Source organism: Wenzhouxiangella sp. YN9, assembly GCF_056324165.1.
Genome location: NZ_JBJNIP010000107.1, coordinates 56,396 through 113,002, shown reverse-complemented (window position 1 = coordinate 113,002; position 56,607 = coordinate 56,396). Strand labels below are relative to the sequence as shown.

Annotated in this window: 48 protein-coding genes (2 of these 48 only partly in view); 29 read left to right on the top strand and 19 right to left on the bottom strand. The window is 64.8% G+C overall.

The window, feature by feature from the left end:
• On the bottom strand, positions 1-78 hold the start of the coding sequence (crp, locus tag ACEWQ0_RS10330) for a cAMP-activated global transcriptional regulator CRP (protein WP_476481840.1). The gene continues 552 nt to the left of window position 1, outside the view; the window shows 78 of its 630 coding nt (coding positions 1-78); the start codon lies at positions 76-78; its stop codon lies beyond the left edge, outside the window.
• A 280-nt stretch (positions 79-358) separates the two neighbouring features.
• Between crp and speD the strand changes: the two genes are divergently transcribed.
• Positions 359-1,150 carry an adenosylmethionine decarboxylase gene (speD, locus tag ACEWQ0_RS10325; RefSeq protein WP_476481935.1) on the top strand — a complete coding sequence of 264 codons (792 nt, stop codon included), beginning with the start codon at positions 359-361 and terminating at the stop codon, positions 1,148-1,150.
• A 77-nt stretch (positions 1,151-1,227) separates the two neighbouring features.
• Here speD and ACEWQ0_RS10320 read toward each other — a convergent pair whose 3' ends face one another.
• The 3 genes from ACEWQ0_RS10320 to ACEWQ0_RS10310 form a co-directional block, all read right to left on the bottom strand.
• Positions 1,228-4,665 (bottom strand): hypothetical protein, encoded by a 3,438-nt coding sequence (locus tag ACEWQ0_RS10320; protein ID WP_476485304.1) that lies wholly within the window; start codon positions 4,663-4,665, stop codon positions 1,228-1,230.
• Entirely contained in the window at positions 4,662-5,918 is a 1,257-nt protein-coding gene (locus ACEWQ0_RS10315; RefSeq protein WP_476481842.1) for a metallophosphoesterase family protein, read from the bottom strand. Before ACEWQ0_RS10315 ends, ACEWQ0_RS10320 begins: the two co-directional genes overlap by 4 nt.
• Before the next feature lie 74 nt (positions 5,919-5,992).
• The gene (locus tag ACEWQ0_RS10310) at positions 5,993-7,948 is read right to left on the bottom strand and encodes an ATP-binding cassette domain-containing protein (RefSeq protein WP_476485303.1); all 1,956 of its coding nucleotides are present in this window, start codon (positions 7,946-7,948) and stop codon (positions 5,993-5,995) included.
• A gap of 132 nt (positions 7,949-8,080) precedes the next feature.
• On the opposite strand from ACEWQ0_RS10310, the gene ACEWQ0_RS10305 reads away from it, so the two are divergent.
• Entirely contained in the window at positions 8,081-8,782 is a 702-nt protein-coding gene (locus ACEWQ0_RS10305) for a M48 family metallopeptidase (protein ID WP_476481844.1), read from the top strand.
• Positions 8,783-9,080: 298 nt separating this feature from the next.
• Here the strand turns inward: ACEWQ0_RS10305 and ACEWQ0_RS10300 are convergent, their stop codons facing one another.
• Positions 9,081-11,102, bottom strand: coding sequence for a sodium-translocating pyrophosphatase (locus tag ACEWQ0_RS10300; RefSeq protein WP_476481845.1), 2,022 nt, complete (start codon positions 11,100-11,102; stop codon positions 9,081-9,083).
• Between the two features lie 220 nt (positions 11,103-11,322).
• On the opposite strand from ACEWQ0_RS10300, the gene ACEWQ0_RS10295 reads away from it, so the two are divergent.
• Positions 11,323-11,910, top strand: a complete 588-nt coding sequence (locus ACEWQ0_RS10295) for a hypothetical protein (RefSeq protein WP_476485302.1) — start codon at positions 11,323-11,325, stop codon at positions 11,908-11,910.
• Between the two features lie 129 nt (positions 11,911-12,039).
• Complete coding sequence (gene ppa, locus ACEWQ0_RS10290; protein ID WP_476481847.1) at positions 12,040-12,573, top strand: inorganic diphosphatase; 534 nt, start codon at positions 12,040-12,042, stop codon at positions 12,571-12,573.
• A 30-nt stretch (positions 12,574-12,603) separates the two neighbouring features.
• Here ppa and ACEWQ0_RS10285 read toward each other — a convergent pair whose 3' ends face one another.
• Genes ACEWQ0_RS10285 through ACEWQ0_RS10275 form a run of 3 tightly spaced genes read right to left on the bottom strand, consistent with a single transcriptional unit; the run spans position 12,604 to position 16,171 of the window.
• A complete protein-coding gene (locus tag ACEWQ0_RS10285; protein WP_476485301.1) occupies positions 12,604-13,605 on the bottom strand; it encodes a hypothetical protein in 1,002 nt (333 codons plus the stop codon).
• A gap of 2 nt (positions 13,606-13,607) precedes the next feature.
• Positions 13,608-15,020 carry an MBOAT family O-acyltransferase gene (locus ACEWQ0_RS10280; RefSeq protein ID WP_476485300.1) on the bottom strand — a complete coding sequence of 471 codons (1,413 nt, stop codon included), beginning with the start codon at positions 15,018-15,020 and terminating at the stop codon, positions 13,608-13,610.
• Entirely contained in the window at positions 15,017-16,171 is a 1,155-nt protein-coding gene (locus tag ACEWQ0_RS10275; RefSeq protein ID WP_476481850.1) for a class I SAM-dependent methyltransferase, read from the bottom strand. Before ACEWQ0_RS10275 ends, ACEWQ0_RS10280 begins: the two co-directional genes overlap by 4 nt.
• Before the next feature lie 109 nt (positions 16,172-16,280).
• Between ACEWQ0_RS10275 and ACEWQ0_RS10270 the strand changes: the two genes are divergently transcribed.
• Complete coding sequence (locus ACEWQ0_RS10270; RefSeq protein ID WP_476485299.1) at positions 16,281-17,159, top strand: class I SAM-dependent methyltransferase; 879 nt, start codon at positions 16,281-16,283, stop codon at positions 17,157-17,159.
• A 40-nt stretch (positions 17,160-17,199) separates the two neighbouring features.
• Here ACEWQ0_RS10270 and prmA read toward each other — a convergent pair whose 3' ends face one another.
• Positions 17,200-18,129: a 50S ribosomal protein L11 methyltransferase gene (gene prmA, locus ACEWQ0_RS10265; RefSeq protein ID WP_476485298.1), complete on the bottom strand. Its 930-nt coding sequence runs from the start codon at positions 18,127-18,129 to the stop codon at positions 17,200-17,202.
• Complete coding sequence (locus ACEWQ0_RS10260; protein WP_476481853.1) at positions 18,126-18,857, bottom strand: 16S rRNA (uracil(1498)-N(3))-methyltransferase; 732 nt, start codon at positions 18,855-18,857, stop codon at positions 18,126-18,128. Before ACEWQ0_RS10260 ends, prmA begins: the two co-directional genes overlap by 4 nt.
• A 94-nt stretch (positions 18,858-18,951) precedes the next feature.
• On the opposite strand from ACEWQ0_RS10260, the gene gspG reads away from it, so the two are divergent.
• From gspG to nudE, 10 genes are all read left to right on the top strand, one after another.
• Positions 18,952-19,392 (top strand): type II secretion system major pseudopilin GspG, encoded by a 441-nt coding sequence (gene gspG / locus ACEWQ0_RS10255; protein ID WP_476481854.1) that lies wholly within the window; start codon positions 18,952-18,954, stop codon positions 19,390-19,392.
• Positions 19,361-19,894 (top strand): prepilin-type N-terminal cleavage/methylation domain-containing protein, encoded by a 534-nt coding sequence (locus tag ACEWQ0_RS10250; protein ID WP_476481855.1) that lies wholly within the window; start codon positions 19,361-19,363, stop codon positions 19,892-19,894. The genes gspG and ACEWQ0_RS10250 overlap by 32 nt, the downstream gene beginning before the upstream one ends.
• Complete coding sequence (gene gspI / locus ACEWQ0_RS10245; protein WP_476481856.1) at positions 19,891-20,250, top strand: type II secretion system minor pseudopilin GspI; 360 nt, start codon at positions 19,891-19,893, stop codon at positions 20,248-20,250. Before ACEWQ0_RS10250 ends, gspI begins: the two co-directional genes overlap by 4 nt.
• Positions 20,247-20,837, top strand: coding sequence for a type II secretion system minor pseudopilin GspJ (gspJ, locus tag ACEWQ0_RS10240; RefSeq protein ID WP_476485297.1), 591 nt, complete (start codon positions 20,247-20,249; stop codon positions 20,835-20,837). The genes gspI and gspJ overlap by 4 nt, the downstream gene beginning before the upstream one ends.
• Entirely contained in the window at positions 20,834-21,757 is a 924-nt protein-coding gene (gene gspK / locus ACEWQ0_RS10235) for a type II secretion system minor pseudopilin GspK (RefSeq protein ID WP_476485296.1), read from the top strand. The genes gspJ and gspK overlap by 4 nt, the downstream gene beginning before the upstream one ends.
• A gap of 2 nt (positions 21,758-21,759) precedes the next feature.
• On the top strand, positions 21,760-22,935 hold the full coding sequence (gene gspL, locus ACEWQ0_RS10230) for a type II secretion system protein GspL (protein ID WP_476485295.1): 1,176 nt from the start codon (positions 21,760-21,762) through the stop codon (positions 22,933-22,935).
• On the top strand, positions 22,932-23,420 hold the full coding sequence (gene gspM, locus ACEWQ0_RS10225) for a type II secretion system protein GspM (protein ID WP_476485294.1): 489 nt from the start codon (positions 22,932-22,934) through the stop codon (positions 23,418-23,420). Before gspL ends, gspM begins: the two co-directional genes overlap by 4 nt.
• On the top strand, positions 23,413-24,132 hold the full coding sequence (gene gspN / locus ACEWQ0_RS10220; protein ID WP_476481861.1) for a type II secretion system protein N: 720 nt from the start codon (positions 23,413-23,415) through the stop codon (positions 24,130-24,132). Before gspM ends, gspN begins: the two co-directional genes overlap by 8 nt.
• Before the next feature lie 79 nt (positions 24,133-24,211).
• Positions 24,212-24,955, top strand: coding sequence for an inositol monophosphatase family protein (locus ACEWQ0_RS10215; RefSeq protein ID WP_476481936.1), 744 nt, complete (start codon positions 24,212-24,214; stop codon positions 24,953-24,955).
• On the top strand, positions 24,952-25,515 hold the full coding sequence (nudE, locus tag ACEWQ0_RS10210; protein WP_476481862.1) for an ADP compounds hydrolase NudE: 564 nt from the start codon (positions 24,952-24,954) through the stop codon (positions 25,513-25,515). The genes ACEWQ0_RS10215 and nudE overlap by 4 nt, the downstream gene beginning before the upstream one ends.
• A 915-nt stretch (positions 25,516-26,430) precedes the next feature.
• Here the strand turns inward: nudE and ACEWQ0_RS10205 are convergent.
• The gene (locus ACEWQ0_RS10205; RefSeq protein ID WP_476481863.1) at positions 26,431-26,850 is read right to left on the bottom strand and encodes a CopD family protein; all 420 of its coding nucleotides are present in this window, start codon (positions 26,848-26,850) and stop codon (positions 26,431-26,433) included.
• Between the two features lie 55 nt (positions 26,851-26,905).
• A complete protein-coding gene (locus tag ACEWQ0_RS10200; RefSeq protein ID WP_476485293.1) occupies positions 26,906-28,573 on the bottom strand; it encodes a M28 family metallopeptidase in 1,668 nt (555 codons plus the stop codon).
• A 493-nt stretch (positions 28,574-29,066) separates the two neighbouring features.
• Between ACEWQ0_RS10200 and erpA the strand changes: the two genes are divergently transcribed.
• The 3 genes from erpA to ACEWQ0_RS10185 all read left to right on the top strand — a co-directional run bounded on the left by erpA (position 29,067) and on the right by ACEWQ0_RS10185 (position 31,709).
• Positions 29,067-29,408, top strand: a complete 342-nt coding sequence (gene erpA, locus ACEWQ0_RS10195; protein WP_476481865.1) for an iron-sulfur cluster insertion protein ErpA — start codon at positions 29,067-29,069, stop codon at positions 29,406-29,408.
• Positions 29,409-29,532: 124 nt separating this feature from the next.
• Positions 29,533-30,345 (top strand): hypothetical protein, encoded by an 813-nt coding sequence (locus ACEWQ0_RS10190; protein WP_476485292.1) that lies wholly within the window; start codon positions 29,533-29,535, stop codon positions 30,343-30,345.
• Between the two features lie 71 nt (positions 30,346-30,416).
• Positions 30,417-31,709, top strand: coding sequence for a metal-dependent hydrolase family protein (locus ACEWQ0_RS10185; protein ID WP_476481867.1), 1,293 nt, complete (start codon positions 30,417-30,419; stop codon positions 31,707-31,709).
• Between the two features lie 241 nt (positions 31,710-31,950).
• Here ACEWQ0_RS10185 and ACEWQ0_RS10180 read toward each other — a convergent pair whose 3' ends face one another.
• From ACEWQ0_RS10180 to ACEWQ0_RS10170, 3 genes are read right to left on the bottom strand one after another with little or no spacing between them, the layout of a single operon-like run.
• Positions 31,951-33,069, bottom strand: a complete 1,119-nt coding sequence (locus ACEWQ0_RS10180) for a lipocalin-like domain-containing protein (RefSeq protein ID WP_476485291.1) — start codon at positions 33,067-33,069, stop codon at positions 31,951-31,953.
• Positions 33,066-35,495: an ABC transporter permease gene (locus ACEWQ0_RS10175; RefSeq protein WP_476485290.1), complete on the bottom strand. Its 2,430-nt coding sequence runs from the start codon at positions 35,493-35,495 to the stop codon at positions 33,066-33,068. Before ACEWQ0_RS10175 ends, ACEWQ0_RS10180 begins: the two co-directional genes overlap by 4 nt.
• On the bottom strand, positions 35,495-36,205 hold the full coding sequence (locus ACEWQ0_RS10170) for an ABC transporter ATP-binding protein (protein ID WP_476485289.1): 711 nt from the start codon (positions 36,203-36,205) through the stop codon (positions 35,495-35,497). Before ACEWQ0_RS10170 ends, ACEWQ0_RS10175 begins: the two co-directional genes overlap by 1 nt.
• A 330-nt stretch (positions 36,206-36,535) precedes the next feature.
• Here ACEWQ0_RS10170 and panD point away from each other — a divergent pair, with 330 nt between their 5' ends.
• Both panD and ACEWQ0_RS10160 read left to right on the top strand, forming a co-directional pair.
• Entirely contained in the window at positions 36,536-36,916 is a 381-nt protein-coding gene (gene panD, locus ACEWQ0_RS10165) for an aspartate 1-decarboxylase (RefSeq protein WP_476481871.1), read from the top strand.
• Positions 36,917-36,932: 16 nt separating this feature from the next.
• The gene (locus ACEWQ0_RS10160; RefSeq protein WP_476485288.1) at positions 36,933-38,354 is read left to right on the top strand and encodes a hypothetical protein; all 1,422 of its coding nucleotides are present in this window, start codon (positions 36,933-36,935) and stop codon (positions 38,352-38,354) included.
• Here ACEWQ0_RS10160 and ACEWQ0_RS10155 read toward each other — a convergent pair.
• Positions 38,351-38,947, bottom strand: coding sequence for a hypothetical protein (locus tag ACEWQ0_RS10155; RefSeq protein ID WP_476485287.1), 597 nt, complete (start codon positions 38,945-38,947; stop codon positions 38,351-38,353). The genes ACEWQ0_RS10160 and ACEWQ0_RS10155 overlap by 4 nt on opposite strands.
• A 131-nt stretch (positions 38,948-39,078) precedes the next feature.
• Here ACEWQ0_RS10155 and ACEWQ0_RS10150 point away from each other — a divergent pair, with 131 nt between their 5' ends.
• The 3 genes from ACEWQ0_RS10150 (at position 39,079) to ACEWQ0_RS10140 (ending at position 43,957) form a co-directional block, all read left to right on the top strand.
• Entirely contained in the window at positions 39,079-40,467 is a 1,389-nt protein-coding gene (locus ACEWQ0_RS10150) for an MATE family efflux transporter (protein ID WP_476481874.1), read from the top strand.
• Positions 40,468-40,557: 90 nt separating this feature from the next.
• Positions 40,558-42,417, top strand: coding sequence for a signal peptide peptidase SppA (sppA, locus tag ACEWQ0_RS10145; protein ID WP_476485286.1), 1,860 nt, complete (start codon positions 40,558-40,560; stop codon positions 42,415-42,417).
• Positions 42,418-42,538: 121 nt separating this feature from the next.
• The gene (locus tag ACEWQ0_RS10140) at positions 42,539-43,957 is read left to right on the top strand and encodes an alanine/glycine:cation symporter family protein (RefSeq protein ID WP_476481876.1); all 1,419 of its coding nucleotides are present in this window, start codon (positions 42,539-42,541) and stop codon (positions 43,955-43,957) included.
• Positions 43,958-44,017: 60 nt separating this feature from the next.
• Here ACEWQ0_RS10140 and mnmG read toward each other — a convergent pair whose 3' ends face one another.
• From mnmG to ACEWQ0_RS10125, 3 genes are all read right to left on the bottom strand, one after another.
• Positions 44,018-45,898, bottom strand: coding sequence for a tRNA uridine-5-carboxymethylaminomethyl(34) synthesis enzyme MnmG (mnmG, locus tag ACEWQ0_RS10135; RefSeq protein WP_476485285.1), 1,881 nt, complete (start codon positions 45,896-45,898; stop codon positions 44,018-44,020).
• Positions 45,899-45,998: 100 nt separating this feature from the next.
• On the bottom strand, positions 45,999-46,649 hold the full coding sequence (locus ACEWQ0_RS10130; RefSeq protein WP_476481878.1) for a hypothetical protein: 651 nt from the start codon (positions 46,647-46,649) through the stop codon (positions 45,999-46,001).
• Between the two features lie 21 nt (positions 46,650-46,670).
• Complete coding sequence (locus tag ACEWQ0_RS10125; RefSeq protein WP_476481879.1) at positions 46,671-49,181, bottom strand: penicillin-binding protein 1A; 2,511 nt, start codon at positions 49,179-49,181, stop codon at positions 46,671-46,673.
• Positions 49,182-49,404: 223 nt separating this feature from the next.
• Here ACEWQ0_RS10125 and pilM point away from each other — a divergent pair, with 223 nt between their 5' ends.
• The 6 genes from pilM to ACEWQ0_RS10095 form a co-directional block, all read left to right on the top strand.
• Positions 49,405-50,478, top strand: coding sequence for a type IV pilus assembly protein PilM (gene pilM, locus ACEWQ0_RS10120; protein WP_476481880.1), 1,074 nt, complete (start codon positions 49,405-49,407; stop codon positions 50,476-50,478).
• Entirely contained in the window at positions 50,478-51,077 is a 600-nt protein-coding gene (locus tag ACEWQ0_RS10115) for a PilN domain-containing protein (protein WP_476481881.1), read from the top strand. Before pilM ends, ACEWQ0_RS10115 begins: the two co-directional genes overlap by 1 nt.
• 3 nt (positions 51,078-51,080) lie before the next feature.
• Entirely contained in the window at positions 51,081-51,704 is a 624-nt protein-coding gene (locus ACEWQ0_RS10110) for a type IV pilus inner membrane component PilO (protein WP_476481882.1), read from the top strand.
• Positions 51,705-51,712: 8 nt separating this feature from the next.
• Positions 51,713-52,243, top strand: coding sequence for a pilus assembly protein PilP (locus tag ACEWQ0_RS10105; RefSeq protein WP_476481883.1), 531 nt, complete (start codon positions 51,713-51,715; stop codon positions 52,241-52,243).
• 65 nt (positions 52,244-52,308) lie between these two features.
• Positions 52,309-54,471, top strand: coding sequence for a type IV pilus secretin PilQ (locus ACEWQ0_RS10100; RefSeq protein ID WP_476485284.1), 2,163 nt, complete (start codon positions 52,309-52,311; stop codon positions 54,469-54,471).
• An 89-nt stretch (positions 54,472-54,560) separates the two neighbouring features.
• Positions 54,561-56,607: the 5' portion of a hypothetical protein gene (locus tag ACEWQ0_RS10095; protein ID WP_476485283.1), read on the top strand. Its footprint extends 623 nt past the window's final position; the window shows 2,047 of its 2,670 coding nt (coding positions 1-2,047); the start codon lies at positions 54,561-54,563; the stop codon falls past the right edge of the window.

Below are 56,607 nucleotides of genomic sequence, written 5' to 3'. Positions count from 1 at the left end.
GCCCGAGTCGCCCGGTCGCATGACGGTGGTCTTGGCCGGGTAGTGCTGGCGCTGGCAGATGGAAAGAAACCGGTCCATAGCTCCGCGGTCAATTGGGTAAAACTGGAAATCTCTCATCACGTGTTCTGGTTTGAATGGTATGGATGCTTTTCGTTCCAGCGATCACGCGGGAACCCCTTGGAACCAGGGCATGCCCTGATGCGGCTGCCGACAATTTTGCCCCCGGGTTGTGACTCGCGTCAAACCCGGGATTATGCCGACTTCGGAAGTGTAACGGATTTCAGGGTGGAAACGGAGATGGACAATGATTGATAATCAGCGCGTTTACACCGGCGCCGGCACAGGTACTCAAACAGCAATGGCTTCTCGTCGCATCAAGCTGCACGGCTTCAATAATCTGACCAAGGCACTCAGTTTCAATATCTACGATCTGTGCTTTGCCACCTCTTCGACCGAGCGCGAGGAGTATATAGCCTATATCGATGAGGCCTACAACGCTGAGCGTCTGACCCGGATCCTTACCGATGTGTCCGAGATCATCGGGGCCAATATTCTCAACATCGCCCGGCAGAACTACGAGCCGCAGGGCGCGAGCGTGACCATGCTGATTGCCGAGGAGCCGGTCGATGGCGCCGCAGCCGGCGGATCAGCCGTACCAGGCCCGCTGCCGGAGTCGGTTGTGGGGCATCTGGACAAAAGCCATATCACCGCTCATACCTATCCCGAAAGCCATCCCCGCGACGGTATTTGCACGTTCCGTGCTGATATCGATGTTGCCACCTGTGGCGTGATTTCACCGCTCAAGGCGCTCAATTACCTGATTCACAGCTTCGAGTCGGACATCGTCACGGTCGACTACCGGGTGCGAGGTTTCACCCGGGACGTGCGCGGGCGCAAGCATTTCATCGACCACAAGATCACCTCCATTCAGGACTATCTGAGTCGCGATACCAAACGTGGCTACGAGATGATCGACGTCAACGTCTATCAGGACAATCTGTTCCACACCAAGATGCGGCTCAAGGAGTTCGAGCTGGATAATTATCTGTTCGGCAGCAACGCCGGCGAGCTCGACAAGCGCGAGCGCAACCGCGTTGAAAAGCGCCTGCGCAAGGAAATGCAGGAGCTGTTCTACGGGCGGAACCTGTAGCGAACCACACCCGTGATCCGTGGCGCGGTGCGCCGGAAGGTCACGGAATGCATGCCGAGCTCCGCCGGCGCATCGGGCTAGCCCAGCGGGTCATCGATCGCGCTCACGATCCATTCGCGCAGGCTGGCGGCCTCTTCCGGGCCCAGGCCGGTTCGGCTCGACAGCTCGGCGGCGGTGATGGCGCTATCGTCGGCCCGGGCTGCCAGGAAACCATGGTCGCTCAGCCACTGCTCCAGCGCCTCGATGGTGTCGGCTCGGAAGCGCTTCACGCGACCGTCGAGCAGGCCATCGATCAGAGCCTGGGGGTGGCCGTCGACCCGCTCGAGCAGATCGAGCACGCGCGGCATGAAGGTATCGGTGATTTGTCCGAAGGCGGCCAGCGTGGCGGCGTCGACCGGACGATGATGGCGCTCGCGCCAGTCATCGAGGATCAGCCCGGCCGCCCGGCAGCGTCGTTCGAGCATCTCGCATTCGCTGGCGTCAAACAGTCTGTCGCCGGTGTCGCTGTCGAGATGCCCCGCGAGTTCGCCGACCCGCGACAGTTCCAGGCGCATCAGCCGTGCGGCCAGTGAGAGATCGTCGTGCAGCAGGTGGAAGACCTCGATCATGCCGCTGCCGAGCCACGGCCGAATTGGTCCGATGGCCGCTTTTCTCGCCCAGGTCTGGGGCGTGCTTTCGCCGGGCTCGGGCACCTCGCGTTTGCGCCGCTCACCTTCGGGCATGCGCAGCTCGAGCGGCTCGATCTGGTCGCGTCTGACTTCGGCCATGTCGATGATGTGAGGCTTCGGCCCGTCTTCGATCCAGGATGCCCAGGCGGCGGCTTCGTCACCCTGGGCGGTCAGATAGAACATCTGCCGACCGTCACTGGCGATGTCCTGGATCGACTGGACCACCAGGCGATAACGATCGGGATCGGAAGTGGTGAGCACTTCGTCCATGAAGACCGGCAGCGGTTCGCGGTTGTGCTCGGCCTGCTCGATCCAGGCCAGGCGGACGGCCAGCAGGAGCTGTGCGCGCGTGGCGGTGGAAAGCTCGGACAGGGCGCGGCCCTGTTCGGCGCGGGCGTCGAAAGCCTCGAAGCGTTCGCCGCGAAAGCGCAGTCGATAGCGATGATGGGTAAAGCGCTCGAACCAGTAGCCCGCCCGCCTGAGCGCGGCCGGTTCGTTGTCGGCCTGGTGTGCCATGCGCACGTCTTCGATCAGGGCCTGACCGACGGCTGCGAGCACGTGCTCATCGAAGTCGTTGGCCAGAGCCTCGCGCTGGCGCTCGAATTCTCCGGTCAGCTGCCATAGCTCGCGGCGATCGAGCAGATCTTCATGACGGGTATGGATGGTGGCGATGCGCCGGTTGAGCTCATCACGACGGTCCACCTTTTCGGCCAGGCTCTGGTGCTGCTGTGTCAGCTCGTCGCGTTGTTGTTTGCGCGCCTGCTCGAGCAGGGCCGTGTCTGTGCCGAGCCGCTGTTCAAGGCGGGCGATTTCCAGTGAGGCCGCACGGCGCTGGTGTTCAAGCTGGCGCCACTCCTCGTGCTGATCAATGCGCTTGACCAGGGTTTCGCGGTCGTCGCTGCCGATGCTGATCTGGGCGAACAGCTGCTGCCGACGCTGGCGCAGCATGTCGATATCGGCCTCGAGTTCGCCGATGCGGTGATGGTGCGCCTGGATCTCGTTGTGCAGTTCGGCGCTGGTGCGCATGCGCGGCGCCAGCTGGTGCAGTATCGCGGCCAGATCGCGGCTGGAGAACTTCGGCGTCAGCTCGAAACCATGGTGTGCGAGCAATTTGACCGCCTGCTTGCGGCTGGCTGCCTGGGCCGATCGATCGTGTTCGAGCGCCTGCTTGTGGCCGGCAACGGTCTGGTCGGCCTGCTGCCAGTCATGCAGCTGCCGCGCCCACAGCAGAAAGCTGGTTTCCAGCCGGGGTTCGGTCGTCAGCCCGGCCGCCTTGCTGCTGGACTGAAGCTGTTCGAGGGCCTGCTCGAGCCGGCTGCGCGCTTCGTTGAGCCGCGTGCGCAGATCACCGGCGTGGTTGTGCTGAACCTGACGATGCGTGGCCGCTTCGAATTCCTGTTCGAGACGGTCCAGCCGGGTCTCGACCTCCTCCTCGCTCCAGCCCAGCGGCGGCTCGACGCCGGTTGCATGAAAGCGCGAACGCGCGCCGGTGAGGTAGCGATAGCGCATCACGAAGCGCCACAGAAGAAAGGCCGGCACTCCGACCGCCAGCAGAATGAGCAGGACAAGTTCGCCAAACGGCTCGATTTCGCGCGGACCCAGCAGCCGCCAGCCCGCCAGCGCACCGGTAATCGACAGGCCGCTCCACAGCAGACCCTCGAGGCCACTCAGACGCGCATGCTCCAGCCACTCCATCAGTGTGTCGCGCGCTGATCGCAGCTGCTCCGGCGTGTCTTCGGCACGGTCCCGGGGGACGTGAAGGCAGGCCAGTTCGCCGCTGATCGAGCGCACTCTTTCGCGCTGATCGAGCACCTTTTCGACGCGCTGTTCGAAGGCCTGAAGCTGCGTCAGCGTCAGCTGAGGCTGGGTCTCGGGCTTGAGGTCGCCGAGGCGCTCGGCCGTGGTTTCGCGCTGCCGCATGCTCTGATCGAGCGCGGCGGCATGCTGGTCGATCCGGCGCTCGATATCGGCAAGCTCATCGCGGCGGTCGGCCAGCTCGGCCTGAAGGGCCTCGAGCTGCTGCGGATCAGCGCCGCCGCTGCTGTCCAGGCGCGACTGCGCTGTTTTCAGTGCCTGGCGCGTGAGGTCGAGGTCGCGATTGCGCTGCTCGATCTGCTCCTCGATCTGATCGAGGCGGGTCAGCTCATCGCCGTGCAGACGCTCCATGCCGCCGGGAAATTCCTCGATCAGCGTGTTCTCGAGCGCGTTGCGAGCAGCAATGGCATCTGCCAGCGCCAGCGCATCCTCACAGGCACGCAGTTGCCCCGCCGCCTGGCCGGTTTCCTCCAGCTCATGCTGCAGCATCGTGAGGGTGTCGAGTTCGTCTTTGAGCTCGGCGTATTCCTTCTGCTTGTCATCGATTGCGCGCGCCAGATCAAGTAGCTCCCGGGCGCGCTTTTGCGGCCGCGGAAGCGATGCCAGCGGCGGTTGTTCGAGCAGGGCGTCAAGATCGTAGCCGCCGGCCAGCAGCGTGCGGATCTGCGCGGCGATGTGGGCATCGGTATCGCCAAGTCGTGCCAGGTCTTCGGAGCTGATCAGGTAGGCGCCGACGTTTTCGCTGCCCGGCAGGCGCGGCGGCGGGGCTGGCTCACCGTTGTCAAACCAGCTGACCTGTGCGCCGTGACGCTCGCACTCCAGGGTGGTGTCGCCGCTGCGCCAGCGCGCCCGGATATGGCAGTAAGCCGGCGTCAGCTCCGGATAGAGCAGCGCGCGGACCGCACGAATGATGCTGGATTTGCCCGAGGCATTGGGGCCGGTGATGAAATTGATCGCGTCGGCATCGAACGCGACCGACAGCGGCTCCGCAAGCCCGGCCAGGTGGTGAATATCGAGGCGTTCGAGTTTCATTGTGCGCGCTCGCGCTGGGCGATCAGCCGAGTCAGTGCTGAGCGGGCGGCGCGCTTGAGCCACGCAGCCACGGCGGCATCATCCGGATCGGCGTGCAGCGGCTGGAACTCGCGGGCGCCGACGGTGGTGGCCATGGATTGCCGCGCCAGCCGGACCAGGCGCTGATATTCATCGCTGTCTGGGGACTCCAGCGCCAGCAGTCGCCGCGCCAGCAGCCCGCAGGGATCGCTGCGACCCGACAACTGTTCCAGGTCGAGCCTGGGCAGGATGCGGCACTCGATGCGCTGAACGAAACAGTGAACACCCTGTTCATTCCAGCTGCGGTGGTCGCCGGCCAGCTCAGCGGCGGCTTCTTCGATTCTGATGGCAGCCGTAGAATGGCCCGCAAGCGTCAGCCGCAGCCCCATGGCGGTGGGTGCGATGTCCTTGGCGACCAGCGACCTGACCTGCTTGCGGGCGGCAGCCAGAATGCGCTCGCTCAGCATTGCCGCATCTTCGACATCACTGCAGTCGATGGTCATGGCTTCGTAGCGCAGCGGCGCCAGCGTCAGCTGGTCAGCGGTGATGCCCTGGTCGTCGATCCGGATCAGCCAGGGGCCGCGCGATCCGGTCTCCGATGCCCGCAGCGCGGTGATCGAACCAAGGTAGCCCATCGGTCGATCTCCATCGAGCTCGTCGGGGCGGTGGACGTGGCCCAGCAGCCAGGCGTCAACGGGGGCCGCTTCCAGCTCGCGCCGGCTGACCGGCGCATAAGGACTGTCGGGCTGGTCGAGGTCGCAGTGGAGCAGGCCGATGAGGGGGCCGTCCGGCGACAGGGCCGGCAGATCCGGCAGCGGGCTCTGGCGGACCTGCGCACGCGGGAAGGACCAGCCCAGCACCGTGATGTCGTTGACCTTTTGTGTCTGCCACTGCCCGTTGCGGCCCAGCAGCTCCAGCGCGTCGATTTCATCGGCCAGCCGTGGCAGCACTTCGGTGTCGTGGTTGCCTGCGACCGCCAGGATACGGATTCCGCTGGCCGCCAGCTTCTGCACCCCGGCCTTGAGCTGGCCGTAGGCGACAAAGAAATCCCGCTCCTGATCAACGAGATCGCCGGCCAGCAGCACCGCATCGACGCGGTGCTGCACCGCCGCATCAACAGCGCGCGACCATGCGATGTCCGGGCCCAGCTGCTGGCGCCTGGCATGGAGATCGTCGGGAATCGCCGCGGGCGGGCGCCCCAGGTGCATGTCACCGATGGCAAGCAGGTTGGTCAAGTCGTCCCCGGTTGGTTGCTTCAACCGGTCAACATAAAGGATTCAAGGCGGGGCGACAAGACAGCGCCCGGCTTTTACCGACCGTGGCTGCAGGAGTGATCCCGGCCGGCAAGGCTCAACGCGTCCTGCTCTGCTTCCAGCGCCTCGGCGGCTTCCATCCACTCGCTTTCGATGGCCGCCAGCGACTGTTTGAGCTCGGCCTGACGGGCGAGAGTGTCTTGCAGTTCGCCAGACCGGTCTTCCTGGTAGAGCGTTGCGTCTGCAAGTCGGGCTTCAATGTCTTCCAGGGCGGCTGAGGCGGTTTCCAGTTTGCGGTCGAGTTTCTGCACCCGGTTCTGCAATGGTTTGAGGCGGGCGCGCTGAGCTGCGCGGTCGCGGCGCTGTGCCTTGCGTGATTCGGGCAAGCGGCCGTTGGCGCTGGCGCTGTTCTCGGCGGTGGCCCCGGGCGCTTCGCCCTCGGGTGAGCGCTCCTTGAGCCAGCGTCGGTAGTCGTCGAGGTCGCCCTTGAAGCTGCGCAGGCTGCCATCGGCCACCAGCCAGTAGTCATCCACGGTATTGCGCAGCAGATGGCGATCGTGCGAGACGGTGACGACGGCACCTTCGAAGCCCTGCATGGCGACGGTCAGGGCATGGCGCATGTCCAGATCGAGATGGTTTGTCGGCTCATCGAGCAAGAGCAGGTTGGGTGAGCGCCAGACCAGCAAAGCAAGCACCAGCCGCGCTTTTTCGCCGCCGGAGAACGGTCCTACTGCTGCGGTGGCCATGTCGCCGCGAAAGTCGAAGCCGCCGAGAAAGTCGCGCAGGTTCTGCTCGCGCTCATCCGGAGCGATGCGCTGCAGATGGGTCACCGGGCTGGCCTCCACGTCGAGCTGTTCGAGCTGGTGCTGGGCGAAATAGCCGATCGCCAGGTTGCGGCTGGCGGTAATGGTCCCGGCCAGCGGCTCGAGTTCGCCGGCCAGCGCCCGCACCAGCGTGGACTTGCCCGCACCATTGAGGCCGAGCAGGGCCACGCGATCGCCCGGCGCGAGGCTGGTGCTGACCCCGTCGAGGATGGTGGTCTGGCCGTAGCCCAGACGCACCTGGTCGAGGTGGATCAGCGGGCTGGCCGCGCGCGGTGGCTCGGGAAAAGCAAAGTCAAAGGGCGAGTCGATATGCGCGGGCGCCACCTTTTCCATGCGTTCCATGGCCTTGATGCGGCTCTGTGCTGCCCGCGCCTTGGTAGCCTTGGCGCGGAAGCGGTCGATGAACCTCTGCATGTGCGCGATTTCGCGCTGCTGCTTTTCGAAACTGGCCTGCTGCTGTGCCAGGCGCTCGGCACGTTGACGCTCGAATTCGCTGTAGCCCCCGGTGTACTGGTGCAGCCCGCGGTGCTCGATGTGGATGATCGAGGAGACCACGTTGTCGAGAAAATCGCGATCGTGGGAAATTACCACCAGGGTGCCGTCATAGCGTTTCAGCCAGCTTTCGAGCCAGACCACGGTTTCCATGTCGAGGTGGTTGGTTGGCTCATCGAGCAGCAGCAGGGCTGAAGGGGTCATCAGGGCCCGGGCCAGGCTCAGCCGAATGCGCCAGCCGCCCGAGAAGCTGCCCACCGGGCGTTGGTGTGCATCAGGCAAAAAACCCAGGCCGTTGAGCAGTGCGCCGGCCCGCGCGAGAGCGGTATAGCTGCCGGCCTCGTCCAGGCGAGCGTGCGCGGTCGCAATGGCGTGGCCATCGGCATGCGTTTCGGCACGCTCCAGGCGGGTTTCGGCTGCGCGCAGATCCGCATCGCCGTCGATCACGTATTCGATGGCCGGTCGTTCCAGGTCGCCGATTTCCTGGGCCATGTAACCGATGGTCCAGTCATCGGGCACTGACGCTTCGCCCTGATCGACGCTCATTCGGCCCAACAGCAGGCTGAACAGACTCGACTTGCCGCTGCCGTTGGCGCCGACCAGCCCGACCTTGTGGCCGGGGTGAATTGTGGCCGAAGCGTCTTCGAGCAGCGGCTCGGGGCCGTGGCGCAGGGTGATTCCGGAAAGTTGGATCATTGGGGTTGTTGGCAGGTTGGCTGGTTGCGAATGTCGGACGATAGCGATGCTGGCCGCGTATGGTAGCGCAGTAAAATTGCGCGCAAACCAGCAAACCAGCAAACCAGCAAACCAGCAAACCAGCAAACCAGCATGAACTACCGTCTCCGCCATCACCCCCGCGCCCGGCGCGTCAAGCTGCGCATCGAGCGCGATGGCGCCCTGGTGGTCACCGCACCCGCTCGGGTGCGTCGCAGCGAGATCGATCGTTTCGTCAAGGCCCAGGAAGCCTGGATCGCGCAGGTGCGCGCGCGCCTGGCAAGCCAGCGTCAAAGTCGGGATCCGGCAACCAGCGGGCTTCGCCCGGCCCGCCTCGACCTGCCGGCGATCGGCGAGCAGTGGGCGGTGATTTACGGCCCACATGGAGCAGGTTCGGTGGATCGTTGCCGCGCTGAACAGGTCGTCCATCTGCCCGAGGCCGAAGCGGAGGAGCAGATTGCGCGTCGTCTTCAAGCCTGGCTCAAGCAGCGGGCGCGGGCAAGCCTGACGCCGTGGGTCCAGGCGCTGTCCGCGCAGCACGGCCTGAATCCGGGCTGCCTCAGTTTTCGCAATCAGAAAACGCGCTGGGGCAGCTGCTCATCCCGCGGCAATATCTCGCTCAACGCGCGGCTGCTGCTGTGCTCGCCCGAAGCCTGCCGCTACGTGCTGATTCACGAGCTGGTGCACCTGGAGCACCCGAACCATTCGCCCGCTTTCTGGCGCCGCGTCGGTGAGCTATGCCCGGGCTATCGCCAGCACATGCAAGAACTCAAGATCGTCTCGAATCGACTGCCCGACTGGGTGACGGCAAGCTGACCACGAGCGACGACACCAGTACCAAGCACCAATTTTCAAACATTTCTCGATGTCCCATGCTTGAATGATCGAAGCCAATTCCGGCTTCGCTCGTCGGGGGGCCACTTCGGGTTCGCAGGTGGCTCGGCTCCCCGTTCAGGTCATTCAAAAATCGAGACTTCGGATTTGTTTGGGATTTGGTGCTTGTGATCCGGGCATTTCGAGTTCGAATCGCCGGCTCGATCGGCTGAGCCACCCCCGTAAAAAGGAAACGCGGCCAGCGGCCGCGTTTCCAGAGCACTGAGTTCGATGCTGCCGATCAGTGCGTCAGCAGCGGTGCGATCACCAGGCTGACGATGGCCATGACGTTGATCAGGATGTTCATCGACGGGCCGGAGGTGTCCTTGAGCGGGTCGCCCACGGTGTCGCCGACCACATTGGCCTTGTGCGCTTCCGAGCCCTTGCCGCCGAAGTGGCCCTTTTCGACGTACTTCTTGGCGTTGTCCCAGGCGCCGCCGGCGTTGGCCATGGTCAGCGCCAGCAGAACGCAGCCCAGCAGCGCGCCGCCGAGCATGCCACCCAGCGCCTCGGCGCCCAGACCAAAGCCGATGACCACCGGGCCCAGCACGGCCAGCGCGGCCGGCAGCATCATGCGCTTGATGGCAGATGTCGTGGCGATGTCGACACAGCGCGGCGCGTCGGGCTCGGCCTTGCCGTCGAGCAGGCCGGGGATTTCGCGGAACTGGCGGCGGATTTCGGTGATCATTTCGAAGGCGGCGTCGCCGACGGCGGTCATGGTGATGGCCGCGACCAGAAACGGGAAAATGCCGCCGATGAACATGCCGATGAGCACGTTGGGATCGGAGATTTCCAGCGAAAAGTCGGGCATGCGGTGGCTGACTTCGGCGATATAGGCCGAGATCAGGGTCAGCGCCGCCATGGCGGCAGCCCCGATGGCAAAGCCCTTGCCGATGGCGGCCGTGGTGTTGCCGAGCTCGTCGAGCGAGTCGGTGATCTTGCGGGTTTCCTCGCCCAGGCCGGCCATCTCGGCGATGCCGCCGGCGTTGTCGGCCACGGGGCCGTAGGCGTCGATGGCCATCGTCATGCCGACCGTGGCCAGCATGGCAACCGCGGCGATACCCACACCGTACAGACCGGCCGCAGCGTTTGCCACGAAGATCATCACACAGATTGCAAGCACCGGAATGACCACTGAGCGCATGCCGGTGGACAGTCCGGAAATGATCACCGTGGCGGCCCCGGTTTCACCGGAGTGAGCGATGTCGCGAACCGGCTTGCCGGCGGTGAAATACTCGGTCGACAGACCGATGACGATGCCGCCGGCCGCGCCGACCAGCGCTGCAACCCAGACGCCGGTGTTGATGCCGAGATACTTGACCAGGAAAAAGGCGAGCGCGATAAAGCCGATCGCCGAGGAAATGGTGCCCGTGCGCAGGGCCACTTCCGGGCTCTTGCCCGACGAGGCGCGCACCAGCAGGATGGCACCGATGGAGCAGACCAGCCCCAGAGAAGACAGCAGCAGTGGCAGCCCCATCACCGCCGAGCCTTCGCCCAGACCGTCGATATAGCCGCCGCCGGCCCGCTGCCACATCACGGTGGCCAGGGCCACGGTGGCAATCATGGCGCCGCAGTAGGATTCGAAGATGTCCGAGCCCATGCCGGCCACATCACCGACGTTGTCGCCGACGTTATCGGCGATCACGCCGGGGTTGCGCGGGTCGTCTTCGGGAATGCCGGCCTCGACCTTGCCCACCAGGTCGGCGCCAACGTCGGCAGACTTGGTGAAGATGCCGCCGCCGACACGGTAGAACAGTGCCACCACGCTGGCCCCCATGCCAAAGCCGTGGATGTTGTTTGCCGTCTCCGGATCGGATCCGAACACCAGGTAGAGCGTGCCCAGGCCGAGCAGGCCCAGGGAGGCGACCAGCATGCCCATCACCGAGCCGCCGTAGAAGGCGACGCTCAGGGCGCGGTTGGTGCCGTGTTCGTGGGCTGCGGTGGTCGTGCGCACGTTCGCGCGCGTGGCGGCAAACATGCCGAAAAAGCCGGCCATGGCGGAGCATACAGCGCCGACGAGGAAGGAGATGGCGGTCTGAATGCCCAAGCCCGACACCGACAGCGCCACGAAGATCACGGCGACCGACAGGCCGATCAGTATCAATTCACGGCGCATGAAGGCCGAGGCGCCCTGCTGGATCAGCTCGGCGATCTGGCTGGGCCGGCCCTCCATGGCCGGGTAGCGCATCACCACGCGGTACAGAATGAAGGCCACGATCAGGCCCACGACCCCGAGAACCGGGGGGATCATCAACTGGTTCATTTTGACTCCCGAAGATCAGGTCACAAATTGTTGGAATGCAAGCGCGAGCGTACGGCTCCGGGCAAACGCCCGGAACGCAAAATCGAGTAATTGTAAGGAAAAACCGCTATCCTTGCTATACTTCGCGCCTTGTTCGATCAGCCTGCCCGCGTCGGGTGGCGATATTTCAGGGCGCAGGTGAGGCAAGAAGCAGGGAAATGACCAGAGGGGTTTATTGGACATGGCTGATGTTGCCATCACGCTGTCGCTGAGCCGCAGGTCGGGCATGCTCGCCGCCGCGGTCTCGGCTGTCAGCCGGGCCGGACTGAACTTCAGAAAACACCGCTACATCGACGCCGACGCGGGGTATCGAATCAAGCTGAGTGCCGACTCGGAGCATGAGTTCGGAGACCCAAGGGCGCTTATCGACGAGCTGTCGACAATTCGCGGCGTTGCTGCGGTCGAAGACGTGGTTGTGGATGGGCGCTCGTTGCTCCATGCCGAACCCGAGCCCGAGCCCGGGCCGGCTCCCGAGCCAGCGACAGAGCCAGCGACAGAGCCATCACCGGCTGCCGCAGCGCCCGAGGAAGTATCGGCACCCGCGCCAGACGGCGCGGTAGAGCCGGATGTCTTTGGCGACATCGACGCCGCTCCGGAGGCATCATCCAGTTATCAATCCGGCTGGGATGAGGTCGTGGGCGACAGCGATGATGCGCCACGAGCGGGCGCCGAGTCACCGCCTTCACCGCCAGCGGCAGAGGCAAAATCAAGCGATTACACCGGTCGCTCCCGACTGTTGATGAGGCGCCGTCGCCGGCTCCGACGCTGATGGTCGCCATCATCATGGCGAGTGGCTGGCCTGCCGGAGCCGGTATCGGCAAGCACGGGGTGGAGCGCGCAGGCGGTGACTATGGCAGGATGATCCCAATCCAGACTTCCGCAAAACGGCTTTGCATACATGAACGTCAATGATATTGCGCCGGGCGTGAATCCGCCCGACGACTTCAACGCCATCATCGAAATACCGCTCGACGGCCCACCGGTCAAGTACGAGGTCGACAAGGAGACCGGCGGCATTCACGTCAACCGGCTGCTGGCCACGGCCATGCGCTATCCCTGCAACTATGGATTCGTGCCCAACACGCTGGCTGAAGACGGCGACCCGCTTGATGTAATGGTGCTCATCAGCGTACCGCTGCTGCCCGGTTCGATCATTCGTTGCCGTCCGATCGGTTACCTTGAAATGTCCGATGAGGCCGGGCGTGACGTCAAGATCGCGGCCCTGCCGATCGAGGCAGTCTCGCCGCTGCACGAGGATATCCAGTCCATCGACGATCTGGCTCGGTTCAGCCGCCGCAACATTCGCCACTTCTTCAGTCACTACAAGGATCTGGAAGTCGGTAAATGGGTCGAGGTGTTGGGCTGGCACGGCCCCGATGAGGCGCGCGGGGAGATCGTCAAAGCCATCGAGGCGTTCAGCGGTAACGCTTGATCGTTCAACTTGGTTGTTATTAACCCGGCGTCAATAGCCGGCCGGCAGTACGCCAGCCTCGTTCAGAATGCCGATCAGCGACCGGGTAAACCGGCCGCGGTCGCTGCCATCGATATGCGAAGTATCGGGTAGCGTGAGCTCGGCCAGCTGCGGGTGGTCGGCGAAATGCACCGTGACAGCGCCGGTGGCCTTGGCCAGCTGATTCCAGTACTTTTCGCGCGGATAGTGCTCGCGGTCAAGCGTCCAGTGATCGTCGGCAGTGGGCATGCGTAGAAATACCACCTTGCCGCCGCGCTGCTGGATGGCGGTGACGGCCTCGGCAAGAGGCTCGAGTGCGTCGAGCCAGCGCGCCGGGGAAGGTGGCGGCCGGCGCGCGTAGTCTGCGGCCAGTCCGTGGACGAAGTTCTCTCGCAACCCGGCGACATTTGCCCGGCTGTAGTCCGCCGAAATGGTGCGGTCGTCGAGCAGGCGGGTGTAGTGGTGTGGTGGGGGACGGTCGTCGAGCCAGCCCGTCAGCCGCCGGACCAGGTTGAAGTCACTGCCGGCCATGACCAGACGTTTTTGCAGCCCCGTGAGCAGTTGTCGCTCGATGCGGCGCTGGGGGCCGAAGTCGCGCTGATGGTGGCGCACCCAGGGTTCGCTCATGTCGCGATACCAGTGGGCCAGACCGCGTGCATCCACAGCCACGAGCAGCACGCCGGCAAAGTCCGGGTCATGGGCGAGGTCCTGCAGCACCGCGGTCGGATAGTGGCCATTGATGGCCAGCGAAGTGGCGCGCCAGCCCGGCATGCTTGATTCGAAGGCCTCCGTGGAGAAGGCGAGCTGAATCCGCGAGGCGCCGATGACGGTGAAATTCCGCGCTTGAGCGACAGTCGTTGCCCGGTCGCGGTGCAGGCTCCACAGATCGCGGTCGTCGTAGAGCGCCGGTTCGTGGCCCTGCTGGCGCCACAGCCACTCCCAGCCGGTCAGCGTTACGCCTGCGACCAGCAGGGCCAGGACGATCACGGCGATGGATTGCGCCTTGCGTTGCATGCTCAGAACTGGAAGTAGATGAAGGCCCGGCTGTCGCCGGGGCTCATGAGAACGGCGGCCAGCAGCAGCCCGACCATCATCCCGCGAACGGGCCAGGGCAGTCGAGCGTGGACGCGCTCGATCTCGACGCGGCGCATGGCCGCATGCCAGGCGAGCAGCACCGCCATGGTCGCCAGCGCAAGCCAGCCGGCCGTGTTCATCGTCGACGCCGAGGCGCTCAGCAGGGCGGCGTAGAACGAACCGGCCTGCGCCAGGCTTTCGGCGCGAAACAGCACCCAGGTCAGCGTCACCATGACAAAGGTGATCGCCATGTACAGCGGCGCCATCGCGCGATGGGCGAGCAGGGCCGAGCGCCCGGCCAGCGGCCTGAGCGTGTGCTCGATGACCAGCCACAGGCCGTGGACCAGACCCCAGAGCACGAAGGTCCAGGCCGCACCGTGCCACAGCCCGCCCAGGCCCATGGTGATGACAAGACTGGCCAGGGTGCGTGCGCGACCATGACGATTGCCGCCGAGGCTGATGTAGACGTAATCGCGTATCCAGGTTGAAAGGGAAATATGCCAGCGCCGCCAGAAGTCGGAAAAGCCGACGGCGGCATAGGGCGTATGGAAATTCTTCGGCAGCACGAAGCCGAATACGCGCGCCGCGCCGATGGCGCACAGCGAGTAGCCGGCAAAGTCGCAGTAGATCTGGCCGCTGAACGACAGGATGCTCGACCACGCCTGCAGGGTGCCGATGCCCCCGGCAGCGGCAAAGCCGGCGTCGACCACCGGCGCGAATACGCTGTCGGCCAGCACCGTCTTGAGAAACAGCCCGCCGACCATCAGCGCCGCCCCCAATTCGAGATTGCCGGCCGTGATCGGTCGCGGGGCCGCCAGCTGGGGCGCAAACTGCTCGTAACGCACGATCGGGCCGGCCACCAGCTGCGGAAAGAAGCTCACGTAAAGCGCGTAGTCGATCAGGTCATTGCCGGGTGTAATACGCCGGCGGTAGACGTCGAAGGTGTAGGACAGGGTCTGAAAGGTGTAGAAGGAAATGCCGATCGGCAGCACGACGTCGAGCAGCGGCGCCTGGAAGGCGGCCAGGCCGAGCCAGCTGCCAACCTGGTTGTAGTTGGTGATGAAAAAGTCGGCGTACTTGAACCAGCTCAGTAGTCCGAGGTTGATCAGGATGGACAGCAGCAGCCACAGCTTGCGATGACCCGGGCGGTCGCTTTGGCTCAAGCGCCGGGCGGCGTGCCAGTCGACGACAGTGGAAATTACCAGCAGCCAGATGAAAACCGGGTTCCAGGCAGCATAGAACAGATAGCTGGCGGCCAGCAGTTCGAGCTTGCGTACGCGCCAGCCGCGACTGAGTGCCACCAGGCCCCACAGCACGACGATGAACAGCGCGAAGGTCAGCGAGTCGAAAGTCATTCGCGCTGAAGACGCCCGCAGTAGATCAGGGCGCGCTCTCCGTCTGCAGTTACCGCGGTCAGCGACAGCCAGGGCGCCCGCTGATTGGGCAGCTCGAGGGTGCAGGAAAAGCCACTTTGGGCCAGTCCGGCATGCCCGAGAACTTCAGCGACTTTTGGAGTGGGCAGGCCGACAGGCTGGCTGAAGGTCTGCTCGCCCAGGCGGATTGTCACACCGTCGAAACCGGCGTCATCGAGCGAGCCTGCCCAGCCGGCCAGATGAACCTTGCGCCCGGATGAGTCGAGATGAAGCTCGTCGAGCCAGCCCCGGGGGCCGCGTCGAAAACCATCCAGCTTCGAGAGGTCGCGCCGGCCCCGGGTAAGAACGTAAATATCCTGCTCGTGCGCCAGCAGTCGCGGCAGGCGCCAGAGCGACACATCGCGGCCAAGCTGCTCGTCTACGACGCGCTCGACATAGCCCGGCGTTACATAGGTCGTGCCGTAGATGGCCGGATCAAGTTCTGCGTTTTCGCTGCCGGCTATGTAGAGCAGGCCGGAAGCGGGCACGCTCATCGATGGCGGCAGTGTGGCCTCGTCGTGAACGCTGAAGCACAGCACCCCGTCGTCTTCGAGCAGCCCGGCCAGGCGAGCGAGCCAGCGTGCGAAAAGCCCGTCGGGCAGATGCGAGAACAACGAGGCCGCCCAGATCATGTCGAACCGGCGGGCCGGGCGGAAATCCTCCGGCATGGCGGTCGAGAGCAGTGCGTCGATGCCGTAGCGCCGGCGAACCCAGGCGACGGCATCGGCCTGGATTTCGGCTGCGTGGAGGTGCTCCTGGGGCAGCGTGTGCGTCAGAAAGCGCAGCAGGCGCCCGTAACCGCAGGCAAAGTCAAGCAGCTGCAGCCGGTCGAAGCGGCCGTACAGTCGCTCGATCAGCTGGCGCACGACCTGGTACTGCTGCAGGGCAACGGCAAAATACTGGCTGACGGCAAGATTGGCGTCGCCGTGGGCATTGAGCGAATGGGCCAGCATCTGGCAGTCGGGGTGGATTCTGGCATCGAGCCGTCCAGCCTGCAGATCCCGACCGTGGGCAGCCAGGGTTTCGGCCAGCTGTGGATCTTGCTGCGCGCGATCGGCACTGGCCTGTAGACGGGAGAGTTCGGATTCGCTCATATTGGTGGAAGTCTTGCCGCGCGACGAGGTGACGCGGAATGCTACCATTATGCGCCGCCGTGATCGCCTGGCGGACCACCAGCCTCAGCCTTTTCCAGAGTTCAGTTCGATGGAAGAACGAGATACAAACCTTCATTCGCTGCTGAGTCGCGCCCGTGCTGCGGAGCAGGGGGGCGATGAGCGGGCCGGCGATCTGTATGCCGAAGCACTGGATTGCGATCCGGCCTGCCTGGAGGCACACAACGCGCTGGAGCGCCTGAATCATGCGCGTCGATTCAGCCGTTGGATGCGCATCAATTGCAACATCCATCCGGACGACGACATCTTCCGTTTTTTCGCTCGCGACGGCCAGAGCAGGAATCCGGTTCGGGACTACCTGGCGGACGGCTGGCGGACGCTCAGCGAGCTGATGGTGCTGCTCGAGCGGCTCGATCAGCCACTGCTCAAGACTGCCAGCATGCTCGAGTTCGCTTCCGGCTTCGGCCGTTTCACGCGCCACCTTGCACCGCTATTGCCTGGGCGCCTGCGCTGTGCCGATATCCTGCCGGGGAGCATGGCGTTTGCCCGCGAACAGTTCGGCGTCCAGACGCTGGAGTCCAGTTTCGAGCCGGAGTCCATGGACTATCCGGCTCGTCATGAACTGGTCTTCGTGCTTTCGCTGTTCACGCACCTTCCGGTGGCTGACTGGCAGCGCTGGCTGCGTAGCCTTGCCAGAGCTGTCGAGCCTGGCGGCCTGCTATTGCTGTCGTTTCACAACGAAGGGGTCGCCGGTGATTTTGGCGTGACGCTGGATGATGCCGGCTGTTTTTTTACCCCCAGCAGTGAATCTCCGTCACTTGACCCGCAGCGTTACGGCACCACGTTTACCACGCGCGACGTGGTCGAGCGCGAGATACAGGCTGCGCTGGGCGTGGCGCCCGAGCTTTATCAGCCGCTGGCTTTCTGGGTGGGCCAGGATGCCGTGGCCATTCGCATTCCACGACGCTGAAGTGTGGCTAAACCCTTCCGCATGGCCTGGTATGACAGGCTCAGTCAGCGCGTTCGGTATCGCTTCGGAACGCTAGCCGCACCCAGTCATCCCGCTCACTGACATCGATCGGCTCGTCCAGCCCGGCGTAGGCCTGAATGACGGATTCTGCCTGTTCTGACAGGATGCCGGAGAGCACCAGCGTGGCGCCCGGGCGCAGGCAGGCCATCAGCTGTGGTGCCAGTTCGATCAGCGGGCCGGTGAGGATGTTGGCCAGCACCAGATCGAAACGCCGCAGGCTGTAATCGAGCTGCTCGAAGGTCTCGGGCAGCAGGCGCTCGATGCGGCCGGACAGATCATTGCGCCGGGCGTTTTCGCGTGTGGCCTGCAGCGCCTGCGGATCGTGATCGACGGCTACCAGCCGCCCCGCGCCTTTCAGCCCGGCCGCGATGGCGAGAACGCCCGAGCCACAGCCAAAGTCGAGCACATCCCGGCCGGTCAGTTCCATGCCGTCGATCCACTCCAGACACAGCGCGGTGGTCGGATGGGTGCCCGAGCCAAACGCCAGGCCCGGATCAAGCCGGATGACCAGCGGCCAGTCGGGCTCGGGGGTGACGTGCGAAGGACAGATCCACAGATCGCGGCCAAAGCGCATCGGTTGGTACTGGCCCATCCACGCCCGTCCCCAGTCCTGGTCGGCCAGTTCGGTGAAGCGCAGGCTCGCGGCGGCCTCGTCGAGCCCGGCCTGAGCCAGGGTGTCGGCGATCACCGTGCGGTCGATGTCGGTGTCGAACAGACCTTCGACGATGGTCTGCGGCCACAGCGGCGTGGTGCCGGGCAGGGGTTCGTGGACCGGTACGTCGGCCGCATCGAGCAGAGTGACGGCGTGTGCGCCGGCCTCTGACAGGGCCACTTCGACCTGATCGGCGTTTTCATCGTCTACGGTGACGCGGGCTTTCAGCCAGCCGGCAGGGGTTGCTGCATGGATCATTGCCAGTCTCCAAAGAGGGTTTGCAGGCAGGCTATCGCTGCCGGTCCCGCGGTTTCGGTTCTCAGTATGCGCGGGCCCAGCCCCACGCCGGTACTGCCTTGTCGCTCGAGCCAGCCGATCTCGGTATCGGTCAGTCCGCCTTCGGGGCCGATGATCAGTGCCACCCCGTCGTCGGCGGGCGCCCGAATGCGGCTGAGCGTATCTCCGCTTGTCGGATCCAGATGTAAAGGCCGGCCTGCCGGCCAGTCCATGGCGGTCAGTTCGACCGGTGGCTGCACGGCAGGCACGCACACTCGACCGCTTTGCTCGCAGGCGGCCACGGCCACCTGTTGCCAGTGGCGCTGGCGCTTGGAGGCTCGCTTGCCGTCCAGGCGCACTTCCGTGCGCTCGGTGAACACCGGCCGGACTTCGGTGACGCCGAGTTCGCAGGCTTTCTGGATGCACCAGTCCATGCGATCACCGCGGGCGACGGCCTGCACCAGGCAGATCGACAGCGGTGATTCGACGGTGACTTCGACTCGCTGCTGCAGCGCGACGCTGCAGCGATCACCCGGCCCGGTCGCCGTGATGGTGGCAAAGTATTCGTGGCCGTCGCCATTGAACAGCGCCAGCTGATGGCCTGCTTTCTGCCGCAGCACGCGTACCAGGTGTCGTGATGGGCCCGGCTCGAGCTCGACTTCGTGGCCGGCTTCGAGCGGCTGTTCAGTATGGATCCGTATGATGCGCATGATTCGAGCCTTTCAGATGGCCGCCGACAACTTGTTGCCGAGGAACAGTTTGCGCGTATCATGGCAATGGCAGCAACAGCCCGTAACGGACTCAATGAACCACTCCAACGCTCGTGCCCACGGCGGCTTCTCTTTGATCGAGATCCTTGTCGTGGTGGTTATTATCGGCATTCTGGCCGCGGTCGTGGTGCCGCGCGTCATGGACGAGCCCGAACGTGCCCGCGTGACCAAGGCCCGGCAGGACGTGCAGGCCCTGGTGACCGCGCTCAACATGTACAAGCTGGACAACTTCAATTACCCGTCCACCGAACAGGGTCTGGAAGCCCTGGTGCGCCCGCCCTCGGGCCAGCCGCCGGCGCCCAACTGGAAGCAGGGCGGCTACCTCGATCAGCTGCCTGCCGATCCCTGGGGCAACCGCTACCAGTATCTCAATCCCGGCGCGCATGGCGAGATCGACGTCTGGTCCTTCGGCGCCAACGGCACGGCAGGGGGTGAGGGAACGAATGCGGAAATCGGCAACTGGCAGAACGAATAGCCGGCGCCTGGCTCGCCCCGGATGCAGCGCAGGTTTCACGCTCATCGAGGTGCTGGTGGTGGTGACCATTGCTGCCGTGCTGGCATCGCTGGTCGTTCTTCGTCTGGGCAACTGGCGCTCGGGTGCCGAGCCGGAGGAGCAGTTGAGGCGCCTGGCGGCGCTGATCGAGTATCAGTGCGAGCAGGCGTTGTTCCAGGGGCGTCCGCGCGGCATCCGGCTGACGTCCGAAGGCTATGATTTCTGGCAGTCGACCGCCTCCGGGTGGCTGCCCCTGCCGGACGACGAGGTGGCCCGACCCCGTGCCTGGCGCGGCCAGGCGGCGCTGGATCTGGTGGTCGAACAACGCACCGTAGGCCTCGAGAAAGATCCCCCTGCCCCGCAACTGCTCTGCCAGCCGCTGGGCGAACTGACGGCTTTCCGGCTCGAAATGCGAGCCGGCGATCGGATGACGGCGCTGGCTGGCGAGCCCGGCGGTGTGCTCGCGCTCGAGGACGGGCAATGAGGCTGGCTGCGGGCTTCACGCTGCTTGAAGTGCTGGTCGCTCTGGTCGTGGTCGCCGTTGCCGTTGCCGCGCTCGGTCGGGCGGGCAGCCAGGTGCTCGACAGTCAGGCGCAGCTCGAGCAACGAACCTGGGCGCTTTGGGTGGCCGACAACGCTTTGGCCGAACTCGAGCTCGACGGTGGCGTGACCCCTGGTCGGCGTCAGGGCAGTGCCGATATGGGACAGCAGACCTGGCACTGGGAAATGTTGATCCAGCCGGCGCCGGGTGGCGAGCTGCTGCGGGTGGAGGTGGCCGTTTTTGCGTCTGCGGCGAGCGAATCGCCGGTGGCTATGCATACCGGATTTCTGCCGCCGTGAGCGTTTCGCGCAAGTCTGCCGGCGGCTACACTCTGGTCGAGGTGCTGGTAGCGGTACTGGTTTTCGGGGTCATGTCGGCCAGTGCCTACGTGGCCCTGGATGCGCTCAGCCGGGCCGCCGGTGGCCACCGCGAGCGCAGCCAGGCCTTCGCTGCGCTGCAGCTGGCCGTGACGCGAATGGATGCGGATCTGCGCCAGCTCGCAGCCCGACCGGTGGCCGCGCCCGCCGGCCGGGTCGAGCCGGCCCTGCAGGGTGAGCCGCGGCGCCTGCGGGCTACCCGCGGCGGCTGGGTCAATCCGGCCGAGGTGAAGCGCTCCACGCTGCAACGGTTCGGCTGGCAGCTGTCCGGCAGCGAGCTGCAGCGCGTCCACTGGCCGGTCACCGACCGTGCCGCCGACGCCCAGGCGCAAGCCGAAACCGTGCTCCCTGATGTCGAGGCGCTGCGGTTTGCCTATCGCTCCGCCGGCGGCGGCTGGCAGGAGCATTGGCCGCCCGACGAGGCGCTGGCGCGCCTTCCGGCAGCGATCGAGATGAGGCTCGATACGCGCCGCTTCGGGCGGGTGCGGCGGGTGGTGGTGCTGCAATGATCATGCTGCAGCGCCAGCGCGGCAGCGCGCTTTTGATTGCATTATTGGCCGCGGCGCTGGCGATGGTGATCGCCACGACGCTGCTCGAACGCGGACAGCGATCGCTGGCCCGCAGCGAGGCGCTGCTGGCGACCGAACGCTCCTGGCAGTATGCCCGGGGGATGTCGGTGCTGGCCCGGCGCATGCTCGAGCAGGCCGTGGCTGAAGGCGCCGACCCGTCGACCCTGGAGGATTCCTGGACGGCGCCTTTTCAGGTGCCTGGAGGCCTGGTTCAGGGCCGGCTCGAAGACCAGGGCGGGTTGTTCAATCTCAATGCGCTGGCGCATCCGGATGATGCCACGGCCTCGGCAGCCCGCGAAGCGTTTGCTCGCCTGCTCGAGCAGCAGGGTCTCAATCCGATCATCAGTGATGAGCTGGCAGACTGGCTGGATGGCGCCATGCTGCCGCGCCCGGGCAGTGCCGCCAACGACTGGTATGCCCGCCAGGATCCGCCTTATCGCACCGGGGGCGTTTTGCTCGCCAGCGCCAGTGAGCTGCGCTGGCTCAGAAGCGTGGATCAGGCGGTCTGGCAGGCGCTGGCCCCACTGGTTACAGCGCTGCCCGAGCCCGAGCTGCGGATCAACGTCAACACCGCCCAGCCAGAAGTGCTGGCTGCCGTGATCGCCGAGGTCGGCCTTGATCAGGCTCGGCGGGTGGTCGCCGAAGGCCCCTTTTCCGATGTGGTGCGGTTTGTCCGGCATCCGCTGATCGAGCCGATCATCGCACCCGACGAGCAGCAACACCTGTCGACTCGCAGCCGCTGGTACCTGGCCCGCGCGCGGGTCGTCATCGACGGAGTGGAGCGCGATTACTTCCGCCTGATGAGCGGCGCGGCGGCAGGTTATGATGGTTTTCGTCGTTTCAGCCAGGGGGTGCCCTGAACATGGCGCGTTCGCGCTCGGACAGCCTGGTCATTCACGCCGCCGGTGCACGCTGGTCCTGGGCGCTGCTCGATCGCGGCGGCCGAGTGGTCGAGCAGGCGCGCTGTGATCCCGCCGCGCCGGACTGGCCTGGTGATCGCCCGGCCACCCTCCTGATTGATGCCTCGCGTTGCCTGGGGCTGCGCCTGGAGCTGCCGCCTCTGCGCGGCAGAAAGCTTGAACAGGCGCTGCGTTGGGCGGCCGAAGAGCACCTGGCCGGCAGCGCCGAAGACGAACATGTGGTCGCGGGCCCGCGTGATGACTCGGGGCGCCTGCAATGCGTGAGTATCGCCAACCCGGTGATGGCGGAACTGGCCGACTCGCTGGCTCACGTGGACGCCGAGCGCATGCTGCCCGATGCCCTGTGCCTGCCCTGGCAGCCGGGCCGGGTCAGCCTGGCCGAGCACGAGGGCCAGATCCTGGCGCGCTGGGACGCATGGTCGTTTGCACGTTTTGATGGCGAGCTGGCCGCCGACATGCTGGCCGCGGCAGCGCCTGACGACGCTGGATGGGACTGGTATGGCGGTGATCCACCCGGATGGGTTGAGCAGCACGGTGCCCGAAACCTGGCCGATGGGCGGTCATTGCCGGCCATTCTGGCCGCCACGGCGGCGACGATCGATCTGAACCTGCTGCGTGGCGACTGGGCGCCGAAATCGGCGGCAAATATCAAGGCGCAGTGGCGCTGGACGGCTATTCTGGCAGCCGTTGCGGTCGTCACGCTCGTGGCGGGTGCGGCGCTGGAGCGCTACCAGCTTGGGCAGCGCTCGACTGAACTCGAGGCCGCCATCGAGCGGCAGTTTCGCCAGGCCTTTCCGCAGGTCGGGCGCATCGTTCGCCCGCAAGTGCAGGCCGAGCGCGAGCTCGCCCGGCTGCGCTTCGGTCAGGCCGAGGGCCTGCTGGATCTGATGCATCGTGTGGCGCCGGTCATCGATGGCCAGTCGCAGCTGGAGCTCGAGCGCCTGGACTATCGTGATGGCGTGCTTGAGCTGGGTCTGAGGGCTCCGGATGTGGCCGCTCTGGAGCAGCTGGAGCAGCGGCTGCGCGTGCTTGAACTCGTCGCCGAGGTGCAGACGGCCAGCATGGACGACCAGGGCGCGCAGGGGCGTATTCGCGTCAGTCGTGGAGGCGGCGCATGAGCATGAATGCATGGCAGCAGCTCGAGCCGCGGCAGCGCGGGCTGATTGCCCTGTCCGGGGTGGTGCTGGTGGCGGTGCTGGTCTATGTCTGGCTGTGGGAGCCACTGGCCGAGGCGCGTGAGTCCGCGCGCGCGCGTATTGCCGGCCAGCAGGCGCTGCTGAGCTGGCTCGAGGACGTCACGCCAATGGCCGCACGCCTGCGCCGGAACAGCGCTTCCGCACCGGATTCGGGCGAACGTTCGCTGCTCGGCCTGGCCGATGAGACCGCCCGCGCCAGCGGCCTGGCCGGCACGCTGGCGCGCATAGAGCCTGTCGGTGACGCCCAGGTGCGCGTGTGGCTCGAGGGTGCGGAATTTGTCGCCGTCATGCAGTGGCTGGAAACATTCTCGCGCAGTCACTCGGTTCGTGTCGATCAACTTCAGGTCGACGGGAGCGGCAGCGAGGGCCGGGTCAACGTTCGCGTCACTCTTGTCAGCAATGCGTAGAATTCTGTGGCTGATGATTCTCATGGTGCCGGTGATCGTCGTGATCACGCTGCCGGCACACGTGATCGTCTCGCGAGTGGACGTCGCCGAGGACCTTCGCAACGTGCAGGGGACCCTGTGGCAGGGCGAGGCCGTCTGGCAGCAGCCCGGAATGGCTGCCATCGACCTGCGCTGGCGCTGGAGCGGCTGGAATGGCTGGAGCGACTGGTCCTGGCAGGCGCAAGGGCAGGGGGTGGATCTGCGGGGCAGCTGGCAGCCGAGCATGGCAGCGACCCGCCTTGCCGATATCAGTGGCAGGATTGACATGCGTCAACTGGATGCACAAACCTGGTTGATCAGCGCCCGACCGCGCGGAGAACTTGAGGTGGACGTGGCCCGCGCAGTGATCGCGGACGGGCAGCCACCACAGGTCGACGGCAAATTGATCTGGCGCGATGCGCGGCTCGCGGGCGCGGTGGAGGAGTCGCTGGGAGAAATCACGGTGCGCCTGGATTCACAAGGCCGTGGCCAGCGGGCGGAAGTGGTATCCACCGAACCGGGTGCAATTCAGGTACGCGGTGATATCGACCTGGGGGCCGAGCGCTACGAAGTGGATCTGTGGTTGCGCGCCAGCGCCGAGCGCCCCGAGCTGCTGCGTCAGATTGCCTGGCTTGGCGAGCCGCAGCCCGATGGACAGGTCCGAGTGCGTCTCAGCGGCGCGCTGGGTTGGTAGGGATGGATGATCTGACAGGCGCTGTTGACCAGCAACCGCATAGTTGAGGAGATTTTTGATGATTGATCTGGCCCGAGCCATGGAGACAGCGCAGGCCGCCGCCGATGCCGCCGATGCGATTGCAATGCGCCACTTCGGGGGCGCGATCGAGGTCGAGGTCAAGCCTGACGAAAGCCCGGTGACGGCCGCTGATCGCGAAGCCGAGCAAGCCATTCGCGACGTCATACAGGGCGAGTTTCCCGATCATGCCCTGTTTGGCGAGGAGTATGGCTACAGTGGGGAGAGCGACTGCCTGTGGCTGATCGATCCGATTGACGGCACGCGCAGCTTCATTCGCTCGCTGCCCTTCTGGTCCACGCAGATCGCGTTGATGGTCAACGGCGAGCTGGTGCTCGGCGTGTCCTCGGCCCCGAGCTTTGGTGAGCGTGCACGTGCCATCCGGGGGCAGGGTGCTTTCATTGATGACCGCCCGGTGCAGGTACGCCAGCTCGACCAGCTGGAGCGGGCCGACGTGAGTTTCGGCAATCTGCGCAGCCTGGCACGCGGTGCCGGCTGGCCCTGGGTCGGTGAGCTGGTTGCCCGCGCGGCGCGCTCACGTGGCTACGGTGATTTCTATTCATACCATCGGCTGGCCGACGGCGGCCAGGATGTGGTCGTCGAAAGTGATGTCAATATCCTTGATATCGCTGCGCTGGCCGTGATTGTGCGGGAAGCCGGGGGCGTCTTCACCGATCTGGACGGTCATGAACCCGGTCTGGAAACCCGCTCGGTGCTGGCGGCCTGCCCCGAATTGCACCGACAGTTGCTATCCTCGCGCACATGAGCAAACGAGAATCCTCCCATCCCCTGCCGGTAGTTCACGCCCGGCGTGAGCGGCGCCCAGCCGACCTGTTTCGCGTTGAACAGCTTGATCTGGAGTTTGCCAACGGCGAGCGCCGCACCTACGAGCGGTTGATCAGCCGCGGGGTCGGCGGCGTCATTATTGTGGCCATGCCGGATGACGATCATGTACTGCTGATTCGTGAATACGCCTGCGGCGTGCATCGCTATGAACTGGGCCTGCCCAAGGGCCGACTCGAGCCGGGCGAGAGCCATACCGAAGGCGCCAACCGCGAGCTGCAGGAAGAATGCGGTTTCGCCGCACGCTCACTGACCGAGTTGGGCTACCTGACGCTGGCGCCGGGTTACATGACCCACCGTACACACGTCATTCTCGCCCGTGACCTCTATGAGTCGAAACTGCCCGGCGACGAGCCCGAAGAAATTGAAGTAGTGAAGTGGCCAATGAATGATCTGGTCAGCCTTATACAGCGTGATGACTGCACTGAAGGCCGCAGTATCGCTGCCCTGTACATGGCGCGGGATATAGTGAACTCAGGTTGAGTGATGGCCGCGCGGTGCGCGTCCCGGGTTGCACCGCTGTGCTGCGTCGCGGGTGAGATCAGTGCCAACTTTGATGGGCAGCTGGCACCGCTGCAACTGTGGGAGCGGCCTCCAGGCCGCGATCTTTTATGCGCTGAGTCGCCTGTACGGCTGATGCTGCGGGGTGTTGTGCGGGCCGCGGCACTTCCAAGAGCCTCAACACTTCTAAAGTCAAGATCAAAGTCAAAGGCGTTCCGCCCGCCTGCTTCGCAGGCTGATGGCGGGTACCTTTTTTCCTGCGCGAAAAAAGGCACGAAAAAGCGCGCTTTAAAGTCAACTTCAAGATCCCACGTTCCGGGGTTTCAGGACTTGCACCGGGAGGTGGCTGGCCCCTTCGGGGAGCGGGCTTCGCGAGGGCTCGGTCGGTGGATCCGGTGGCCGTAATCCGGATAGGATGAAGCCCGCAAGAGGGCAGCCCGGCTTCGATCAGCGGGCATCCGGCCAGGGGGAAATTACCCACGCCTTTGGCTTCGATCAGCGCCGTATCGCGGTCTGGAGGCCGCTCCTGCAGGTGCTGGCGTCAATACCCCGCCGGTGGCGCGCAACGCGCGGTGTAGCCCTCGCGAGCGCAAGCCGCCGGATCTTTCCCATGCCCACTTCCGGAAACTATCCCGGGCACCACGCGACCCGCCGGGCCAGAGCGAAGCCCCCGCACCGAAGGGGCCAGCCCGCACAGCAACCGAGTCCTTGAGACAACCAAGCGTTGGACCTTGACGTTGAAGAGCGATTCTTGGTTACTTTTTCAGCTCTGGAAAAAAGTCACTCGCCATCAGCCTGCGAAGCAGGCGGGCGAAACGCCTTTGACCTTGATTTTGAAGTGTCGAGACCACCTCATCGACCCGAGAAGCTGCCTCAGCCTCAGAACGGTTTGAAGCCTCAGAACGGTTTGACGATCACGAGCACCACGATGACGATGAGAAACACCGCCGGGACTTCATTGAACAGGCGATACCACTTCGAGCTGTGGCGGTTGTCACCGCGGGCGAAGGCCCGCACAAGCTGCCAGCACCACAGGTGATAGCCGATCAGTCCGGCCACCAGCGTCAGCTTGACGTGCATCCAGGCGCCGTTGCTCAGGTGCCAGGGTTCGCCGATCAGCGTGGCCAGGCCGAAGGTGACCGCCAGCGCGCCGCCGATGTGGGTGATGCCCAGCAGGCGCCTTTGCATGATCTTGAGCAGCTCGACGGTGTGCCCCGTGGGATTCTCGGTGGCATAGACGAACAGCCTGGGCAGATAGAACAGGCCGGCGAACCAGGTGACGACGAAAATGACATGAAACGCTTCAACCCAACGCATGGGGCGCTCCTGCGGACTGGTCCCGGTTCATAGTGCCCGCACGGGCCGGGCTTTGCTATTGTCGGACGGCATCGCTGGCGGTTCTGATGGCCTTGAATTCGGAGCCGTCTTTCCACTGCGGCCAGCGCTTCGAGTCACCCAGGTCTCGCACGATGGTGTGAAACAGCTCGATGTCCTCTACGGCACCGCGCAGATCCCAGTCGGGGCTCCAGCTGTCACAGGTCTGGTGGTAGCAGTTGCCGACATATTCTGCCACCCAGGCATCGCCGGCTTCACGGCCGCCTTCCACCAGGTCATTGCCGCCGGCGATGCCCATGATGAGGAGCACGGGCACGCCCTTGCGGGCCAAGGAGAAGTGGTCAGCGCGGAAGAACAGCCCGTTCTCGGGCAGGCTTTCCGGGGTGAGCACGCGGTCCTGCAAGGCCGCGGCGCGCGCCAGGTCTTCTTCCAGGTCGCTCTGGCCTTCGCCAACCAGGATGACATCCCTGGCCGGGCCTGCGGTTTGCAGGATATCCAGCGTCAAATTGGCAACCGTTTTCTCCAGTGAGTAGATGGGGTCTTCCACATAGGCGGCCGAGCCGAGCAGGCCGCTTTCTTCAGCGGTCCAGATAGCGAAAACGACGCTGCGCTCGAGCGGTTCTTCGGCTTTGAGCACGCGCGCCAGCTCGAGGATGCCGGCCGTTCCCAAGGCGTCATCGTTGGCGCCGGGGCGCACCGTGCGACCCTGTTCATCCGGCTCGCCCAGGCCATAGGCATCCCAGTGGGCTGCCAGCATCAGCGTCTCATCGGGGCGGGTGGTGCCGGGCAGCCTGGCCAGCACGTTCTCGCTGTTGATGGTTTCTGTGCTGACGTCGAGATCTGCGCTGAAAGTGACGCCTTCCAGCTCAAACGCCTGAAAGTCGGGGCTGCGGGCAAGCTTGCGCTGCTCATCCAGATCCAGTCCGGCGCTCTCGAACAGCTCGCTTGCGGCATCGCCGGCAAGCCAGCCCTGCAAGGCAATGGGGGGCGCAGACCCTTCGGGACGGATCAGAGAGAGCAGGGATCCGGGACCGGACGAAGCCACGGACCAGCCATAGCCGGCAGCCTTGTCTTCATGCACGATCAACGCGGCAATCGCGCCGCGTCGCTCGGCTTCTTCGAACTTGTAGGTCCAGCGGCCGTAATAAGTCATGCGGCTGCCGCCGAAAAGTCCGGCTACGGGCTCGTCGGGCTGCGCCGCAAAGTCGGGATCGTTGACCAGAAAAACCACCACCTTGCCTTCGACGTCGGTGTCTCCGAAGTCATCCCATTGACGCTCCGGTGCGTCGACACCGAAGCCGGCAAATACCACCGGGGCCTCGGCAATGGTGACTTCTGCCTGCGACCGGGCCGTCTTCACGGCCACATCGGTGGATTGCTCGAGGTCAAGCCGCTTTCCCTTGATATCAAAACCAAAGCTGCTCGCAGGTTCAAGCTGGGTATGCTGCAGCACAACCGTCTGCGTCCAGCCGCCATCCTCGCCGCCGGGCTCAACGCCGATGGCCTTGAACTGGTCTATAAGGTACTTGACGGTCTTCTCTTCTCCGGGGGTGCCCGGGGCGCGGCCCTCGAACTCATCGGACGCCAGAACCCTGACTATTTCAGAGAGGTTTTCGGCGCTGACGCTCGCTGCATGGGTGTTGAAAGACAGCAGCATGGTGCATGCGACCATCAGCAGGGTGGTGGGCGTGGTTCTGAAAGACATCGCGGGCTCGCTGGGGTGATGAGCAGGCGTGTCAGTCTAGCAGCAAAGAACAACCGCTGGAAATCACCGCGCTGCGCCCCGTTGCGGCATCAGGACGCGACCGGGGCTGCCACCTTTCATGGATCAACGGCGCTTGGGTTGCCGCCGCCGGGGCGGGTGGTCACTTGACGCCGACCCGGTCGGCAATGTATAAAATACGCGCACATCACAAAAAATTCATGAATTTACAACGTCATGGGTTTAAAAAAACGAACGTGCTGATCCATCCGGTTTGGGGCATACCATCTTGAAGCGGTCATCCGGCCGCTTTCTTTTTCTTGGCCGCCACCCGGCTGAGATCACCCGGTCCTCAACGGCAGCGGAAGGGGTGGCGAAGCGGCCTTCCTGGCCATCTTGCTCGGGCCATTGACGACCCCGCGTACGGGATTGAAGGCAAAGCGAGCAAACACCATGTTTCCGTTGTCCAAGGTATCGACACGTCCCGGAGCAGCAAATGAGTAACACCGAACCCATGATCTTCACCCCGTCAGCCGCCGCCAAGGTCCGCGAGCTGATTCTCGAGGAGGGCAATCCCGAGCTCAAGCTGCGCGTCTACATCACCGGGGGCGGTTGCTCCGGGTTTCAGTATGGCTTTACCTTTGATGAACAGATCGAGGACGGCGATCTCACCGTTCAGCGTGAGGATGTCACTCTGGTCATCGATCCCTTGAGCTTTCAGTACCTGGAAGGCGCCGAGGTGGACTACAGCGAAAGTCTGCAGGGCGCGCGTTTTGTCATTCGCAACCCGAATGCCGCCACGACCTGCGGCTGCGGCTCCTCTTTCGGAGTCGGTTGAGCAGTTGCTGCGAGGGGGCGCGGCTCAGGCCCCCGCGGTCGGGCAACGGTCGAACGTGCGTCCCTTGATGCCTGTCTTCAGCCCGGCAGCAATCGCACCGGTTGCGGGTTAATATCGCCAGGACATGACTGTCCTTATCGTTCTTGTCGGCCTGTTGCTGAGCCATCACGTGACCGCCTTCGGTCGCTGGCGTGACTTTCGCTGGCTGCTCTGGCCCGCCGGCCGCCTGCGTTCGCGATTTTCTCCGATGCCCTGGCTGCTGCTGGCTGTCATCATTGCCACGGTGGTGCTGGCGGCGTGGCTGGCTACGGCCGTGGCGGTCGCTGTGCTGGGTGGTTTCGGCTGGGCGTTGCTGGCTCTGGCAACGCTGATCTACACGCTGGGGCCGCGCGATCTGGATGACGACATCGAGCTGATCCTCGAGCAGCCTGAACATGCCAACGGGCGCCGGGCCGCGCGAGCATTGGGGTTGACCCCGGATTCCAGCCCCCAGGCCGGTGGCGCGGCGGTTGCGCATGCCGCACGCAGGCGCTGGTTTGCGGTTCTGTTCTGGTTTGTGCTGCTGGGCATCCCCGGCGCGCTGCTTTATCGCTTGTCGCAAAAGGCCATGCAGATCGAAGATCTTTCCGAAGGCGAGGTCGACAGCCTGGCGCGGTTGCGCTGGATCCTGGAGTGGCCCGTGCTGGTGCTGATGACCGCCTCTCTGGGCCTGGTTACCGATCTCGACCGGGTGGTGCAGGCCTGGAAGCATTATCACCGTGATCGCGCCTGGTGGATCGTTTCGCCGCGCCTGGTCGATGATGTGTTCGGCGCTGTTCTGGGCGATGAAACTTCGCTTGAAACCGGTCTGCGTCGCGGCCACCAGCTGGTCTGGCGTATGCTGGTGCTGTGGCTGGTGATCATGAGTGTGATGCTGATCGCGGGCTGGTTGGTGTGATGTGTCGGGTCTCGGGGGTTGAGGGTAGGCATGCGGTGTTTGATCTGTCTTCAACTATCAGGAGAGTTGCTGTGAAACGTTTATTTATCTTGATTGCCGGCTTGTCTATTGCCGGGCTTGCCTCCGGTGAAACCTGGGTTCGCTGCGGTGGTGTCATCGATGTGGCCGCCGGCGAGCGGCTGGATGCGCATACCGTCGTAGTTCGCGATGGGCAGGTTGATGAGTTGCGTTCCGGTCACCCCGCCTGGGCCGATGGCGTGGAGCGCGTCGATCTGTCCGAATTGACCTGCCTGCCGGGCCTGATGGATATGCACGTCCACCTGAGCTCTCAGTCCAGCCCTTCGTCGTATATCGAACGGTTTACCCTCAACGAGGCCGACGCGGCCTTGCGTGCCGCAGATTATGCTCGCAAGACGCTGGAGGCTGGCTTTACCACCGTGCGCAACCTCGGGGACAGCTTCAATGAAACCGTGGCGTTGCGCGACGCGATCAATCAAGGCCGTGTTCCGGGGCCCAGGATCTTTACCGCTGCCAAGTCATTGGCGACGACCGGCGGGCATGCCGACCCGACCAACAGCTGGCGCTCGGATCTGGCCGGAGCTCCGGGTCCCAGAGAGGGCGTGCTCAACGGCGTTGCCGAGGCCCGTGAAGCCGTGCGTCAGCGCTACAAGGACAACGCCGATGTGATCAAGATCACGGCTACCGGCGGTGTGCTCAGCGTGGCGTCCAGCGGCGACAACGCCCAGTTCCGCATGGACGAGCTCGAGGCGATCATCCAGACTGCCGCCGACTACGGCATGCACGTTGCCGCGCACGCCCACGGTGCCGAAGGCATGCGCCGCGCCGTCGAGGCCGGTATCCACTCCATCGAGCACGGCACCTTCATGACCGACGAGATCATGGCCCTGATGGTCGACAGAGGTACCTGGTTCGTACCGACCATCGCGGCAGGCAAGTTCGTGGCCGAAAAGGCCGAAGTCGAAGGCTACTTTCCGCCGGTCGTGGCGCGGAAGGCGGGGCAGATCGGACCGCAGATGCAAGACACCTTTGCGCGTGCTCATGCGGCTGGTGTGCGCATCGCTTTCGGAACCGACACCGGCGTGAGCGCGCACGGCGAAAATGCTCAGGAGTTCGGCTACATGGTCGAGGCCGGCATGAGCCCGGCCGATGCCCTGCGCTCGGCAACCATCCACGCCGCCGAGCTGCTCGGCCGCGAAGACGAGATCGGCCGCCTCGAGACCGGCTTCGCCGCCGACCTGATCGCTGTCGACGGCAACCCGCTTGAAGACGTGACCGTGCTGGAGAACGTCCGCTTCGTCATGCGCGACGGGCAGGTGTTCGTCGATCGTTCGGACGCCAACTGATGGCGTTCACGGTCAACCATCGAAATCCTTGAAACGCAAAGACGCAAAGAATTAAGGATTGAAAACCATCGACCACGGAAGGCACGGAAGGCGCGGAAGAAGAAGTTCCTTCAAAAAAAGTTGGGTTTCTTTTTCCGTGTGATTCCGTGTCTTCCGTGGTTTCAATGCTTTTATCTTGATTGGCGTTTCCTTTGCATTCTCCGCGTCATCGCGTTCAAGAGGTTCTGGTGTTCGGGCCCCTTCAATCCGCATAGCCGCTGAGTTCGAGATAGCCGTGCCCGAGCTTCTCTCCGGTGTCGGCCGCGCGCACGCCCACGGCGCCTTCCCAGTAGCTGACGGTGCCGTGCCAGCGCTGGTCATCGAAACGGGCTTCGACCTCGAGTGACAGCTCCTCCGAGGGCAGCTCGATGGTCCACTCCAGCGGCCATTGATGACCATCGGCGTCGCGCCAGTGGCGCGTGGGGGTCAGGCGGAAGTCTTGCGGGCCCAGCGTTCGCGCTCTGCCGTCGGGGTAGACCACCTTGCCGGCGGAAAAGCGCGCGGATCGGCCGTCGTCGGTGCGCAGGCGGAAGGCCATCAGATCGCGGCCGTCGTCGAGCTGCAGCGAGAACCAGTCCCAGCCGACCATGTTGTCGGTCAGCTGGCTCGAGCCCCACTCGCGGTCCAGCCAGGCCAGACCCGCGACCGCAACCCGTCGATCATCGACCCGGACATGGCCGCTGGTGGCCAGGCGCGTGATCGAGTAGTAGTACGAGGCGTTGCCCGGCTGCGGTCCTTTCTGGCTGTAGCCATTCTCTCCCTGCGGCACGGGCGCACGCAGCGATTCCATTTCCAGGTCCAGGGCAAATTCCTCGGTGCCGGCCTGCAGGCTGAACTGATCGCCGCTGCGTCTGACCTCCCAGTCGCGCAGCCACCAGCGATCTTCGCTGGCGCCGGCCAGGCCCAGCGCGCCGCGGGCGAAGCGCTCGGCCTGGTGAAAGACGCGGCCTTCCACGTCGCTGAGCGCCAGGTGGGCCATCCACACGGCCTCGGCGCTCCAGGCCGAGTCGGCGCGGCGCGCGTGGTCGAGCGCGAAGCGGAACAGCGTGAACTGGAAGCCCCAGCGGTCGCCATCGGGGCCGTCGAGGTTGCCGGTGAAATACCACCATTCGTTGCGGTAGCCCGGATGCGCGGCATGGTCTGCGGGAAAGATGAACGGTCGCGGTTCGGTCACCCGGCGAAAGGTCTCGGGTGCGTCGGTGAGCAGCCCGCTGGCGCTCAGCCTGCCGTCAATGCCCGGCTGCGCCCGGGTCTGCCAGGCCAGCCAGCCGATCAGGGCCAGGGCAACGACAGCGACGATGGCGAAATCGCGGCGCATCATTCCTCCTTGAGCTCGCCGGCCGGGTCGCGGCGGCCGATGCGCCAGGCCGGATACACGCCCGCCAGCAGCCCGAAAGCGAGCGCCAGCGGCAGCATGACGGCCAGCGGGGCCAGCGGCCAGCTCAGCGGCAGGCTCCAGCCAAACGCGCGCGGCTGGATGACCAGCGACAGGCCGATGTGGATGGCAAGCGAAAGCGGGACCGCTACCAGGGCGGCGGCCAGCGCCAGCCCGGCGGTCTGGCAGACGACGAGGATGTGCAGGTTGCCCGGCGTCAGCCCCAGCGCCCGCAGGGTGGCATAGTCGCGCCGGCGCTCCAGCCCCAGCGCCAGCAGCGCGCTGACGAGCGCGATGGTGGCGATCAGGCCGACCAGCGCGGCTAGCGCCCAGGAGATGCGGAAGGTCCGGTCGAAGACCGCCAGCGTGTTGGCATAGACCGCATCCCTCGAGGTGAGCCTGAGCCCGGGATCGATGGCGTGCAGCTGATCGGCCAGGCGTGCGCTGTCGATCGTCGCGTCTTCGTAGTAGAGCGCCAGGCGGTCGGTCAGCGAGTCGCCGAACAGCCGGCGGTAGAGCGGCAGATGAATGGCGACGGTGCCCATCTCGCTGGCATAGTCGCGATAGACGCCGACGATCGGCAGCCTTGTGTGGCCGCCCGGCGTGCTCAGCTCGATGGTGTCGCCGGTGCCGAGCCGTGTTCGCCGCGCCAGCGGCTCGGAGATGATTGCCGCCTCGTTGGCGAGCACTGCCCGGTAGGCTGCGTCCGGATCACCGGCCAGCCACTCGAAGCCGGCCCAGCCGCGCGGCGGCAGGCCGTAGGCAATCAGTTCCCGGCCGTCGGCGAGCACGCGGCGGCGCGCGCCGGAGGTATCGGCCAGGCCGGGCAGGGCGGCGATTCGCTCGACGGTGGCCGCATCGAGGCCGCCGTGGCTGGCGGTGACGTAGCTGTCGGCGCGCAGCAGGCGGTCGATCCAGTCGTCGACCGCGGCGCGGAAGCCGAGCACCATCATCGCCAGGCCGACTGCCAGCGCCAGCGCCAGGCTGAGCGCGGCCAGGGCCGGGCGAATGCGCTTCTGGCCGGCCAGAAGCAGCGCCAGGGCGCGCCCGGGCAGGCGCCGCGGTGCGACCCGGCTCAAGGCCGAGAGCACGCGCACGCCCAGCTCCGGCGCGAGCAGGGCAAAGCCGCCCAGGGCGAGAAACAGGGCGGCAAAGGCCACCTCCAGGCTGCGGCTGGCCGACACGATGAGGGCCGCCAGGCCCAGCAGACCGAGCGCGGCGGTCACGCTGAGCAGCCGGTGTTCGGCCTGGGCCGGGGGCAGGCGGAGAAGACGGCCCGGCGGAATCCGGCGCGCTTCGCGCAGCAGGCCGAGCACCGAGATCAGGGCGGTGCCTACGGCGCCCAGCCACAAAAACAGATACAGGCCGGCCTCGGGCTGCACGCGGGCGGGCGCCAGCAGGCCGTAGAGTTCGGCAACCGGGGTGCGCACCAGCCCGATCAGGCCGGCGGCCAGCAGCGTGCCCAGCACCAGGCCGATCAGCGCGGCCAGCCCTGCCAGCACGGCGGTTTCGGTCAGCAGCAGTGCGGTGATGCGGCCGCTGGTCACGCCAACGGCGCGCAGCATCGCCAGGCTGCGGCGGCGCTGGACCAGCAGGAAAGACAGCACGCTGAAGATCACGAACAGGCCCACGGCGAGGCTGATCAGGCCCATCGCCGTCAGGTTCGCGCGCATGCCTTCGGTCAGCCGGGCTGCGGTATCGCGGCGCTGGGTGGCGCTGCTCAGTTCGAGGTCGTCCGGCAGTCGCTGCTGCAGCCAGTCGCGGGCTTCAGCCGGGGCGTCGATCCAGCTCAGTTCGCCCTGGCGGCCGGTCAGGTCCTGCAGCGCGGCAATGTCCATCAGCAGGCGACCGTCGAGGTCCGGCCCGGTGGCCACCGGGCCGATCAGTTCGACTTCGAAGCTGCGTTCGCCGAGCCGAAGGGACAACGCCTCACCCGCGGCCTGCCCGAGGCGCTCGAGCGTTGACGCATTGGCCGCGGCCGCGGCGGGCCATTCGAGCAGGCGGGTGAGCAGCCCGGGCGGCAGCAGGCTGCGGCCGTCGCCGGCAAAGGGGTCGATACCCAGCAGTTCGAGACGATGCTCGCCGAGGGCCACCCGCTGCTGAAGTACGGGAGTCAGCGGTGGTGCGCCGTCGAGCAGTGCCAGCCGGCGGTAAAGCGTCTCGTCCAGGGGGGCGCCCGGTGACGTCACGCGCACGCTGTCGCGCCCGGAAAGGGCCACGGCCGCGCCGTCGAGCGAGTCGACGAGCACATCGCGCATCAGCGCCACGCCGGTCATCACCGCCACCCCGGCGGCCATGCCGGCCAGCGCCAGCGCCAGCTGGCCCGGGTGGCGCCGGAAGAACCGCCGGGATGATTGCAGCAGCAGATACATCAGTCTGCGCGCAGACGGCCGCCGCGCAGGCTCAGCTGACGGTCGCAGATTGCGGCTGCGGCGGGGTTGTGGGTGACCAGTATCAGGGCACAGCCCTGAGCCGCCGTGATTCGGTCGAACAGCGCCAGTACGCGCTCGGCCGTGGCCTCGTCGAGGCTGCCGGTGGGCTCGTCGGCGAGCAGCAGCTCGGGCCCGTGAATCAGGGCGCGGGCGATGGCGACGCGCTGCTTTTCGCCCCCGGAGAGCTGGTCGGGCATCCGCTCCAGCAATTCGGAGATGCCCAGTATTGCGGTCAGTTCGCCGGCCCTGTCGTTGACGTTGCTGCCGCCGTCCCCTGCAGGAGCATCAAGGCCGTTGAGCCACAGCGGCAGCGTGATGTTTTCGCGCACGTTCAGCGAGTCGATGAGATTGAAGTCCTGAAAGACCAGGCCGATGTTGCGCGCCCGAAAGCGCGTCAGCCCGGGTTCGGCAAGGTCGGCAAGCCTCTCGCCGAGCACTTCCACGACGCCAGCGTCGGGCCGATCCATGCCGGCGGCGAGGTTGAGCAGCGTGGACTTTCCCGAGCCGGAGGCGCCCATCACGGCGACACGCTCGCCCCTTGCGACGTCAAGATTCAGGTGCTCGAGCACGGTCACCACCCGTGCACCGGCGCGGAATCGGCGGGTCACGCCGCGCAGCGCCAGTGCGGTTGACGAGCGGTTTTCGGTCATCGACTGAACTCCTGTTTGACGCAGGCCGGGAGTCATTATGGAAGAAACTGCCCGTTGATGGGGCTCTGCCCCCGGTGGGGAGGAACTTTCCGCTGCCGTGCCGCTCTTAATCAGCGGAAGCCCTGCGGGCGATTTTCGCAATTGGATTGGTGTTTGTGCATCATCTGTGGTAGCCTTACAACCAACCTTGGCAAAACCGCAACGGTTGAACCAGGGTCGCAGGGCGCGAAGCGAGGTACATCACTCCGACATAATTGCCCCTCCCGTGACCCGGGAGGGGCTTTTTTTTGAGTCAACCGACAATAACGATCCAGATCCGGAGTCATCGACATGCAGCTGACGATGTTGAAAGGCAAGATTCACCGCGCAACCGTTACCCGGGTCGAGCGCGACTACGAAGGTTCCTGCGCCATCGACGAAACGTTGCTCGAGGCAGCAGGGATTCTCGAGCATGAACAGATACATATCTACAATATCACCAGCGGCGAGCGCTTCGTGACCTACGCCATTCGCGGCGAGCGCGGCAGCGGTGTGATTTCGGTCAACGGCGCCGCGGCTCACAGGGCGGAACAGGGCGACCTGGTCATCATTGCCGCCTATGCGCGCATGTCCGAGGCCGAGGCAGGCGAGCACGAGCCGCGTCTGGTCTATCCTGACGCCGACAATCGAGTCGTGCGCACTGCCGGGCGGATTCCTGTCCAGGCCGCCTGATTTTCAGGCGCCATCGTTGCAAAAAAACAACACCCCGACTGTTGCTGCGCTGATGGCTGCCGATCCCGGCCGGGCGCAGGATTTTGTGCGCAGCGGCGGCGGCTGGTGCCTGGACTTCTCGCGGGTGCCCATGACCCGCGAAGGGCTCGCGGCTCTGGAGGCGCTGCCGGCAGCATCGCGGTTGAAAGCTGCCGTGGAGCAGCTGTTTTCCGGCAAGGTAGTCAACCCCAGCGAGGGCCAGCCGGCCCTGCACATGGCGCTGCGTGCTTCCAGGTCCTTTCAGGGGCTGGAAGCCAGCGAAGCCGAGCGCGTGCTCGCCGAGCGCGATCGTTTCCTGGGTGTGGCGCGTCGGCTCCACGCCGGCGAAGCCGGCCTCACCGACCTGATTCACGTGGGCATCGGCGGCTCCGACCTGGGGCCCCGGCTGGTGGCCGACGCCCTGAGTGGCGATGACAGCGCGGTACGCGTTCACTGGCTGTCGACGCTGGACGGTCGCCGTTTCGAGCGCCTGTGTCGACAGCTGGATCCGGCCACCACCGGCCTGGTGATTGCCTCGAAGTCCTTTTCCACTGAAGAAACCCTGCTGCTGGCCCGCGCCGCCAGGGAGTGGCTCGGCAGCGGCTGGGCCGAACGCTGCTGGGCCGCCACGGCCAATGTCGAGCGCGCGCGGGCATTCGGTCTCGACGACGCGCACATTCTTTCATTTCCGGCGTGGACGGGCGGGCGCTTTTCACTCTGGTCTTCAGTCGGCGTCAGCGCGGCGGCCGCGATCGGCGTGGATCGTTTCGAAGCCCTGCTGGCCGGCGCTGAAGCGGCCGATGACGACTTTCGCGATCGGCCCGATGCCGCCGGAGCGGCCACATTTCTGGGCCTGCTGATGCATTACCTGCGTCGCGAACTTGACTGCAAGACGCTTGGCTTCGTCAGCTACGAACCGCGTCTGGCGCTGCTGGCCGACTACCTGCAGCAGCTGATCATGGAAAGCCTTGGCAAGGGCGTCGAGCTGACGGGCCGGCCCGTCGACGGGCCGACGGCGCCGCTGATTTTCGGCGGCTGTGGTACCGATCTGCAGCACTCGATCTTTCAGGCCCTGCATCAGGGGCCGGATTCACATCCGCTGATTCTGATCGGCGCGCGGCAGGGTGGGCATGATCGACCGGATTGGCAGCGGCGTCAGCTGGCGCATCTGCTGGCCCAGGCCGAGGCCTTGTCCAGCGGTCGTGCCGAGGGGCAATCCTTTCAGCGCATGCCGGGCAATCGACCCGTGGCCACTCTGCTGATCGACCAGCTTGATGCCGCCTCGCTTGGATGGCTGCTGGCCAGCTTCGAGCAGGCGGTCTATGCCCTGTCGGTGATCTGGCGGATCAATCCCTTCGATCAGTGGGGCGTCGAGGAAGGCAAGCGCCTGGCCTGCGAGATCAGGCGCCGGCTCGACTAGCCGTCGCCACCCTCGCCTTTGCGGTTGGTGCTGTTGATCGGAATGGTGATGATCGGCAGACCGATGGCATCGTTGCGTGTGCGCGCCTGCAATACATCGCCTCGATGCTCGGTTCCGTTCGGCCCCAGAAAGTAGAACATCTCGGCCACGCCGTGGAATTGATCGAGTGTGATCAGGTTGATCCGCGCGGTCTCGCTGAGGCCCGGCACAAAACCGAGTGGCAGCACCAGCCCTTTGCTGCTCTGATCGGTGCCCAGCGCGGTATAGAAGACTTCCAGCCGGATCTCGGCTTCGTTCGGCTCGTCGACCAGCTGCATGTCAAAGCGCCGGGCCAACTCCACCCCCAGGCGCCAGTCTGCATACCGCTGGATATCGGTGTGGTTGACGAAATGGCTGGATAGGTGCACGCGCTTGCCTGAATGCGGCGCGAAATCCCCGGCCGGCAGATGCTGCATCAGGTCGTCGATGCTGTGTGTCACCAGCTGCTGTGCACTCGCCCCGACGAGCGAATCCTGAACCTGTCGCGATGAGCAGGCGGTCAGTATGATCAGGCAGAAAACGATGAGAGGCAGGCGGCAGGCGCTGTTCGACATGGCAGGTTCTCGTGCTTCATTGAAGTCAACCGGGGTCGAAGGATAACAGCCCGACATCAATTCGGCTTGCACCCGGGGAGCGGGCAACCGACAATGCCGCTTCCCCGGCCGTTGCCAACCCATTCGAGCACATGTCTGCAAGTTCTCACGCCCCTGATCTGCCGGCAGAAATCCGGCGAACGTTGCTGCTCGCCGGTCCGCTGATCATCGGCCAGGTGACCGGCTATGCGATGACGGTCGTCGACACCCTGATGGCCGGCCGGCTGGGCGCGCTCGATCTCGGCGCGGTTGCCGTGGGCTCGTCCATCTGGACTGCCGGCATGGTGTTCATCGTCGGCATGCTGATGGCCGTTTCCGCCGCGGTCTCCCAGCTGGAGGGCGCCGGGCAGCGTCGCCAGGCCGGCGAATTGACCCGCCAGGCGCTCTGGCTGGCCCTGTTGGTCTCGCTGCTGCTGTTCTGGCTCATGCGTCGCGGCGGCTGGGTGATGTCGGCCATTGGTGTGGAGCCGGCCGTGGGCGAGCTGGCCAACCGCTACCTGCTGGCCATCAGCTGGGGCATGCCGGCGCTGGCGGGCATGACCGCGCTGCGCTTTTTCTCCGAAGGCATCGGCTACACGCGCCCGACGATGTACATCGGCGTGGCCGGCATTGTGTTCAATGTGCCGCTCAACTACACCTTGATGTTCGGCAAGCTCGGCATGCCGGCTCTGGGGGCCGAGGGCTGTGGCTGGGCCACGGCCAGCGTGTTCTGGCTGCAGCTGCTGATGATGGCGGCCTGGATCCTGTGGCAACCTCGCTATCGTCCGTTCGCGGTCTTTTCGCGTTTCAGCGGGCCGGTGTGGCGCGAGATCTTGGGTCTGATCAGGCTGGGTCTGCCGATCGGGGTCATGGTGTTCTTCGAGGTCAGTCTGTTCATCGCCAGCGCTCTGGCGATCGGTACCCTTGGCACGGTGCCGGTGGCTGCGCACCAGGTGGCGGTCAACTATGCCGGGCTGATGTTCATGGTGCCGCTGGGCCTGGCGGGGGCGATTACCGTGCGGGTGGGCAACGCGGTTGGTCGCAAGGACCGCGCGGGCGCCCGCCGCGCCGGCGTCGTCGGCATGCTGATGGCGCTGGGGTTCGGGGCGCTGTCGTCCGCGCTCATGGTGCTTTTCCCCGAGGCCATCGTGCGCCTCTACACCGCAGACGCCGAGGTCGTCGCGCTGGCCGTCAGCCTGTTGTTCTTTGCTGCGGTCTTCCAGCTGGCCGACTGTCTGCAGGTCTCGGCTGCCGGCGCGCTGCGTGGCCTTGGAGATACGCGCGTGCCCATGTTCTACAGCGTCGCCGCTTACTGGCTGGTGGGCATGAGCCTGGGCTGGTGGCTGACCTTCCGTCAGAACTGGGGGCCGGCGGGCATGTGGTGCGGCATCATTGCCGGTTTGACGGCTGCGGCTTTTCTGCTGAGCTTCCGGTTTCTGCGCACCACCACTTCTGGCGAACGCGTCCGCACGCTCGCGGCGGTGCAGAGTGCGCCTGAGTGATTCACGACGTCAATGACTAACGGCATATTGTGAGCTTCTGCGGAGACTGAGTAGAATGGCTGTAGATCCTTCCTCGCCAAAAATTCCTCAATGACTCTGAATTCGAGACCCAACGTGCTCGTCCGGCTGTGGCTGGGCTTCTGGCGCGGCCTGACCGCATTTCGCATGGCCGTGTTCAACATCATCTTCCTGGTTGTGCTGGCGCTGTTGATCCGCGTGTTGTTCTTTACATCCGATCAGATCATCGTCGATGCGCAGACGACGCTGGTCATCGAACCCGAAGGTACGATCGTCGAGGAATACACCGGGACCGTGCTGGATCGTGCCCTGGGCGAGGCCATCGGCCAGGCAGCGACCGAAACCCGGCTGCGCGACATTCTGGCGGCTCTGGACGGCGCCGCCGAAGACGATCGCATCGTGCAGGTCCTGGTTCGCACCGACAAGCTTTGGGGGTTGGCCCCGGGGCTGCAGAGCGAGCTGGCCGATGCCTTTGCGCGCTTCCGTGAGACGGGCAAGCAGGTCATCGCCTACGGCGGCACGATGATGCAGGGGCAGTACATGCTGGCTTCGATGGCCGATGAGGTCTGGCTGGATCGGGACGGCATGTTGCTGCTCGAGGGCTACAGCCAGTATCGGCAGTACTATGCCGAAGGCCTCGAAAAACTCGAGGTCGATGTCAACCTGTTCCGCGTCGGCGAATACAAGTCGGCGATGGAGCCGTTCATCCGCAACGACATGTCCGCGGCCGACCGCCGGGCAACCGAAACCTGGCTGAGCGATCTCTGGCAGAGCTGGCTCGATCAGGTAGCGATTCATCGCGGCCTGCCGGTGGAAGTGCTGGTCGATCTGACCGAGAATTTTGCCACCGTGGTCGAGGCGGCCGACGGCAATCTGGCCGCCATGGCCCTGGAGCGTGGGCTCGTTGACCGACTTGTCAGTCGACCGGAGCTGCGCGCCGAGCTGGCCAATCGTGGCAGTGCCGATGCCGACAAGGGGTTCCGTCAGATCGGGTTTGCGACCTACGTCAAGGCCTCGCAGCAGTGGCGGCCAGGCGCCGATCAGGTGGGCATCATCGTCGCGCAGGGAGCGATTGTCGAAGGCAACCAGCCGCCGGGTACGATCGGCTCGGAGTCGACTTCGCGCCTGATTCGCCAGGCCGCGCGCGACGACAGCATCAAGGCCGTCGTGTTGCGCATCGACTCGGGCGGCGGCAGCGCGTTTGCCTCGGAGGTCATCCGCAGCGAGCTGATGGCGCTCAAGGAGGCCGGCAAGCCGGTGGTGGTGAGCATGGGCAACGTTGCCGCATCCGGCGGTTACTGGATCGCCATGGGCGCTGATGAAGTCTGGGCCTATCCGACAACGCTCACCGGCTCGATCGGCATTTTCGGATTTTTCCCGACGTTTCAGGACACGTTGGCGAAGATTGGCGTGCATACCGATGGCGTCGGCACCACGCCGCTGTCCGGCGCCCTGCGTGTCGACAGTGCACTGAAAGAGCCGGCACGCAATCTGCTCCAGAGTTTTATCGAGCATGGCTATCGCGAGTTCACGCGGCTGGTGGCAAAGCACCGCCACATGTCGCTCGAGGAGGTCGATGCGGTCGCTCAGGGTCGCGTCTGGAGCGGTGCGCAGGCCCAGCGTCTCGGGCTGGTTGATCAGCTCGGCACGCTCTCTGAGGCGGTTGCTTCGGTGGCGCGCAGCGCGGGCATCGGCGAGCGCTATGAGGTGACCTATGTCGAGCCCAGGCTCTCGCCGGTCGAGCAGTTCCTGGTCGACATGGCATCGGCCTCGGTTCGGATGGCTGCGACCCACTCCACGACTCGGGTCGCGAGCTGGCTTCCCGGCGAGCTGGGGCAGACTCTGCTCGCTGACCTGCGATTGGTGCTGAATCAGACGCAAACCGGCCGACCCGGCGTCATGGCGCACTGCCTGTGCCGGGCGCCGCGCTGAGCGCCACGGAAACGCGTTTCAATCTCGACCTGCTTTGAGTATGATGGCCGCTTCGCTCTGGCCGGGCGGGGACGGAGGCGGTCGACGTGATCCATACACCAAACGGGGATGAGTTCAACCCATGCTGGCTGCCGTAACTGATTTTCTCTGGTCCTATGTCCTGGTCGTGGTGCTGATTGCGCTTGGCCTGATCTTCACCGTCGCTTCACGCTTCGTCCAGCTGCGCTACTTCGCCGAAATGTTTCGCGTGCTCGGGCAGGCCTTCAAGCACCACACCGGGCATGTTTCTTCCTTCCAGGCGCTGACGCTGAGCGTGGCCGGGCGCGTGGGCGCCGGCAACGTGGCCGGTGTGGCAGTGGCCATCACCCTGGGCGGTCCCGGCGCCGTGTTCTGGATGTGGGTGGTCGGCCTGATCGGCATGGCCACCAGCTTTTTCGAATGCTCTCTGGGGCAGGCTTTCAAGACCATTGATTCCAGGACGTCCACGTTCCGTGGCGGCCCGATGTACTACATGGAGCGCGGCCTGGGCAGCCGCAAGCTCGGCATGATCTTCACGCTGCTGCTGCTGTTTACCTTCGGTCTGGCCTTTGTGGCGCTGCAGTCGTTCACGGCCTCATCCTCCCTGGAAGAAGCCTTCGACATTCCCATGCATGTCACCGGTATCGTGATGACCATTGTCGTGGGCCTGACCATCTTCGGGGGTGTGCAGCGCATCTCCCGTGTCACCGAGGTCATCGTGCCGGTCATGGCCGTGGCCTATGTCATCGTTGCCATTGTTGTCGTCGGGCTCAATGCCGGCGAGGTGCCGGGCGTGCTGGCGCTGATCGTGAAGTCCGCCTTCGGGTTGGAGGAAGCCGTCGGCGGCGGTATCGGTGCTGCCATCATGATGGGCGTGCGGCGTGGTCTGTTTTCCAACGAGGCCGGCCTGGGGAGCGCACCCAACGTCGCGGCGGTAGCTTATGTTCCGCACCCGGTCAATCAGGGCATTGTGCAGAGTTTCAGCGTCTTCATCGACACTGCCATCATCTGCACGGCAACAGCGCTGATCATTCTCATTGCCGGCATGCACGAGCAGAGTTCGGTCGACAACGGGGTCGTGCTGACCCAGCTGGCGCTGCAGCAGCACGTGGGGCCCTGGGGCCAGACTTTTGTCAGCGTGATCCTGACACTGTTCGCCTTCAGCTCGATTCTCTACAATTTCTATCTGGGCGAGAACTCCTCGAGCTGGATGACGCCCGGCAATCCGGTGTTCTTCATCATGTTTCGGGTGCTCATGCTGGTGCTCATCCTGTGGGGATCGATGCAGGATCTGACCACGGTGTTCAGCTTTGCCGACCTGACCATGGCGCTGCTGGCAGTGTTCAACCTGGTCGCGCTGGCACTGCTGATGAAAGTCGCATTCCGCCTGATGAACGACTACGACCAGCAGTCGCGCGCCGGCAAAGTGCCGGTTTTTGATCCGGACAAGTTTGCCGATCTGAACATTGATCGCGAAGCCTGGAAGGATGCCGCCGATTCGATCGATCGCGTCAGGAAATAGGGCGCGCCCTCCGTGGTTCTCATGTTTTGCAGAGCAGCGCCGCGTCTGGTCGCCTGTTCGTCAGGCCGCGGCGCGGTGGCGCTTGAGATAGACCAGCAGCTGTGAGATGGCCGCCGGGGTCATGCCGGGAATGCGGCTGGCCTGATCGATGGTGGCCGGGCGGGTTTTCTCGAGTTTTTCCAGCAGCTCGGACGACAGCCCCTTGACCGTCTCGAAATCGAAGTCGTCCGGAATGGGTTTTGCGGCTGCACGGCGCTGACGCCTGATTTCCGCGCGCTGGCGATCGAGGTAGCCGGCGTAGCGGATCTGGATGGCGACCTGGCCGGCAACGTCGTCGAGCTCGACTCCCGGGCCGATTCCCTCGATCTCCATCAGCGCCGCATATTCGACTTCCGGTCGCCGCAGCAGCTCCTCGGCGGTGACGTCCTTGCGGATGTCGATATCCAGGGTTCGGGCCGCGCGCTGTGCCAGCTCGGACCGCGCCGGAACCCGCAGCGCGCTCAGGCGCGCGCGCTCGGCCTCGATGGCTTCCCGGCGAGCGCAGAAGCGACGCCAGCGCGTATCGTCGACCAGGCCGAGTTCGCGCCCGGTTTCGGTCAGCCGCAGATCGGCGTTGTCTTCGCGCAGGTGCAGGCGAAACTCGGCGCGGCTGGTGAACATCCGGTAGGGCTCGGGCGCGCCCTGGGTAATCAGATCGTCGATCAGCACGCCGATGTAGGCCTGGTCTCGCCCGGGCGTCCACGGCGCCTGTCCGCGCGCCTGACGTGCGGCATTCAGGCCGGCGATCAGGCCCTGTGCTGCAGCCTCTTCGTAGCCGGTGGTGCCGTTGATCTGACCGGCGTAGTACAGGCCGGCGAGGTGGCGCGTCTCGAGGCTGGCGCGGATTTCGCGCGGGTCGAAGAAGTCGTATTCGATGGCGTAGCCCGGCCGGGTGATGTGCGCATGCTCGAGGCCCTGGATGGAGCGCACCAGTTCGATCTGCACGTCGAAGGGCAGGCTGGTGGAAATGCCGTTGGGATACCACTCGTTCAGCCCCAGGCCCTCGGGCTCGAGAAAGACCTGGTGCGAGTCCTTGTCGGCGAAGCGCACTACCTTGTCTTCGATCGAGGGACAGTAGCGCGGGCCGCTGCTCTCGATCTGGCCGGCATACATCGGCGAGCGGTCGAGGTTGGCACGAATCAGGTCGTGCGTGGCCTGCCCGGTGCGCGTGACGTAGCACGAGACCTGCTCGGGGTGGTGGTCGCGTTCGCCCAGGAACGAAAACACGGGTCGATGCGCATCGCCGACCTGCTCCTCGAGCCGGGGCAGGTCGATGCTGCGCCCGTCCAGCCGCGGCGGGGTGCCGGTCTTGAGTCGGCCGACGCTGAAAGGCAACTCGCGCAGGCGTGCGGCCAGGGCGTTGGCCGGCGCGTCGCCGGCGCGGCCGCCGGCCAGTTGAGTCTCGCCGATGTGGATGCGGCCGCCGAGAAACGTGCCGGTGGTCAGCACCACCGCGGCCGCGCTGAACTCCAGGCCCATGGTCGTGCGCACGCCGGTGACGCGATCGCCTTTGACCACCAGGTCATCGACCGGCTGCTGGAACAGGGTGAGATTGTCCTGTGCCTCCACGGCCCGGCGGATGGCGTTGCGGTAGAGCGTGCGATCGGCCTGGCAGCGCGTGGCGCGAACCGCCGGCCCCTTGCGCGCGTTGAGGCGTCGCCACTGAATACCGGCAGCATCGGCCGCCTGGCCCATGATGCCGCCCAGCGCGTCGATTTCGCGCACGAGATGTCCCTTGCCGATACCGCCGATGGCCGGGTTGCAGCTCATCTGCCCGATGGTTTCGATCGCGTGGGTCACCAGAAGCGTGCGCGCACCCGTGCGTGCTGCGGCCAGCGCGGCCTCGGTGCCGGCATGGCCGCCGCCGATGACGATGACATCATAGCTGTCGGGATAGCGCATGAATCAATAGCCAAGTGCGTGATTAAGGGCGTATTTTAACCGTAATCCCGGGGGTGACGAAAGCCGCCGCTCCGGGCGGCTCCGGCGGCGGCCGGAGCGGTCATGTGCGCCAATCCGTCTGGCTTGCGTCAACGGCGGCGGAGTCCGCTTCGATCATGGCCTCCAGTTCGGGCAGGGCCATGCGCTGCTGGGGGCGGCCGTCGACCGGGCTGGGTGGTGCCTGGCGTGCCTGTGGCCCGATCATCTGGATCAGCTCGACCACGTGGCCGCCGCCTTCCAGGACCACGATTTCGAGATCGCGTGCGCTGCCGTCATGCCATCGTATGCGCCGGGTTTCCTGGCTGAAGGGCAGGTGACGCTCCATCAGGAAGTGCACGATGGCGTCGGGGTCGTCGCTGAACACGTGCAGGCTGATGCGCGAGTGCTCGTCTGCGGTGCCGTCAAGAACCGGGCCGACCAGGCGAGGCCGGAAGGGGGCGAACAGACGCATGGCCGAGGCCGCCGCTGAGCGCAACTCGAGCAGATTTGCCGAATGCTCGACCCCGCCGTAGAGGCTTTGCCATTCACGCAGGGCACGCTCGACCTCGCTGTTGGACGGCAGGCCCGTTCTTGACGAGGCGCCCACCCGCCGGGCGGCTTTTTCCTTGGCGGCCAGATAGCTCTTCTGGCCCTCGGTCGCGATGATGCGCGCGGCTTCGGCAGCGACTTCCTGCCGGATTCGGCTGTTACGCATGATGTGTCTTTCGCTCATGATCAGACCCTCCCGGACACGCTAGAAAACCCGGTAGGGGTCGGTTTCCTTCCCGCCGGCCTTGTCGTCTGCCATCGGCGGCAGATTGTCGCTGTGGAACCACTCCGGGATGGCGCCGGGTGTTCCGGGGCGGGCGCGCAGACCCGTTTCCGGGTCGATCAGCGCCCGGGAGATGCCCACCGGCACCGGCCGATGGGCTTCGGGGCGACCCTCCAGTGCAATCTGCATGAAGTTCACCCACAGCGGCAGGGCAGTGCGGGCCCCCTGTTCCTGGCGTCCCAGTGATTCGTTGCTGTCCATGCCGACCCACACAACGGTGACGATGTTTCCGCCGTAACCGGCGAACCAGGTGTCACGCTGATCATTGGTGGTGCCGGTCTTGCCCGCCAGGTCGTCGCGCCCCAGGGCCAGCGCCCGGCGCCCGGTGCCATGGCGGATGACGTCGCGCATCATGGAGTCGATCAGCCAGCTGGTCTGGGCGCTGAGCGCGCGCTCAGCGCCGGTCGGGCGCGGCGGGCCGATGAGTTCGCGGCCGGAGTCCACTGGTTCTTCCATGTCGGGCGACTCGCTGCCTGCAAGCTCGGGCCGGCGCAGGCGCGGGGCGTTCTTTTCCTCGACTGATGGCGGCGCCACGGCGTCGGCTGCGGTCGGGTTTGGTGGCGGTATGTCGGCGCAGTGCTCGCAAGGCAGTGCCCACTCGGTTGCGAACAGTGTTTCACCGTCGCTGTCGCCAATGCTGTAGAGATACTCGGGCTCGATGCGGTAACCGCCGTTGGCAAAGGGGGCAAGGGCGGAGGTCAGCTTCAGCGGCGACATCGATGCGCTGCCCAGAGCCATGGAGGGGCCGTTGGGCAGCTGTTCGCGATCGAAGCCGAAACGGGTGATGTAGTCGCGCCCGTAATCTACGCCCATATCCATCAACAGGCGCACGCTGACCAGGTTACGGGAGTTGACCATCGCCTCGCGCAGTCGGGTCGGGCCGAAGAAGCGGTGGCTGAAGTTGGTCGGTTTCCATGCGCGCTCCATCGACGGATCATTGACCACAACCGGAGCATCGTTGACCCGTGAGGCGGGCGTGTAGCCGTGATCCAGCGCCGCGGAATAGATGAAGGGCTTGAACGCCGAGCCTGGCTGCCGGCGGCTTTGTGTGGCGCGATTGAACTGGCTGTGGGCAAAATCGAGCCCGCCGACCAGGGCGAGGATTTCGCCGGTTTCAGCGTTCATGCTCACCAGCGCGCTTTCGGCCTGCGGCAGCTGTGCCAGCTGCCAGCTGCCATCGTTCTTGCGCAGCCGCACGATGTCGCCGGCGGCCACGACATCAGCGGGTGTTTCCGGCGCCGCGCCGGTTGCATCACTGCTGATGAACGGGCGAGCCCAGGACAGGGCTTCGAACGGCAGCGTTACCGAACTGCCATCGGCCAGCTGCAGGTAGGCGGCCTTCTCGTCGGTCGACAGCACCGCCGCCGGCTGCAGCCCGGCAATCGGTCGCATCGATTCGAGGCGTTCCGATACCGCCTCGGAATCATCGAGCCCGGCGGCATCGATCCGGTCTTCCGGCCCACGCCAGCCATGGCGACGGTCATAGGTCAACAGGCCCTCGCGGACGACCTGATTGGCTGCTCGCTGCAGGCGGCCCCGAATGGTCGTCCGTGCCACCAGTCCGTCATTGTAGGCCGCTTCCGAGCCGACCAGATCGACGACATTCTGCCGCACCATTTCCGCCACCCAGGGTGACTCGAGCTCGACGATCGGACCGTGATAACTGGCGCTGTTGGGCTGAGCCAGCGCCAGGCGATATTGCGGTTCGGTAATGTGCCCCAGCTCGAGCATGCGCCCGAGAATCCAGTCGCGACGTCCCATCGCCTGCGCCGGCCCGGAAATCGGATTGTTGCGCGACGGCGCCTTGGGCAGGCCGGCAATCATGGCGGTCTCGGCCAGCGTGAGCTCGTCGAGCCGCTTGCCGTAGTAGACCTGGGCGGCGGCGGCCACGCCGTAGGCGCGATGCCCGAGAAACTCCTTGTTGAGGTAGAGCTCGAGAATCTCGTCCTTGCTCAACTCCCGCTCGATCTTGAAGGCAAGCAGCATCTCGCGTAGTTTTCGCGTGACCGAGTAATCGGTCGACAGGAAAAAGCGCCGCGCCACCTGCTGGGTGATGGTCGATCCTCCGGGAACCCGACCCTGGCCCATGCTCAAGGCATACAGCCAGACCGCACGCGCCGTTCCCCGCCAGTCCACCCCGGGGTGGCTGTAGAATCGGTCGTCCTCGGCAGAAAGGAATGCCTGGACAAGTTGCTCGGGCATCTGATCGAGCGCGACCGGCCGGCGGCGCTGCTCGCCGATCTCGGCCATGAGCTCGTCATCGGCCGAGTAGATCCGCAGCGGGACCTGCAGCTGCACGTCCCGAAGCGACTCGACCGGGGGCAGGGACGGAACGATCGTCAGCCAGATGACAAGAGCGCCAATTGCTGCGAGAATGAACAGCAGCAAAAACAGGCGGATAGAAAAAACTATTAAAGGCTTTATTCGGGCCATCAGTTATGGTAAATGTAGGCACAGTGAAGACAGGGCAATGCACGTCTTGGACGGGAACCGAGGGCAAAAGTGCCCGTGAACTGAGGTCCGGACGACCTTCGATCAGAGGGTAGCACGACTTGTACCTGGCGAGACCGGCACTGTGAGGGGTAGTGTCCGGTCGGCCAACAAAGCACGAGCCAGTCATGAACGGCCGGCCGACCAGAGGGCGAAAGACAACAACATGAGCAACTTTCTGAGAAAGCTGTTGGGCGCCGCGCCGCCGCCTTTACTGGGCGTCGATATCGGCACCAGCAGCATCAAGGTGCTGCAGTTGGGCAGCAGCGGTTCAAGCTATCGCGTCGAAGCGTTTGCCATCGAGCAAACGCCCGACGGCTCGATCAGCGAGGGCACCATCACCGACACCGATCGCGTGGCCGAGGCGGTCAAGCGTGCCATCAAGCGCTCGCGCGCCAAGGCCAGGGACTGCGCCATGGCCGTCAGCGGTTCGGCGGTCATTACCAAGGTCATCAACCTGCCATCGGATCTTTCCGAGGACGATATCGAGGCCCAGATCGAGGTCGAGGCGGGGCAATACATCCCCTACCCGCGCGATGAGGTTAGCCTGGATTTCGAGGTTCTGGGGCCCGCTCCGCGCAGTGCCGAGCTTGTCGAGATCCTGCTCGCAGCCTCCAAGACCGAACATGTCGATCTGTGTCGCGAGGTGGCCGAGCTGGCGGGGCTGGGTCTCAGGGTCGTCGATGTCGAGTCCTACGCCATCGCCAACGCCTTCGATCTGGTACGCAGGCATGCAGGGATCGACGAAGGCGAGGCGATCGGAGTGCTGAATATGGGCGCGACCGCATCCACGTTCATCGCGCTTCGCGGCAATCGCACGATCTACAGCCGCGAGCATGCCTTCGGCGGGCAGCAGCTGGTCGACGATTGCATGCGGCGCTACGGCATGGATTCGGAGCAGGCGGCCTTTCTGCAGCGCGGCGAGACCCCGCCGGCCGGATTCGAGGACGAGATCCTGGAGCCATTCCGCGAGAACGTGATCCAGGAGATCAGCCGTGCGCTGCAGTTCTACTCCTCTTCCAGCGATTACTCCGGAATCAACACGTTGTTCCTGACCGGCGGGGCGGCGTCCACACCCGGCCTGGCCGAAGCGGTCGGTGACGAGGTTGGCATTTCCTGCGAGGTGGCCGACCCCGTCGAGGGCATGCGCCTGGCGCCGTCCATCGATGCCGCCCGCCTTGAACGTGTGCGGCCGGCACTGACTACAGCCTGCGGGCTGGCCTTGCGGGGGTTTGACTGATGGCCAGAATCAATCTGCTGCCCTGGCGCGAGAATCTGCGCCGGGAACGACAGCGAAACTTCATGATTGCACTGGCCGCCACGGCCGTGGTGGCAATTCTTCTGGTATTCGCCGGCTCTTATATGGTCGAGCGCGAGATCAGCGGGCAGGATGATCGCAATCAATATCTGCAGAATGAAATCCGCACGCTCGACCGCGAGATCGCGACCATCGAGAAGCTCGAGGCCAAGCGTGATGATCTGCTGCAGCGAAAGGAAGTGATCGAGCGCTTGCAGGAGAATCGATCGATGATGGTGCATCTGTTCAATTCGCTGGCCCAGACCGTGCCTGAAGGGATCCGCCTCAATTCGGTAGGGCAGTCCGGCGAGCGCCTGACCATTCGCGGAACAGCGCAGTCGGAGACCCGGGTGTCCGATTACATGCGCAATATCGAGCGTGCTGAATGGATGCATGATCCGGAGCTGAGCATCATCGAGGCGATCGAGCAGTCCGATTCCGGCTTTGAACCTTATCGCTTCGAGCTGCGTGCCCGGATTGCATCACCCAAGACGGTGGCGCAGGAAGAGGCCGCTGCAGAAGCGCTGGAAAAGGAGGCCTGACCAATGGATCTGTCTGAACTCAGAGACCTGGATTTCAGCAACATCGGTTCGGCCTCCACGGGCGTCAAGGTGTTTTTGCTGGCGGTGCTTACGGTCGTCATCCTGGTGGGTGGTTATTTCTACATCGTCAAGGGCAAGCTCGAAACGCTCGAGCGGCGCGAGCACACCGAGCGTCAGCTCAAGCAGGAGTTCGAGGTCAAGGCGGAGAAGGCAGCCAACCTGTCGGCCTACGAACAGCAGCTGGCCGAGATGGAGGAAATGCTCGAAGCGATGCTTCTCCAGCTGCCGTCGAAAACCGAGATGCCGGCGCTGTTGGTCGATATTTCGCAGACCGCACTGGGTGCCGGCATCGACAACGAACTGTTCGAACCCCAGTCGGAAATCAAGCGCGACTTCTACGCCGAGCAGCCCATCAAAGTGCGCCTGGTGGGCAACTATCATCAGTTCGGCAGCTTCGTCAGCACGGTTGCATCGTTGTCGCGTGTAGTCATCCTGACCATGAGCGATATTTCGCTTGAGCCGGTCGAGGGTTCTCAGGGGCGACTCAGGTTGCAGGGCGTGGTCAACACCTATCGTTATCTCGACGAGACCGAGGGTGGGGCCGTCTCGGCAGGAGGCGTACGATGAGCTCGAGCATGCGAAATCTGTTGCTTCTGGCAATGATCGTGTTGCTGGCCGGGTGTCAGCGAGGAACCGGTGATCTGGAAGACTGGACGGCTCAGGTACGCGCCCGCGAGCCGGATCCGATCGAGCCGATTCCGCCGATTCGCACGCCGGAGCCGGTGACTTACGATGCGATGGGCCTGCGTGATCCCTTCCAGCCGGCTCGAAGCGAAAGCGAGGACGAGGAAGAGATCAGCGAAGAAGCCCGTGAAGAGGGTGGTGGGCTGCGACCCGATCCCAATCGACGCAAGGAGTATCTCGAGAGTTTCCCTCTCGATACGCTGGCGATGGTTGGCACGTTGACCATGGAAGGTGTCCAGTACGCACTCATCGAAGACAACGAGGAAGTGGTCCATCGAGTGCGGGAGGGCAATTACATGGGACAGAACCATGGCCTGGTCACAGACATCAGTGCCAGTCGGGTCGAGGTGCGTGAACTTGTGCAGGATGGTCGTGGCGGCTGGTCAGAACGCCGGGTACGCGTGACCATGGCAGAAGACTAATGAATACCGGTAAGGAATTGAACATCATGAGCAAGTCTTCATGGGCGATGAACGGGAGATGGGCAATGAACAGCAGTAGCAAAGCGCTAACGCTTCTGGTCGGGCTGTTCTGGATGGTTTCCATGGCCCAGGCCACGGAGTTGACCGATATCCAGGTCGAGAGCGGAACCGACGAGGTTCGTTTCATACTCGAGCTGGACGGCGAGCCGGGCGAACCATCTGTATTCACCACCGAGCAGCCGCCGCGAATTGTGCTTGAGCTGCCCGACACGAACTCCCGCGTGAATGCCTCCAGGGTGCCGGTCGGTGCAGGCCCGGCGCGCAGCTACACGGCGCTGAGCGCCGGAGGGCGTACCCGCCTGGTGGTCGATATGGCTCGCAGCGCTCCCTACGATGTCGAGGTCAGCGGCAGTCGTGTCACCCTGGCGGTCCAGTCCAGCGGTGCCGGCACCACCGCCACGGCCGTGGCCAGCGCAGAGGGCACCGCTTCGTCGGCGAGCACCGAACATTTCGAGGTAACGGGCATCGACTTTCGCCGCGGAGCGAATGGTGAGAGTCGGGTGTTTGTCGACATGAACCGTCCGGGAGTCAATATCTCGGTCAGCGAACAGACCGGCGGCCTGCGCGTGGTGTTGTTCAACAGCGAACTGCCCGATGATCTTTACCAGCGCCTCGACGTCACCGACTTTGCCACCCCGGCGCAGATGATCACGCCGGAGCAGCGCGGTGACAATGTGCGCCTGAATGTTGAAGTGGCCGGGGCCTACGAGCACCTCGCCTACCAGTCCGACGGCCAGGTCGTGGTCGAGCTCAGTCAGCCGGAAGAGAAAACGCCGCAGGATCGCGAGCTCACATTCTTCGAGGATCGCGACTATCAGGGCAACCGCATGTCGCTGCACTTCCAGGATATTCCGGTGCGCTCGGTGTTGTCGTTGATCGCCGATGTGTCGCAGCGCAACATCGTGGTTTCGGACTCGGTCAGCGGCAATCTGACGCTGCGCCTGACCAACGTGCCCTGGGATCAGGCGCTTGATATCGTGCTCGAGACCAAGAACCTCGACATGCGCGAATCCGGTAACGTCATCTGGATTGCGCCCACCCAGGAGATTGCCCAGCGTGAACAGGCCATTCTGCAGGCCCGCGCCGAGCGCCAGACGCTTGAGCCGCTGCGCACGGCAATCCTCCCGCTGAGCTACGCTGATGCCGGCGAGATGGCCGCCTTGATCCAGTCGGCCTCGGGTGGTGCCGGCGAAGAGGCTGGCGGCGGCTCGACCGGCCTGCTCTCGCCGAGGGGCTCGGTCACCATTGATCAGCGCACCAATACTCTGCTGGTCAACGACACGGCCGATCGCATCGATGCTGTTCGGGAGCTGGTTGCTGATCTCGATCGCCCGGTTCGTCAGGTGCTCATCGAGTCACGCATTGTCATTGCGCGCAGCGACTTCAATCACCAGCTCGGCGTCCGCTTCGGTGTCACCGGCGCGCGCCAGGATTCCCGCGGCAACCTCTACACCATGGCCTCGACCAACGAAGGCACCGATCAGATGGTGCGCGATGGCCTGGCCAATCGCCGCTCGGGCAGCGGCTCGAGCACGCCGGTGGATCTACCGAGCCTGAGCGACCGCCTCAACGTCAACCTGCCCGTTGCCAACCCGGCCGGAAGCCTTGGCTTCAGCGTGCTTGCTGCCGATGTGCTGCTCGATCTGGAACTCAGCGCGCTGGAAAGCGAAGGCCGCGGCGAAATCATTTCCACGCCGCGAGTGATCACCGCCAACCAGGCTGAAGCCTATGTGCTGCAGGGCGTGGAGATTCCGTACGAATCAACCCAGGGTGGCTCCATGGCCGGCGCCATCAACGTCGAGTTCAAGGAAGCCGTCCTCGAGCTTCGCGCGACGCCACTGATCACGCCGGACAACCGTGTTCAGCTCCAGCTTCAGGTCAAGCAGGACACGGTGGGTGAGCTCTACCCCAACGGGCGCGGCGGTTTCATTCCCTCGATCGACACCCGCGAGCTGTCGACGCGAATCCTGGTCGACAACGGCCAGACCGTGGTATTGGGCGGAATCTTCCAGGAGGAGCGCTCCTATCAGGAGCAGAAGGTGCCGGTTCTCGGCGACGTGCCGGTCCTTGGAGGCCTGTTCCGGCAGCGTGGAACCGAGGATCTCAAACGGGAGCTCCTGATTTTCGTGACGCCGTCCATTCTTGATGAGCGCGTATCGGCTGACTGATGCTGCAGCGCAGCAACGTAGCCACGAACAAAGCAGCCATGAACAAAGCAGCGATGAACACCACATCAAAAAACTCGGGATTGAGATTCATGAAGACAATCAGATACGGAATCATTCTGGCAGCGACTGCCCTGCTTGCGGCCTGCGGGGGCAGCTCTTCAGGCAGCTTCGATAACGGTGGTTCGGCGAGCATGAGTATTGCGGTCGAGTCCAGCCAGGTGGCCACCAACAGTTCCATTCAGGTCACGGTACGCTTTCGTGCCGCCGACGGCTCGGCCGTGGCCGACGGAACCGAGGTCACCCTCAACTCCAGTAATGCCAATCGCGGCGTCGTTTCGGCGATGGGTGAGTCCTCGGGCGCTTCTGCCAGCACCACTACCAGCGGTGGCCAGGCCAATTTCAACTTCACCGCACGCTCGAACACCGGCAGCGTCACGCTCACCGCCTCTGCTGCCAACCCCAGCGGTGCCGGAACGGTTTCCGCCACGCGTGAGATCGAAGTGATCGAGGACCCGGGTGCCGAGGGACGGCTGCAGGTCACGGGTGCCCGCACCATGCCGCCCAACACCGAAGGCGTGGAGATATTCATGGGCTCTCCCTTCATCAACGAGCTTACCGTGCGCTACCGCAACGCCGATGGCAGTGCCGGCAGCGTCACCGACGGCAAGATTGCCGTGGGCATCTCACCGGTGAGTCGGGCAGCCTATTCCACCCTGGATGATCCTGAAACCGAAGACATCAACGAGTTCTACGTATTGATGGGCAATGGCCCGGTCAATATGGCGGCAGGCGTGGCCACCATCTTTGTCCACAGCGATACGCAGCCGGGCCCGGTGACGGTGACCGTATCGGCCCAGGACGCCACCACCGGAGATACCTTCTCCGAGGACTTCGAAATCCAGATTGCCGAGGGCGCCGCAGACTTTCTGCCGGCCAATCTTGACTTCTCGGTGCCTACCGACCCGATTTACATTACCGGCTCGGGTGGCAGCACGAGCAAGAACATGACTCTGTTCGTCGATGACTCCGGCGGCAACCCAGTGCCCAACCCCGAAGGCGGTGGTGCCGGATTCAACAACGTGACCCTGACCCTCGACGCCCCCGGCGACAGTCAGGCCCGGCTGAGCGGGACGGGGGCTTCCGGGTCGGTCAGCGGCAGCGAGATTGACGTCCAGTCAGTCAATGGCGTGGTGAATTTCTCCCTCAACGGCGCCACGGAAACCGGCGGCCACAGGATCACGGCGACCGCCGACCGGGCCGACAACAACGTCGACAATGATTTGCTCGACCCGATTACCGCCGAAACCACGGTCAAGGTAGGCGACGGCCGGCTGTTCAGCCTCGAAATCGTCAGCCCCTCGGTCAGTGCCATCCATGCCAATAATACGGTGGGCACCATCATCACTGATGAAGAGCCCGATATTGATCCGGACACGGGCGTGGTCATTCCGCCCAGCGCCGACGGCACCTATTCCCTGACCGTCACCGCGCAAGGCAAGGACCAGGCCGGCAATCCGGTGCTTTCCGGTACGCCCATTGATTTTGGCAAGATCGACGCGCCGTTGACGAAGACGCTGCCGCGTGAGTTCGTGTTTTCAGGCAGCGACGGCAATCCCGAGGAAGGTGGCAATCTGTTCAGCGCCCAGAACCCGCCGGACGGCTTCTTGCCCAGCGCGCCGGATGTTGACGAGGCAGTGGAGCCGGGCGACACCCTGGTGCTGCTGGGCAAGGATATTCCCGGCAACCGCGAACACGAAGCCGCTCGAACCGTGGCCAGCGTGGTTGACAACCGCACCGTCACGGTCACCGAGGACTTCAATCCCAATAACGGCAGCGGTGTCATCGTCGACGATAGCTTCGTCATTCCCTGGGTGATCGGTCGCGCGCGTTTCGGCGCAATCGACAGTCAGGCCAATCTGAGCACCCAGGGACGCGGATCGGTCAAGCTGACCTATCCCATCAGCGCCGTGGGGCGTCCGTTGGTGATCTGGGGGCAGGGCCACCGGGTCGAAGACGGCGGCAACAAGACCGTGGGTCGTGTTCATGCGATGACTTTCCCGGGTATTGCGCCGGCGCAGCTGTCGGCCACGCCCTCGTCAATTCAGGGCAACTCGACGACCACCGTGCGGCTGTGCT

Excerpts from the sequence above, each read along its gene's own strand:
- speD (WP_476481935.1), top strand. The coding sequence starts at position 359 with ATGGCTTCTCGTCGCATCAAGCTGCACGGCTTCAATAATCTGACCAAG.
- ACEWQ0_RS10320 (WP_476485304.1), bottom strand. The coding sequence starts at position 4,665 with ATGAAACTCGAACGCCTCGATATTCACCACCTGGCCGGGCTTGCGGAG.
- ACEWQ0_RS10310 (WP_476485303.1), bottom strand. The coding sequence starts at position 7,948 with ATGATCCAACTTTCCGGAATCACCCTGCGCCACGGCCCCGAGCCGCTG.
- ACEWQ0_RS10305 (WP_476481844.1), top strand. The coding sequence starts at position 8,081 with ATGAACTACCGTCTCCGCCATCACCCCCGCGCCCGGCGCGTCAAGCTG.
- ACEWQ0_RS10300 (WP_476481845.1), bottom strand. The coding sequence starts at position 11,102 with ATGAACCAGTTGATGATCCCCCCGGTTCTCGGGGTCGTGGGCCTGATC.
- ACEWQ0_RS10295 (WP_476485302.1), top strand. The coding sequence starts at position 11,323 with ATGGCTGATGTTGCCATCACGCTGTCGCTGAGCCGCAGGTCGGGCATG.
- ppa (WP_476481847.1), top strand. The coding sequence starts at position 12,040 with ATGAACGTCAATGATATTGCGCCGGGCGTGAATCCGCCCGACGACTTC.
- ACEWQ0_RS10285 (WP_476485301.1), bottom strand. The coding sequence starts at position 13,605 with ATGCAACGCAAGGCGCAATCCATCGCCGTGATCGTCCTGGCCCTGCTG.
- ACEWQ0_RS10280 (WP_476485300.1), bottom strand. The coding sequence starts at position 15,020 with ATGACTTTCGACTCGCTGACCTTCGCGCTGTTCATCGTCGTGCTGTGG.
- ACEWQ0_RS10275 (WP_476481850.1), bottom strand. The coding sequence starts at position 16,171 with ATGAGCGAATCCGAACTCTCCCGTCTACAGGCCAGTGCCGATCGCGCG.
- ACEWQ0_RS10270 (WP_476485299.1), top strand. The coding sequence starts at position 16,281 with ATGGAAGAACGAGATACAAACCTTCATTCGCTGCTGAGTCGCGCCCGT.
- prmA (WP_476485298.1), bottom strand. The coding sequence starts at position 18,129 with ATGATCCATGCAGCAACCCCTGCCGGCTGGCTGAAAGCCCGCGTCACC.
- ACEWQ0_RS10260 (WP_476481853.1), bottom strand. The coding sequence starts at position 18,857 with ATGCGCATCATACGGATCCATACTGAACAGCCGCTCGAAGCCGGCCAC.
- gspG (WP_476481854.1), top strand. The coding sequence starts at position 18,952 with ATGAACCACTCCAACGCTCGTGCCCACGGCGGCTTCTCTTTGATCGAG.
- ACEWQ0_RS10250 (WP_476481855.1), top strand. The coding sequence starts at position 19,361 with ATGCGGAAATCGGCAACTGGCAGAACGAATAGCCGGCGCCTGGCTCGC.
- gspI (WP_476481856.1), top strand. The coding sequence starts at position 19,891 with ATGAGGCTGGCTGCGGGCTTCACGCTGCTTGAAGTGCTGGTCGCTCTG.
- gspK (WP_476485296.1), top strand. The coding sequence starts at position 20,834 with ATGATCATGCTGCAGCGCCAGCGCGGCAGCGCGCTTTTGATTGCATTA.
- gspL (WP_476485295.1), top strand. The coding sequence starts at position 21,760 with ATGGCGCGTTCGCGCTCGGACAGCCTGGTCATTCACGCCGCCGGTGCA.
- gspM (WP_476485294.1), top strand. The coding sequence starts at position 22,932 with ATGAGCATGAATGCATGGCAGCAGCTCGAGCCGCGGCAGCGCGGGCTG.
- gspN (WP_476481861.1), top strand. The coding sequence starts at position 23,413 with ATGCGTAGAATTCTGTGGCTGATGATTCTCATGGTGCCGGTGATCGTC.
- ACEWQ0_RS10215 (WP_476481936.1), top strand. The coding sequence starts at position 24,212 with ATGGAGACAGCGCAGGCCGCCGCCGATGCCGCCGATGCGATTGCAATG.
- nudE (WP_476481862.1), top strand. The coding sequence starts at position 24,952 with ATGAGCAAACGAGAATCCTCCCATCCCCTGCCGGTAGTTCACGCCCGG.
- ACEWQ0_RS10205 (WP_476481863.1), bottom strand. The coding sequence starts at position 26,850 with ATGCGTTGGGTTGAAGCGTTTCATGTCATTTTCGTCGTCACCTGGTTC.
- ACEWQ0_RS10200 (WP_476485293.1), bottom strand. The coding sequence starts at position 28,573 with ATGTCTTTCAGAACCACGCCCACCACCCTGCTGATGGTCGCATGCACC.
- erpA (WP_476481865.1), top strand. The coding sequence starts at position 29,067 with ATGAGTAACACCGAACCCATGATCTTCACCCCGTCAGCCGCCGCCAAG.
- ACEWQ0_RS10190 (WP_476485292.1), top strand. The coding sequence starts at position 29,533 with ATGACTGTCCTTATCGTTCTTGTCGGCCTGTTGCTGAGCCATCACGTG.
- ACEWQ0_RS10180 (WP_476485291.1), bottom strand. The coding sequence starts at position 33,069 with ATGATGCGCCGCGATTTCGCCATCGTCGCTGTCGTTGCCCTGGCCCTG.
- ACEWQ0_RS10175 (WP_476485290.1), bottom strand. The coding sequence starts at position 35,495 with ATGTATCTGCTGCTGCAATCATCCCGGCGGTTCTTCCGGCGCCACCCG.
- ACEWQ0_RS10170 (WP_476485289.1), bottom strand. The coding sequence starts at position 36,205 with ATGACCGAAAACCGCTCGTCAACCGCACTGGCGCTGCGCGGCGTGACC.
- panD (WP_476481871.1), top strand. The coding sequence starts at position 36,536 with ATGCAGCTGACGATGTTGAAAGGCAAGATTCACCGCGCAACCGTTACC.
- ACEWQ0_RS10155 (WP_476485287.1), bottom strand. The coding sequence starts at position 38,947 with ATGTCGAACAGCGCCTGCCGCCTGCCTCTCATCGTTTTCTGCCTGATC.
- ACEWQ0_RS10150 (WP_476481874.1), top strand. The coding sequence starts at position 39,079 with ATGTCTGCAAGTTCTCACGCCCCTGATCTGCCGGCAGAAATCCGGCGA.
- sppA (WP_476485286.1), top strand. The coding sequence starts at position 40,558 with ATGACTCTGAATTCGAGACCCAACGTGCTCGTCCGGCTGTGGCTGGGC.
- ACEWQ0_RS10140 (WP_476481876.1), top strand. The coding sequence starts at position 42,539 with ATGCTGGCTGCCGTAACTGATTTTCTCTGGTCCTATGTCCTGGTCGTG.
- mnmG (WP_476485285.1), bottom strand. The coding sequence starts at position 45,898 with ATGCGCTATCCCGACAGCTATGATGTCATCGTCATCGGCGGCGGCCAT.
- ACEWQ0_RS10130 (WP_476481878.1), bottom strand. The coding sequence starts at position 46,649 with ATGAGCGAAAGACACATCATGCGTAACAGCCGAATCCGGCAGGAAGTC.
- ACEWQ0_RS10125 (WP_476481879.1), bottom strand. The coding sequence starts at position 49,181 with ATGGCCCGAATAAAGCCTTTAATAGTTTTTTCTATCCGCCTGTTTTTG.
- pilM (WP_476481880.1), top strand. The coding sequence starts at position 49,405 with ATGAGCAACTTTCTGAGAAAGCTGTTGGGCGCCGCGCCGCCGCCTTTA.
- ACEWQ0_RS10115 (WP_476481881.1), top strand. The coding sequence starts at position 50,478 with ATGGCCAGAATCAATCTGCTGCCCTGGCGCGAGAATCTGCGCCGGGAA.
- ACEWQ0_RS10110 (WP_476481882.1), top strand. The coding sequence starts at position 51,081 with ATGGATCTGTCTGAACTCAGAGACCTGGATTTCAGCAACATCGGTTCG.
- ACEWQ0_RS10105 (WP_476481883.1), top strand. The coding sequence starts at position 51,713 with ATGCGAAATCTGTTGCTTCTGGCAATGATCGTGTTGCTGGCCGGGTGT.
- ACEWQ0_RS10100 (WP_476485284.1), top strand. The coding sequence starts at position 52,309 with ATGAACAGCAGTAGCAAAGCGCTAACGCTTCTGGTCGGGCTGTTCTGG.